General features: G+C 72.3%; 59 protein-coding genes, 1 tRNA gene and 1 pseudogene (2 of these 61 cut by a window edge). 20 read left to right on the forward strand and 41 right to left on the reverse strand.

What is annotated here, in order from left to right; genetic code table 11:
- Positions 1–267, forward strand: the 3' portion of a protein-coding gene (locus AB0J10_RS23210; RefSeq protein WP_363064395.1) for a hypothetical protein. The gene continues 234 nt to the left of window position 1, outside the view; 267 of the gene's 501 nt are visible here — the last part of the coding sequence; its start codon lies off the left edge, out of view; the stop codon is at positions 265–267.
- Positions 268–328: 61 nt separating this feature from the next.
- On the opposite strand, the gene AB0J10_RS23215 is transcribed toward AB0J10_RS23210, so the two are convergent.
- Entirely contained in the window at positions 329–1,003 is a 675-nt protein-coding gene (locus AB0J10_RS23215) for a pentapeptide repeat-containing protein (protein WP_363064396.1), read from the reverse strand.
- Between the two features lie 683 nt (positions 1,004–1,686).
- Here AB0J10_RS23215 and AB0J10_RS23220 point away from each other — a divergent pair.
- Positions 1,687–2,682 (forward strand): zinc-binding dehydrogenase, encoded by a 996-nt coding sequence (locus AB0J10_RS23220; protein WP_363064397.1) that lies wholly within the window; start codon positions 1,687–1,689, stop codon positions 2,680–2,682.
- Positions 2,683–2,725: 43 nt separating this feature from the next.
- Here AB0J10_RS23220 and AB0J10_RS23225 read toward each other — a convergent pair.
- Positions 2,726–2,917, reverse strand: a pseudogene (locus AB0J10_RS23225) (hydroxyurea phosphotransferase); the annotation flags it as partial.
- Positions 2,918–3,089: 172 nt separating this feature from the next.
- Between AB0J10_RS23225 and AB0J10_RS23230 the strand changes: the two are divergent.
- Positions 3,090–4,484, forward strand: coding sequence for an FAD-dependent oxidoreductase (locus AB0J10_RS23230; RefSeq protein ID WP_363064398.1), 1,395 nt, complete (start codon positions 3,090–3,092; stop codon positions 4,482–4,484).
- 221 nt (positions 4,485–4,705) lie between these two features.
- On the opposite strand, the gene AB0J10_RS23235 is transcribed toward AB0J10_RS23230, so the two are convergent.
- A tRNA-Thr gene (locus AB0J10_RS23235) sits at positions 4,706–4,779 on the reverse strand.
- A gap of 180 nt (positions 4,780–4,959) precedes the next feature.
- Here AB0J10_RS23235 and ugpC point away from each other — a divergent pair.
- From ugpC to AB0J10_RS23250, 3 genes are all read left to right on the forward strand, one after another.
- The gene (ugpC, locus tag AB0J10_RS23240; RefSeq protein ID WP_363064399.1) at positions 4,960–6,096 is read left to right on the forward strand and encodes a sn-glycerol-3-phosphate ABC transporter ATP-binding protein UgpC; all 1,137 of its coding nucleotides are present in this window, start codon (positions 4,960–4,962) and stop codon (positions 6,094–6,096) included.
- A 207-nt stretch (positions 6,097–6,303) separates the two neighbouring features.
- Positions 6,304–6,738 (forward strand): hypothetical protein, encoded by a 435-nt coding sequence (locus tag AB0J10_RS23245; RefSeq protein ID WP_363064400.1) that lies wholly within the window; start codon positions 6,304–6,306, stop codon positions 6,736–6,738.
- A gap of 76 nt (positions 6,739–6,814) precedes the next feature.
- The gene (locus AB0J10_RS23250) at positions 6,815–7,531 is read left to right on the forward strand and encodes a nucleotidyltransferase family protein (RefSeq protein ID WP_363064401.1); all 717 of its coding nucleotides are present in this window, start codon (positions 6,815–6,817) and stop codon (positions 7,529–7,531) included.
- A gap of 475 nt (positions 7,532–8,006) precedes the next feature.
- Here AB0J10_RS23250 and AB0J10_RS23255 read toward each other — a convergent pair whose 3' ends face one another.
- The 7 genes from AB0J10_RS23255 to AB0J10_RS23285 form a co-directional block, all read right to left on the reverse strand.
- Positions 8,007–9,695 (reverse strand): DoxX family membrane protein, encoded by a 1,689-nt coding sequence (locus AB0J10_RS23255; protein WP_363064402.1) that lies wholly within the window; start codon positions 9,693–9,695, stop codon positions 8,007–8,009.
- A 272-nt stretch (positions 9,696–9,967) separates the two neighbouring features.
- A complete protein-coding gene (rlmB, locus tag AB0J10_RS23260; protein ID WP_363064403.1) occupies positions 9,968–10,918 on the reverse strand; it encodes a 23S rRNA (guanosine(2251)-2'-O)-methyltransferase RlmB in 951 nt (316 codons plus the stop codon).
- A gap of 119 nt (positions 10,919–11,037) precedes the next feature.
- Positions 11,038–12,438 (reverse strand): cysteine--tRNA ligase, encoded by a 1,401-nt coding sequence (cysS, locus tag AB0J10_RS23265; protein WP_363064404.1) that lies wholly within the window; start codon positions 12,436–12,438, stop codon positions 11,038–11,040.
- Positions 12,439–12,534: 96 nt separating this feature from the next.
- Positions 12,535–12,942, reverse strand: a complete 408-nt coding sequence (locus AB0J10_RS23270; RefSeq protein WP_363064405.1) for a PPOX class F420-dependent oxidoreductase — start codon at positions 12,940–12,942, stop codon at positions 12,535–12,537.
- Positions 12,943–13,038: 96 nt separating this feature from the next.
- Positions 13,039–13,560 (reverse strand): 2-C-methyl-D-erythritol 2,4-cyclodiphosphate synthase, encoded by a 522-nt coding sequence (ispF, locus tag AB0J10_RS23275; RefSeq protein ID WP_363064406.1) that lies wholly within the window; start codon positions 13,558–13,560, stop codon positions 13,039–13,041.
- On the reverse strand, positions 13,550–14,296 hold the full coding sequence (gene ispD, locus AB0J10_RS23280) for a 2-C-methyl-D-erythritol 4-phosphate cytidylyltransferase (protein WP_363064407.1): 747 nt from the start codon (positions 14,294–14,296) through the stop codon (positions 13,550–13,552). The genes ispF and ispD overlap by 11 nt, the downstream gene beginning before the upstream one ends.
- A gap of 434 nt (positions 14,297–14,730) precedes the next feature.
- Positions 14,731–15,213, reverse strand: coding sequence for a CarD family transcriptional regulator (locus tag AB0J10_RS23285; RefSeq protein ID WP_017945956.1), 483 nt, complete (start codon positions 15,211–15,213; stop codon positions 14,731–14,733).
- Between the two features lie 596 nt (positions 15,214–15,809).
- Here AB0J10_RS23285 and AB0J10_RS23290 point away from each other — a divergent pair.
- The gene (locus AB0J10_RS23290) at positions 15,810–16,511 is read left to right on the forward strand and encodes a DUF461 domain-containing protein (RefSeq protein WP_363064408.1); all 702 of its coding nucleotides are present in this window, start codon (positions 15,810–15,812) and stop codon (positions 16,509–16,511) included.
- A 189-nt stretch (positions 16,512–16,700) separates the two neighbouring features.
- Here AB0J10_RS23290 and AB0J10_RS23295 read toward each other — a convergent pair whose 3' ends face one another.
- Positions 16,701–17,381, reverse strand: a complete 681-nt coding sequence (locus tag AB0J10_RS23295) for a response regulator transcription factor (protein WP_064067557.1) — start codon at positions 17,379–17,381, stop codon at positions 16,701–16,703.
- Complete coding sequence (locus AB0J10_RS23300; protein WP_363064409.1) at positions 17,378–18,790, reverse strand: ATP-binding protein; 1,413 nt, start codon at positions 18,788–18,790, stop codon at positions 17,378–17,380. The genes AB0J10_RS23295 and AB0J10_RS23300 overlap by 4 nt, the downstream gene beginning before the upstream one ends.
- A gap of 198 nt (positions 18,791–18,988) precedes the next feature.
- Here AB0J10_RS23300 and phoU point away from each other — a divergent pair, with 198 nt between their 5' ends.
- Both phoU and AB0J10_RS23310 read left to right on the forward strand, forming a co-directional pair.
- On the forward strand, positions 18,989–19,666 hold the full coding sequence (gene phoU, locus AB0J10_RS23305; RefSeq protein ID WP_269729690.1) for a phosphate signaling complex protein PhoU: 678 nt from the start codon (positions 18,989–18,991) through the stop codon (positions 19,664–19,666).
- 226 nt (positions 19,667–19,892) lie between these two features.
- Positions 19,893–20,042, forward strand: a complete 150-nt coding sequence (locus AB0J10_RS23310; protein ID WP_269729689.1) for a hypothetical protein — start codon at positions 19,893–19,895, stop codon at positions 20,040–20,042.
- A gap of 151 nt (positions 20,043–20,193) precedes the next feature.
- Here AB0J10_RS23310 and AB0J10_RS23315 read toward each other — a convergent pair whose 3' ends face one another.
- The 4 genes from AB0J10_RS23315 to AB0J10_RS23330 all read right to left on the reverse strand — a co-directional run bounded on the left by AB0J10_RS23315 (position 20,194) and on the right by AB0J10_RS23330 (position 22,483).
- Entirely contained in the window at positions 20,194–20,667 is a 474-nt protein-coding gene (locus AB0J10_RS23315; RefSeq protein WP_363064410.1) for a GNAT family N-acetyltransferase, read from the reverse strand.
- A 73-nt stretch (positions 20,668–20,740) separates the two neighbouring features.
- A complete protein-coding gene (locus tag AB0J10_RS23320) occupies positions 20,741–20,947 on the reverse strand; it encodes a hypothetical protein (RefSeq protein ID WP_363064411.1) in 207 nt (68 codons plus the stop codon).
- Positions 20,948–21,261: 314 nt separating this feature from the next.
- Positions 21,262–21,432, reverse strand: coding sequence for a hypothetical protein (locus tag AB0J10_RS23325; protein ID WP_363064412.1), 171 nt, complete (start codon positions 21,430–21,432; stop codon positions 21,262–21,264).
- Between the two features lie 292 nt (positions 21,433–21,724).
- A complete protein-coding gene (locus AB0J10_RS23330; RefSeq protein WP_363064413.1) occupies positions 21,725–22,483 on the reverse strand; it encodes a phosphoglyceromutase in 759 nt (252 codons plus the stop codon).
- A gap of 134 nt (positions 22,484–22,617) precedes the next feature.
- Between AB0J10_RS23330 and AB0J10_RS23335 the strand changes: the two genes are divergently transcribed.
- The gene (locus tag AB0J10_RS23335; protein ID WP_363064414.1) at positions 22,618–24,108 is read left to right on the forward strand and encodes an MFS transporter; all 1,491 of its coding nucleotides are present in this window, start codon (positions 22,618–22,620) and stop codon (positions 24,106–24,108) included.
- A gap of 253 nt (positions 24,109–24,361) precedes the next feature.
- On the opposite strand, the gene AB0J10_RS23340 is transcribed toward AB0J10_RS23335, so the two are convergent.
- Positions 24,362–24,853, reverse strand: a complete 492-nt coding sequence (locus AB0J10_RS23340) for a YbjN domain-containing protein (protein ID WP_363064415.1) — start codon at positions 24,851–24,853, stop codon at positions 24,362–24,364.
- On the reverse strand, positions 24,846–26,189 hold the full coding sequence (gene mshA / locus AB0J10_RS23345; protein ID WP_363064416.1) for a D-inositol-3-phosphate glycosyltransferase: 1,344 nt from the start codon (positions 26,187–26,189) through the stop codon (positions 24,846–24,848). Before mshA ends, AB0J10_RS23340 begins: the two co-directional genes overlap by 8 nt.
- A gap of 474 nt (positions 26,190–26,663) precedes the next feature.
- Between mshA and AB0J10_RS23350 the strand changes: the two genes are divergently transcribed.
- The 3 genes from AB0J10_RS23350 (at position 26,664) to AB0J10_RS23360 (ending at position 30,622) form a co-directional block, all read left to right on the forward strand.
- Positions 26,664–27,491, forward strand: a complete 828-nt coding sequence (locus AB0J10_RS23350) for a class I SAM-dependent methyltransferase (RefSeq protein WP_363064417.1) — start codon at positions 26,664–26,666, stop codon at positions 27,489–27,491.
- A gap of 542 nt (positions 27,492–28,033) precedes the next feature.
- Positions 28,034–29,074 carry an NlpC/P60 family protein gene (locus AB0J10_RS23355; protein WP_363064418.1) on the forward strand — a complete coding sequence of 347 codons (1,041 nt, stop codon included), beginning with the start codon at positions 28,034–28,036 and terminating at the stop codon, positions 29,072–29,074.
- Between the two features lie 246 nt (positions 29,075–29,320).
- A complete protein-coding gene (locus tag AB0J10_RS23360; RefSeq protein WP_363064419.1) occupies positions 29,321–30,622 on the forward strand; it encodes a fused response regulator/phosphatase in 1,302 nt (433 codons plus the stop codon).
- 208 nt (positions 30,623–30,830) lie between these two features.
- Here AB0J10_RS23360 and AB0J10_RS23365 read toward each other — a convergent pair whose 3' ends face one another.
- The 3 genes from AB0J10_RS23365 to AB0J10_RS23375 form a co-directional block, all read right to left on the reverse strand.
- Positions 30,831–31,163: a DUF2516 family protein gene (locus AB0J10_RS23365; RefSeq protein ID WP_363064420.1), complete on the reverse strand. Its 333-nt coding sequence runs from the start codon at positions 31,161–31,163 to the stop codon at positions 30,831–30,833.
- A gap of 157 nt (positions 31,164–31,320) precedes the next feature.
- On the reverse strand, positions 31,321–31,953 hold the full coding sequence (locus AB0J10_RS23370; protein ID WP_363064421.1) for a hypothetical protein: 633 nt from the start codon (positions 31,951–31,953) through the stop codon (positions 31,321–31,323).
- A 34-nt stretch (positions 31,954–31,987) separates the two neighbouring features.
- Positions 31,988–32,422, reverse strand: a complete 435-nt coding sequence (locus tag AB0J10_RS23375; protein ID WP_138054488.1) for a helix-turn-helix transcriptional regulator — start codon at positions 32,420–32,422, stop codon at positions 31,988–31,990.
- A gap of 255 nt (positions 32,423–32,677) precedes the next feature.
- On the opposite strand from AB0J10_RS23375, the gene AB0J10_RS23380 reads away from it, so the two are divergent.
- The 3 genes from AB0J10_RS23380 to AB0J10_RS23390 all read left to right on the forward strand — a co-directional run bounded on the left by AB0J10_RS23380 (position 32,678) and on the right by AB0J10_RS23390 (position 34,351).
- Positions 32,678–33,052: a helix-turn-helix transcriptional regulator gene (locus AB0J10_RS23380; protein WP_363064470.1), complete on the forward strand. Its 375-nt coding sequence runs from the start codon at positions 32,678–32,680 to the stop codon at positions 33,050–33,052.
- A gap of 10 nt (positions 33,053–33,062) precedes the next feature.
- Positions 33,063–33,479 carry a VOC family protein gene (locus AB0J10_RS23385; RefSeq protein WP_363064422.1) on the forward strand — a complete coding sequence of 139 codons (417 nt, stop codon included), beginning with the start codon at positions 33,063–33,065 and terminating at the stop codon, positions 33,477–33,479.
- Positions 33,480–33,691: 212 nt separating this feature from the next.
- Positions 33,692–34,351 (forward strand): class I SAM-dependent methyltransferase, encoded by a 660-nt coding sequence (locus tag AB0J10_RS23390; RefSeq protein ID WP_363064423.1) that lies wholly within the window; start codon positions 33,692–33,694, stop codon positions 34,349–34,351.
- 236 nt (positions 34,352–34,587) lie between these two features.
- Here the strand turns inward: AB0J10_RS23390 and AB0J10_RS23395 are convergent, their stop codons facing one another.
- Positions 34,588–35,481, reverse strand: a complete 894-nt coding sequence (locus AB0J10_RS23395) for an oxidoreductase (RefSeq protein WP_363064424.1) — start codon at positions 35,479–35,481, stop codon at positions 34,588–34,590.
- Positions 35,482–36,134: 653 nt separating this feature from the next.
- On the opposite strand from AB0J10_RS23395, the gene AB0J10_RS23400 reads away from it, so the two are divergent.
- On the forward strand, positions 36,135–36,977 hold the full coding sequence (locus AB0J10_RS23400) for a nitroreductase/quinone reductase family protein (protein ID WP_363064425.1): 843 nt from the start codon (positions 36,135–36,137) through the stop codon (positions 36,975–36,977).
- A gap of 477 nt (positions 36,978–37,454) precedes the next feature.
- Here AB0J10_RS23400 and AB0J10_RS23405 read toward each other — a convergent pair whose 3' ends face one another.
- From AB0J10_RS23405 to AB0J10_RS23415, 3 genes are all read right to left on the reverse strand, one after another.
- A complete protein-coding gene (locus tag AB0J10_RS23405; protein ID WP_363064426.1) occupies positions 37,455–38,591 on the reverse strand; it encodes a phosphotransferase in 1,137 nt (378 codons plus the stop codon).
- A gap of 202 nt (positions 38,592–38,793) precedes the next feature.
- Positions 38,794–39,537: an HAD family hydrolase gene (locus AB0J10_RS23410; protein WP_363064427.1), complete on the reverse strand. Its 744-nt coding sequence runs from the start codon at positions 39,535–39,537 to the stop codon at positions 38,794–38,796.
- Positions 39,534–40,400 carry a GntR family transcriptional regulator gene (locus AB0J10_RS23415; RefSeq protein ID WP_363064471.1) on the reverse strand — a complete coding sequence of 289 codons (867 nt, stop codon included), beginning with the start codon at positions 40,398–40,400 and terminating at the stop codon, positions 39,534–39,536. Before AB0J10_RS23415 ends, AB0J10_RS23410 begins: the two co-directional genes overlap by 4 nt.
- A 209-nt stretch (positions 40,401–40,609) precedes the next feature.
- Here AB0J10_RS23415 and AB0J10_RS23420 point away from each other — a divergent pair, with 209 nt between their 5' ends.
- Positions 40,610–40,777 carry a hypothetical protein gene (locus tag AB0J10_RS23420; protein WP_269729668.1) on the forward strand — a complete coding sequence of 56 codons (168 nt, stop codon included), beginning with the start codon at positions 40,610–40,612 and terminating at the stop codon, positions 40,775–40,777.
- Positions 40,778–40,890: 113 nt separating this feature from the next.
- On the opposite strand, the gene AB0J10_RS23425 is transcribed toward AB0J10_RS23420, so the two are convergent.
- Together AB0J10_RS23425 and AB0J10_RS23430 are read right to left on the reverse strand one after the other, a co-directional pair.
- Positions 40,891–42,141 (reverse strand): GNAT family N-acetyltransferase, encoded by a 1,251-nt coding sequence (locus AB0J10_RS23425; RefSeq protein ID WP_363064428.1) that lies wholly within the window; start codon positions 42,139–42,141, stop codon positions 40,891–40,893.
- Between the two features lie 138 nt (positions 42,142–42,279).
- The gene (locus AB0J10_RS23430; protein WP_363064429.1) at positions 42,280–42,924 is read right to left on the reverse strand and encodes an AmfC protein; all 645 of its coding nucleotides are present in this window, start codon (positions 42,922–42,924) and stop codon (positions 42,280–42,282) included.
- Between the two features lie 146 nt (positions 42,925–43,070).
- Here AB0J10_RS23430 and dtd point away from each other — a divergent pair, with 146 nt between their 5' ends.
- On the forward strand, positions 43,071–43,496 hold the full coding sequence (gene dtd, locus AB0J10_RS23435) for a D-aminoacyl-tRNA deacylase (RefSeq protein WP_363064430.1): 426 nt from the start codon (positions 43,071–43,073) through the stop codon (positions 43,494–43,496).
- A 61-nt stretch (positions 43,497–43,557) separates the two neighbouring features.
- Here the strand turns inward: dtd and AB0J10_RS23440 are convergent, their stop codons facing one another.
- The 6 genes from AB0J10_RS23440 to AB0J10_RS23465 form a co-directional block, all read right to left on the reverse strand.
- Positions 43,558–44,538 carry a folate-binding protein gene (locus AB0J10_RS23440; RefSeq protein WP_363064431.1) on the reverse strand — a complete coding sequence of 327 codons (981 nt, stop codon included), beginning with the start codon at positions 44,536–44,538 and terminating at the stop codon, positions 43,558–43,560.
- A gap of 10 nt (positions 44,539–44,548) precedes the next feature.
- Positions 44,549–44,986 carry a transcriptional repressor gene (locus tag AB0J10_RS23445; protein WP_363064432.1) on the reverse strand — a complete coding sequence of 146 codons (438 nt, stop codon included), beginning with the start codon at positions 44,984–44,986 and terminating at the stop codon, positions 44,549–44,551.
- Between the two features lie 154 nt (positions 44,987–45,140).
- On the reverse strand, positions 45,141–45,713 hold the full coding sequence (locus tag AB0J10_RS23450) for an FABP family protein (RefSeq protein ID WP_269729662.1): 573 nt from the start codon (positions 45,711–45,713) through the stop codon (positions 45,141–45,143).
- 210 nt (positions 45,714–45,923) lie between these two features.
- Complete coding sequence (locus tag AB0J10_RS23455) at positions 45,924–46,979, reverse strand: hypothetical protein (RefSeq protein ID WP_363064433.1); 1,056 nt, start codon at positions 46,977–46,979, stop codon at positions 45,924–45,926.
- Positions 46,976–47,764: a hypothetical protein gene (locus AB0J10_RS23460; protein ID WP_363064434.1), complete on the reverse strand. Its 789-nt coding sequence runs from the start codon at positions 47,762–47,764 to the stop codon at positions 46,976–46,978. Before AB0J10_RS23460 ends, AB0J10_RS23455 begins: the two co-directional genes overlap by 4 nt.
- The gene (locus AB0J10_RS23465) at positions 47,761–48,699 is read right to left on the reverse strand and encodes a hypothetical protein (RefSeq protein ID WP_363064435.1); all 939 of its coding nucleotides are present in this window, start codon (positions 48,697–48,699) and stop codon (positions 47,761–47,763) included. Before AB0J10_RS23465 ends, AB0J10_RS23460 begins: the two co-directional genes overlap by 4 nt.
- A gap of 57 nt (positions 48,700–48,756) precedes the next feature.
- On the opposite strand from AB0J10_RS23465, the gene AB0J10_RS23470 reads away from it, so the two are divergent.
- Positions 48,757–49,119 carry a DsrE family protein gene (locus tag AB0J10_RS23470; protein WP_363064436.1) on the forward strand — a complete coding sequence of 121 codons (363 nt, stop codon included), beginning with the start codon at positions 48,757–48,759 and terminating at the stop codon, positions 49,117–49,119.
- A 72-nt stretch (positions 49,120–49,191) separates the two neighbouring features.
- Here AB0J10_RS23470 and AB0J10_RS23475 read toward each other — a convergent pair whose 3' ends face one another.
- From AB0J10_RS23475 to AB0J10_RS23510, 8 genes are all read right to left on the reverse strand, one after another.
- Entirely contained in the window at positions 49,192–49,467 is a 276-nt protein-coding gene (locus AB0J10_RS23475) for a DUF3099 domain-containing protein (protein ID WP_363064437.1), read from the reverse strand.
- A 111-nt stretch (positions 49,468–49,578) separates the two neighbouring features.
- Positions 49,579–49,866, reverse strand: coding sequence for a DUF1416 domain-containing protein (locus AB0J10_RS23480; protein WP_017945923.1), 288 nt, complete (start codon positions 49,864–49,866; stop codon positions 49,579–49,581).
- A gap of 42 nt (positions 49,867–49,908) precedes the next feature.
- Positions 49,909–50,754: a sulfurtransferase gene (locus tag AB0J10_RS23485; protein WP_283299363.1), complete on the reverse strand. Its 846-nt coding sequence runs from the start codon at positions 50,752–50,754 to the stop codon at positions 49,909–49,911.
- Positions 50,755–50,908: 154 nt separating this feature from the next.
- Entirely contained in the window at positions 50,909–50,989 is an 81-nt protein-coding gene (locus tag AB0J10_RS23490) for a putative leader peptide (protein WP_352103060.1), read from the reverse strand.
- Between the two features lie 440 nt (positions 50,990–51,429).
- Complete coding sequence (locus AB0J10_RS23495; protein ID WP_363064438.1) at positions 51,430–52,119, reverse strand: DUF2993 domain-containing protein; 690 nt, start codon at positions 52,117–52,119, stop codon at positions 51,430–51,432.
- Between the two features lie 104 nt (positions 52,120–52,223).
- A complete protein-coding gene (locus AB0J10_RS23500; RefSeq protein ID WP_363064439.1) occupies positions 52,224–53,399 on the reverse strand; it encodes a hypothetical protein in 1,176 nt (391 codons plus the stop codon).
- A gap of 10 nt (positions 53,400–53,409) precedes the next feature.
- Positions 53,410–53,664 carry a MoaD/ThiS family protein gene (locus AB0J10_RS23505; protein WP_138054465.1) on the reverse strand — a complete coding sequence of 85 codons (255 nt, stop codon included), beginning with the start codon at positions 53,662–53,664 and terminating at the stop codon, positions 53,410–53,412.
- Between the two features lie 42 nt (positions 53,665–53,706).
- On the reverse strand, positions 53,707–53,893 hold the final stretch of the coding sequence (locus AB0J10_RS23510) for an alpha/beta hydrolase (protein WP_363064440.1). 773 nt of this gene lie beyond the right edge of the window; 187 of the gene's 960 nt are visible here — the last part of the coding sequence; its start codon lies off the right edge, out of view; its stop codon occupies positions 53,707–53,709.

Here is a 53,893-nt window from a genome sequence, read left to right on the forward strand (position 1 = left end):
CGGGCCGCGCAGCCGCAGTACGCGGAGATCGACTTCACCGAGTCGACCGACCGCATGCTCTTCGAGCGCCGCTTCGGCTGGGTGGACGTCGAGGCCGACTGGATGCCCGGCGACGAGGCACCGCTCACCTTCAACCACGGCGAACTGCGCCGCGAGGCACGGGACTTCCTGCACGACCTCGTCGCCGACCTCACCGACATGCACGAGGGGCTCGCCGACAACCCCGTCGTCTGGGACCTCCAGGCCCGCTTCCCCCGCCTGCCCTGAGGCACCCGGCTTCCTCCTCCGCCCACGCCCCGCAGGAGCCCGCCTGCGGCACACCTCGCGCTCAGTCCTCCACACGCACTCCCGCCTGCGCAGCGAACGCAGGTGCAAGATCGAGCAGTTGGGCCGTACTGATCACCGCCCCCGACAGCCCCTCCACGCCCCGGGCGAGGACGAGCTCGGTCACCCGTCGCAGATCGACGTCCCGCATCCGGGCTCCGCCGAAGTCCGCCCCGCGCAGCACGCAGTCGCGGAACTCCACCCGCTCCAGCTGGGCGGCACCGAAGTCCGGCTCCGACAGCACGCACCCCTCGAACACCACGTCCGTCAGCCGGGCGTTGCGCAGGTTCAGGTAGTCGATCTTCCCGCCACGCACCACCACGCGCTCCACCGCCGCGCCGTGCAGCTGCACGCCGCCCAGCCGCGCGTCCACGACCTCCGTGTCCCGCAGGGAGGCGCCCGCGAGGTCCGTCCCCACTCCGCGCACGCCCGTGAGAACCGAGTCGATGAACCGCGCGTTCACCAGCGAGGTCCCGTCCAGCACGCAGTCCCGCAGCGCACAGTCCAGGAACCGCGCGCCCGCCCCGTCCCCGGCCGACAGATCCAGGCCGGCCAGCTCCACCCCGTCGTAGTCGCCGTCCGGCTCCAGCCCGCCGCCGTCGTACGGACGCAGCGGCGGCAGCCGCACATCCGGCCGCCGCGCCGCCGCCACCCGTGTCTTCCCGGTCCTCCGCACCATGGGCCCATGGTGGCGCACACCACTGACAGCGCCCCGGCCCCGATGTCATGAAGCCGGCCCGGCCGTCCGTCCCCGGGGCAGGACGACGAATGGAGCAGACCGTGGCCACCCAGCCCGCATCACCGTCGTCGGCGCCGGATTCGCCGCGGCCATCGCAGCCGAGGCGCCGCGGAGTCGGGCGCCCGCGTCACCCTCCACGCGTCCCATCGCACACCCGGCGGCCGGGCTCGCACGCGAACGGCCCGCACCGCGCCGGCGAGGGACCCCACGCCCTCCACGTGGGTGGCCCGCACCGGACCTGGCCGGCCCAGGGCGTGTTTCGAGGGCAGCGTCGCCGCCCCCGCCCAGACGGGACTTTGGAAGCACGCCCCAGCGCGACCTCATCGGCCCACTCGCCCCTCTCCCTCCGCGCGAAGCGGCCCTGCTGCGGCTCCACCGCGGCGGACGGCTCCGCCGTGCCCCGCCCGCCGTGCTGCTGCGCCTTCTGCGCCACGGCCGGGTGGCGTCCGCACCTGAGCGGGACCCGACCGGGAACCCCGCCCCACAGGGCTTGACCTCAACCTTGCTTGAGGTTGAAGAGTGGGCCCACCGACGCCGCACGGCGCCCGGTACGGAACGCGGGACACCCCTTCTCCCGTACCGATCCGGCGCCCGGGCACTCGCACCGAGCACGGGGAGCCACCATGCACGCCGTCCGACTCCATGCCTTCGGCCCGGCCGACAACCTCGTCCACGAGACCGTCGACGACCCGGAGCCCGGGCCCGGCCAGGTCCGGATCGCCGTCGCCGCCGCCGGGGTCCACCTCCTCGACGCCGCCCTGCGCGAAGGCATGCCCGGGCCCTTCCCGGGACCCGTCGAGCTGCCCACCGTTCCCGGCCGCGAGGTCTCCGGAACCGTCGACCGCGTCGGCGAGGGCACCGACGAGAGCTGGCTCGGCAGGCGCGTCGTCGCCCACCTCGGCATGGCTCCCGGCGGCTACGCCGAACTCGCAGTCACCGACGCCGGCCGGCTCCACGAGATCGCCGACGGGCTCGGGGAGGCGGAGGCGGTCGCCATGATCGGCACCGGCCGTACCGCCCTCGGCATCCTCCAGTACACCGAACTCGGCCCCGAGTCCGTCGTGATCGTCCCCGCCGCGGCCGGGGGCATCGGCACCCTCCTCGTCCAGTACGCCAAGAACGCGGGCGCCACCGTCGTCGGCCTCGCCGGCGGCCCCGGGAAGACCGCGCGCGTCGCCGCCAACGGCGCCGATCTCGCCGTCGACTACACGCTCCCCGACTGGCCCGGCGAGGTCCGCGCCAACCTCGGCGGCAGGGCCGCCACCGTCGTCTACGACTCGGTCGGCGGGGAGACCGGCCGAGCCGCCGTCGACCTGCTCGGCAAGGGCGGCCGCCACATCGTCTTCGGCTGGTCCAGCCAGGGCATCCGGGACGGCTCCGCCCTCACCTTCACCGAACGGGAACTCGCCGAACGCGGCATCACGTCCGAGTCGGTGCTCGGCCCCGCCATGCTCGAGAAGGCCGGCGGTCTGCGCGCCCTCGAGACACGCGCCCTCGCCGAGGCCACCACCGGCCGGCTGCGCCCGGCCGTCCACCGCTTCCCCCTGGCCGAGGCGGCCTCCGCGCACCGCGCCCTGGAGACGCGCGGCACGATGGGCAAAGTCGTTTTGGTCCCGTGACCCTCCCGACCGGCGCGCGCCCCACCCCCGCGCGCCCTCCCGGTCAACGCGCCGGCAGGTTACGGGCGATGGACACCTGCTCCGGCCGGAGCCGTCTCTCGCCGTCCTCCGCGTCCCACAACCCGTTCCGCAGGACCCGCCCCAGCGTCCACGCCCGTGCCCGCTCCCGGTCGAGCCCCAGCCGCTCGGTCAGCAGGTCGAAGCGCCGGTTCGTCGCGTCCGCGTCGAACCGGTCCTCGGCCAGGCCCGGCAGCGCCGCGACGAACCTCTTGCCCGCCTCGCCGTTGTACCGGAGCTGCGACACGACCAGACCGTCCGGGACCTCGATCACGGTGGAATCGTACGACCGACCGTCCCCGCCCCGCCCCACCTGGACAGTCCAGCAGCCACCGGTGTACGAACGCCCCATGACGAGCACGATCAACGGCGGCATCTCCTTCTGGTACGCGGACGACGGAATACCCGCACCGCGCGAACCCCTGCCGGGCGACACGACCGCCGACGTGTGCATCGTCGGTGGCGGATACACAGGGCTGTGGACGGCGTACTACCTCAAGAAGGCCGTCCCCTTCCTCAACATCACCGTCCTCGAGGCCAAGTTCTGCGGCTACGGCGCCTCGGGACGCAACGGCGGCTGGCTCTACAACGGCATCGCGGGCCGCGACCGCTACGCCCGCCTCCACGGCAACGACGCCGCCGTACGCCTGCAGCAGGCCATGAACGACACGGTCGACGAGGTGATCCGCACCGCCGCGGAGGAGGGCATCGACGCCGGCATCCACCAGGGCGGTGTGCTCGAGGTCGCCTACACCCCCGCCCAGCTCTCCCGCCTCAGGGCCTTCCACGCGACCGAGCTCGCCTTCGGCGAGAAGGACCGCGAACTGTACGGCGCCCGGGAGACCGCGGAGCGCGTCCGTGTCGCCGGAGCCGTCGGCTCCAGCTGGACCCCGCACGGCGCCCGGCTGCACCCCGTGAAGCTCCTCAAGGGGCTCGCCACCGCCGTGGAGGCACTCGGCGTCACCGTCCACGAGTCCACCCCCGTCACGGAGATCAGGCCCAAGCACGCGGTCACCCCGTACGGCACGGTCCGCGCGCCCTACGTCATCCGCTGCACCGAGGGCTTCACCGCCTCGCTGGCACGCCTGCGACGGACCTGGCTGCCCATGAACTCGTCCATGATCGCCACCGAGCCGCTGCCCGCCTCGGTCTGGGAGGAGATCGGCTGGTCCGGCCGCGAGACCCTCGGCGACATGGCCCACGCGTACATGTACGCCCAGCGCACCTCCGACGACCGGATCGCGCTCGGCGGCCGGGGGGTCCCCTACCGCTACGGTTCCCGAACGGACAACGACGGCAGCACGAGTGCCGCCACCGTCGACGCCCTGCGGGCGGTGCTCATCCGCTTCTTCCCCCAGCTCACCGGCGCGCAGATCACCCACGCCTGGTCCGGAGTCCTCGGCGTCCCCCGCGACTGGTGCGCCACGGTCACCCTGGACCGCGCAACCGGTCTCGGCTGGGCGGGCGGCTACGTCGGCTCCGGCGTGGCGACGGCGAACCTCGCCGCCCGCACCCTCCGCGACCTCATCCAGCAGGACTCCGGCCAGTCAGGCCCCACCGACCTCACCGCGCTCCCCTGGGTCAACCACAAGGTCCGCAAGTGGGAACCGGAACCCCTCCGCTGGCTCGGCGTCCACACCCTCTACGCCGCCTACCGCAGCGCCGACCGCCGTGAACTCACCCACCACACGGCGGAGACGGCACGCATCGCCACCCTGGCGGACCGGATCTCGGGCCGCCACTGACCCGTGTCCGGCGCGCCCGGACGGCGAACGGCCGCCGGGAACGGCGAGAACGGGCCTCCCGCCGCCGTTGACATCGCCCGCTCCCCCGGCGCCCGATCCGGCCCCCACCGGGACCACGACCGAGACCGCCGACACCCGAGCGAGCCCCCTCCCGCCGCCGTCGCCGCGTCCGCCGAACGAAAAGGCCCAGCTCAGGGATACCGAGCTGGGCCTTCTCACGGAGCCCCCTGTCGGATTCGAACCGACGACCTACGCATTACAAGTGCGTTGCTCTGGCCGGCTGAGCTAAGGAGGCACTGCGCACGAGTGTAACCGGATCGGCGCGCGTGCCCGCCGGGAGTTCCGGTGCCCTCGACTACTGACAGAACGGCCGGCGCAGGGTACCGTCACCCGAAGTTCACTTCGGTGGACTAGACCCATCCTTCCTTTACTCGGATCGTCCGGCACGTTCCTGCCGGTGAAGGGACGCATCATCATGGCCACTGTCACGTTCGACAAGGCGACCCGGATCTACCCGGGCTCCACGAAGCCCGCGGTCGACGGCCTCGAAATCGAGATCGAGGACGGCGAGTTCCTCGTTCTCGTCGGTCCGTCCGGCTGCGGAAAGTCGACCTCCCTGCGAATGCTCGCCGGGCTCGAGGACGTCAACGGCGGAGCGATCCGCATCGGTGACCGCGACGTCACCCACCTCCCGCCGAAGGACCGGGACATCGCCATGGTGTTCCAGAACTACGCGCTCTACCCGCACATGACCGTCGCCGACAACATGGGCTTCGCGCTCAAGATCGCCGGCGTCAACAAGGCCACCATCCGGCAGAAGGTCGAGGAGGCCGCGAAGATCCTCGACCTGACCGAGTACCTGGACCGCAAGCCGAAGGCGCTGTCCGGTGGTCAGCGGCAGCGCGTGGCGATGGGCCGCGCCATCGTGCGGGAGCCGCAGGTGTTCCTCATGGACGAGCCGCTGTCGAACCTCGACGCCAAGCTCCGCGTCTCGACCCGTACGCAGATCGCGAGCCTCCAGCGCCGCCTCGGGATCACCACGGTGTACGTGACGCACGACCAGGTCGAGGCCATGACGATGGGCGACCGCGTCGCCGTGCTGAAGGACGGTCTGCTGCAGCAGGTCGACTCGCCGCGGAACATGTACGACCGCCCGGCGAACCTGTTCGTCGCCGGCTTCATCGGTTCCCCGGCCATGAACCTGGTGGAGGTGCCGATCACCGACGGCGGTGTGAAGTTCGGCAACAGCGTCGTCCCGGTGAGCCGCGAGGCGCTGTCGGCGGCCGCGGACCGCGGCGACCGCACGGTCACGGTCGGCGTGCGCCCCGAGCACTTCGACGTGGTGGAGCTGAACGGAGCGGCCGCCGGATCGCTGTCCAAGGACGCCGACGACGCTCCGGCGGGCCTCGCCGTCACCGTGAACGTCGTCGAGGAACTCGGTGCGGACGGTTACGTCTACGGCACCGCCGAGGTCGGCGGCGAGAAGAAGGACCTCGTGGTCCGCGTCAACGGCCGGTCCGTGCCCGAGAAGGGTTCGGAGCTGCACGTCGTCCCGCGGCCGGGCGAGACGCACGTCTTCTCGACGTCGACGGGCGAGCGACTGAGCGACTGAGCGACTGAGCGACTGAGCGAACGACGGTATATGGAAGCGGCCCCCTCGCCCTCCGCGAGGGGGCCGCTTCCATATACCAATAAGCGCCGCCAAACCGGGCAATTCCCACACCGGCGTCAACCCGCGATTCGAAAGATTCCCTCGAACCATCCCTCGCGGGGGTGACTAAATGTCCCCACATCACTACCGGCCGCTACGCTCGCCTGCGTGACCCAGACAGCAGCCCGCCGTATCGGCCGTACTCTTGCCCTCGTCCTGCCCGTCGTCCTGGTGCTCTCCGGAACCCTGGCGGTCACCAGCGTCCCGTGGGCCAACCGCAGCACCGAGTCCCAGATGCTCACCGCGTCCTCGGAGAACGTATCGGTCCGCGCCGCGTCCCGCGCCCCGCACGAGGTGCTCCGCGAGAAGCTCCTCACGGACCTGCAGCAGAAGGACCCGGGGGTCGCGCTCACCAATCTCCAGCGCGCCGTCGAGGGCCGTCCGTCACTGGCGCGGCACTGCATGACGATCGCCCGCGACCTGGGCCGTGCCGCCGTCGCCCGCTACGGGCCCACGCGCGCCCAGTCGTTCTCCCGACCCGTCTGCGACACCTCCTTCGCCAGCGGCGTCTCCCAGCAGGCGCAGGGCAACTGGGGCGGCTGACGCCCCGCCCGGCCGGGAGCGGCCGGAGGGGCGGGGCCGGAGGATCCCTGGGAGGGGCACCGCATATCGTGCCCCTATGCAGACCCATCCGACCCAGGCCGTGGTCCTGGCGGGCGGCCAGGGCTCCCGGCTGCGCCCGTACACCGACGACCGCCCCAAGCCGATGGTCGAGATCCCCGGAACCGGGACCCCGATCATCGGCCATCAGCTTTCCTGGCTCGCTGCCGAGGGCGTCACGGACGTCGTGGTCTCGTGCGGACACCTCGCCGAAGTGCTGCAGGAGTGGCTCGACTCCGCCGTACTGCCGCTGCGCGTCACGACCGTGGTCGAGACGGAGCCGCTGGGCCGCGGCGGTGGACTGAAGCACGCCGCGAAGAGCCTCCCGCACCCGGACGAGCCCTGGTACGCGACGAACGGCGACATCTGGACCCGCTTCTCGCTGCGCGAGATGGCCGACTTCCACGCGGAACGCGACGCCACCGCCACGCTCGCCCTGGCCCGCCCCCGTATTCCGTGGGGCGCCGTGGAGACGGACGAGTTCGGGCACGTCCTCGACTTCATCGAGTCGCCGCCGTCGCCGTACCTGATCAACGCCGGCGTGTACGTGTTCTCGGCGGCCTTCACCGATCTGCTGCCCGACCGCGGCGACCACGAGCGGACCACGTTCCCCCGGCTGGCACGGGAGCGCTCACTGGCCGGGTTCCCGCTGCCACAGGGCGCGTACTGGCGGGCGATCGACACGGCCAAGGACCTCACCGAGGCCGCGAGGGAACTCACCTCCCAGCCGCGCTGAGGCACCCGCGCCCCGCCCCGGCACCCGGCACCGGCACACCTCTCGCAACGCGCCTCCCGCCCCTCGCACCGCTGCACCGCGCACGCCCCGGCAGCACCGCACCGCTACCCGCCGCGCGCCGGTTCGGCGCGCCGCGTCCGCCGCCGGGCTCCCCCTGCGAACGCGGGCCCATGAGGGCCGGAGGCGAGCAAGGGCCGGAGGCCCCGGACCCGCGGGGCCCGTCATCGACGAAGGGGTGGTCATCGAGCGTCATGGCGCTCGATGACCACCCCTCCCCTCCGGCCGCCGGTCCCGCTCCTGTACGCCCAGTGCCGTGACCGGACGGGTTCACCGGCTCGCGACGCCCCGCACGGCACCTCGCCACCTCGTCGCGTCACCGGAACAGAACCGGTACCAGGACGACTCTCCGCCTCGCGATGCACCGCATCCGACGCCGCGCCCCGGGCCACGGGCCCGGGGATCGCGGAACGGCCGTTCAGCCGAGGAGACCGCCGATCGGGTTGCGGTTGCCGCCGCCGCTGCCACCGCCGTTGCCGCCGCCCGCACCGCCGTTGCCGCCTCCGCCGTCGGAGCCTCCGACCGAACCACCCGTACCGCCGTCCGTGCCGCGCGAGTCGCCGGCGCCGGACGAGGACGGGCCCGAGCTGCCGGACGGCGGGTCCACCGGCTCGGACTGGACGGGGGCCTGCTGCCCGTCGGTGCCACGGGACTCGCTGGGCCGGCCCACCTCGCCGGCGCTGCCGGTCTCGCCGGCCGTCTCGGACGGCTCGGCCCGCTCCGCGGCGGGGCTGCTCGACTCGCTCCTGGCGGGCTGGGCGCTCCGCTCGGCCTGCTGGGTCGGGCTGCGCCGACCCGACTCACTGGGGAGTGCCGCGCCCGGAAGGTGGTTGGTCGGGTCCGCGTTCGGACCGGGGACGGTCACGAGTTCCGTGGAGCGTACGGCGCCGCCCAGGACCGAGCCCACCAGCAGTGTCAGACCGACCACGACGGCGGCGACGATGCCACCACGCCGCAGCACCCGGCGCCGCAGCTCCCACAGCTCGGAACGCGGGCCGAGCTTGCGCCAGGCCTCGCCCGCGAGGCGGCCGTCGACGGAGTAGACGGGTGCGCCGGCGATGACCAGCGGCGACCAGGCGGCGAGGTTCATGATGTCCGGTGCGTCGTACACCGGGACGGTCCGCCAGCTGACGGTCATGATCAGGGCGGCGGACAGCGACGCGCCGACGACGGCCGCGACACGCTGCCACAGGCCGAGGACGGTGAGGACGCCGACGACGACCTGGAGGAACGCGACGGTGAGTCCAGCGCCGACCGGATGGGCGAGGGCGAAGTCGCGCAGGGGCTCCGCGAGGGCCCAGGGCTCCAGGGAGGCCAGCCACTTGATCATGGAGCCGCGCTCGCCGCCGTCGAAGTAGACGGGGTCGCAGAGCTTGCCCATGCCCGCGTAGATGGAGATGAGGCCGAGGAAGACGCGGAGCGGGAGCAGGACGACGCCGAGGTTCATCCGGCGGCCGGGGTAGTAGGCGTGCCGGACGCCGCCGTGCGAGGCGGTCGCGGTCCGGCGGCCGTCGCGGGGGTCACGGCCGTCGTCGGGACCGAAGTCGGTCGCCTCCTCGGCCTCCTCGCCGTACGGCCCGTAGGCGTCGTACGCGCCCTCCGCCTGCCGCATCGGGGGCAGCAACGGCCCCCGGCGCTGGGCGCCGATGACGGGAGTGGCCAGGGTGTCCGGGGCGGGGGCCACGTCGACCCGGGGCATGACCTGCGTGGCGCCGCCGAGGTCGGGGCCGTGCCCGCCGTCGAAGGCCCGGGTGTCGTCGAACGCGGGACGGCCGTCGTACCCGCGGCCGGCGTGGGTGACGGATCCCGCACTGCGCACGGCCTGCAGCAGCCCCGAGGCCCCGGGGTCGCCCGGGGCGGACTTCCCGCTCCATACGACGGGGGCCCGGCGCCGGGCCACGGTACGCGCACCGGCACCGCTGAGGGCGGGGATCCTGGTGGTGTCGACCATCCCCCGGACGGGGCGCCTGGTCTGACTGGGGCCGAGCTTCACCCGGAAGCTGGCGTGGTTCACGATGACCTGCGCCGGGTCGCAGTCCACCTTGGGGGTGTTCAGGGGGAGCTGATCGTCGAACCCGGGCCGGGGCGTTCTGGTGTCCACACTCATCTAACCGAGTGACCTGTCCTTAGGACACTGCCTTGACGGCCCCGGAATGTCCGAGACCCGTCAAGATCGTTCCCGGCTCGGTTGCCGCCCTGCGGCCCGGCGCGGAGTGCGCACCGCGGATGCGCCCCCGACATGCGCCGACGCCCGCACCACCCGGGCCGCGGAGGCGCGCGCCGGCGGCCCCACCGGCGCGTTGCCGACCCGGCGCGGACGCCCGACCCCGTCAGCCCCGCCGGCGCGTTGCCGACCCGGCGCGGAGGCGCCCGACCCCGTCAGCCCCGGCGGCGCGCCGCCTCGTAGAGGACCACGCCCGCCGCGACACCGGCGTTGAGGGACTCCGCCCCGCCCGGCATGGGGATACGTACGCGGAAGTCGCAGGTCTCGCCGACGAGTCGGGACAGGCCCTTGCCCTCGCTGCCGACGACGATGACGACCGGCCCGTCGAGGGCCTCCAGCTCGCCGACCTCGACCTCGCCGTCCGCGGCGAGGCCGACCACGGTGATGCCTGCCTTCTGGTAGGCCTCCAGGGCCCGGGTCAGATTGGTGGCACGGGCCACCGGAGTACGGGCCGCGGTACCGGCGGAGGTCTTCCACGCTCCGGCGGTCATGCCCGCCGCCCGGCGCTCCGGCACCACCACGCCGTGTCCGCCGAACGCCGCGACGGAACGGACGACCGCGCCCAGGTTCCGCGGGTCGGTCACCCCGTCGAGGGCCACGATCAGCGGGTCCTCCCCGTCGTCGAAGGCGGCGGCGGCGAGGTCCTCGGGGTGGGCGTACTCGTACGGCGGGACCTGCAGGACGAGGCCCTGGTGGTTGAGGCCGTTCGTCATCCGGTCCAGCTCGGCGCGCGGCGCCTCCATCAGGTGGATGTTGCCGCGCTGCCCGGCGAGCTGCAGCGCCTCGCGCACCCGCTCGTCGTTGTCGATGAACTGCTGGACGTACAGGGTCGTCGCGGGCACGCCGTCGCGCAGCGCCTCGAAGACGGGGTTGCGTCCGACGACCATCTCGGACGAGCCCTTGCCGCCTCGGCGGGCCACCGGGCGCCGCTGGGCCTGCTTGGCCTTGGCGTTGGCAATGCGGTTCTTCACATGGCCCTTGCGCGCGGACGCGGGCGGGGTCGGGCCCTTGCCCTCGAGGGAGCGGCGCCGCTTGCCACCGCTGCCGACCGTCGCGCCCTTCTTGTTGGACGTGCGGCGGTTCCTGCGCTGGCTGTTCCCGGCCATGACTACCTGTTTCCCTGAATCCTCATGGGTCCCGGACGGTGCCGCTCGGGTCCCATGTGCGTGTGTGCGTACGTATGAAAGTGTGCCGCCCGGACCCCCGGGCGGCACATTGTCGCCGGTCAGCGCGGTGCGAGTGTCCAGCGCGGGCCGTCGGGGCCGTCCTCGACGGCCAGCCCGGACTGGTTCAGCTGGTCGCGGATCGCGTCGGCGGTGGCCCAGTCCTTGCGGGCCCTCGCCGACTCGCGCTGCTGGAGGACGACCCGGACGAGGGTGTCGACCACGCCGTGCAGGTCCTCGCCGCGGCCGGCCTCGCCGGCCCAGTGCGGGTCGAGCGGGTCGAGGCCGAGGACGCCGAGCATGGCGCGCACCTCGGCGAGCCGGGCGACGGCCTCCTCCTTGTCGTCGGCGGCCAGCGCCGAGTTGCCCTGGCGCACGGTGGTGTGGACGATCGCGAGCGCCTGCGGGACGCCCAGGTCGTCGTCCATGGCCTCGGCGAACGCGGACGGCACCTCGGTGGCGGGAGCGACCGTCTTTCCCGCCTTCTCGGTGACCCGCTGGACGAATCCCTCGATCCGCGCGAACGCCGACTCGGCCTCGCGCAGGGCCTCCTCGCTGTACTCGATCATCGAGCGGTAGTGCGGGGTGCCCAGGTAGTAGCGCAGGACGATGGGCCGCCAGTTCCTCACCATCTCGCTCACCAGGACCGAGTTGCCGAGCGACTTCGACATCTTCTCGCCGCTCATGGTCACCCAGGCGTTGTGCACCCAGTACGACGCGAAGTCGTCGCCGAAGGCCTTGGCCTGCGCGATCTCGTTCTCGTGGTGGGGGAAGACCAGGTCGAGCCCGCCGCCGTGGATGTCGAAGGCGGAGCCCAGGTACTTGTGGGCCATGGCCGAGCACTCCAGGTGCCAGCCGGGCCGGCCGCGCCCCCACGGGGTCTCCCAGGACGGCTCGCCCGGACGCTCCGCCTTCCACATGGCGAAGTCGCGTGCGTCGCGCTTTCCGGTCTCGTTGTCCCCGGCGGGCTGACGCAGATCGTCGATGTCCTGGTTGGAGAGTTCGAGGTAGCCGGGGAACGACCGCACGTCGAAGTAGACGTTGCCGTCGGCCTCGTAGGCGTGGCCGCGCTCGATGAGGCCGCGCATCATCTCGACCATCTCGGTGATGTGGCCGGTGGCGCGCGGCTCGTAGCTGGGCGGCAGGCAGCCGAGCGCCTGGTAGCCCGCGTTGAACGCGCGCTCGTTCTCGTACCCGATCGCCCACCAGGGGCGTCCCTGGTCGGCGGCCTTGGCGATGATCTTGTCGTCGATGTCCGTCACATTGCGGACGAACGTGACGTCGTAGCCGCGGTACTCGAACCAGCGGCGCATGATGTCGAAGTTGAGTCCGGACCGGATGTGCCCGATGTGCGGAGCGGACTGCACGGTCGCGCCGCACAGGTAGATCGAGACACAGCCCGGCGTGAGCGGGACGAAGTCACGGATCTGCCGGGCGCCGGTGTCGTACAGCCGAATAGTCACGCCTCAAGAGTAGTGGGCCGTCGGCAGTGCCCCGCGCCCTCGTGGGACGCGGGGACCGGATTGTGACCGGGAGGCGGTCCACGGCCGGCGGCCGGTTCAGGCGAGCGGTCCGACGACCTTCCGCGGCGTGATCCGGACGACCACGCGCGGCGCGTCCTTGCCCGACTCCGGGTTGAACTCCGCGTACCTCTTGCCGGTGTACTTCATCGACAGCTCGTCGATCAGCTCCTGGCCGCCCTCCTCGGTGAGGGTGACGGTGCCCCGGACCTCGGCGTAGACGTACGGCCGGTCGAAGGGCTGGACGACCACGCTGGCCCGCGGGTCGCGCCGGAGGTTCTGCTCCTTGCGCCGGCCGAGGGTCGTGGAGATCAGCAGTTCGTCGCCGTCCCGCTTGACCCAGACCGGCGAGACCTGGGGACTGCCGTCGGGCTGGACGGTGGCGATGTCGACGAACACGGGGCTGTCGAGGATTTCCTTGAGCGTTGCGCTGAGTACGGCGGTCACGGTGCGGTCCTTCCTGGACTTCGGCGCGCTGGAATGCGTGCACAGGAATTCGTTGACGTCACAACCGCGTCTACCCCACCCACGGCCCCGTTCGGCTCAGGACGCGCGGAAGACGAGTGCCGTGGCGATCGCGGCCAGCCCTTCGGCCCTGCCGGTCAGCCCGAGCCCGTCGGTCGTCGTCCCGGAGACGGCGACCGGGGCGCCGACCGCGGCGCTCAGCGCCTTCTGCGCCTCGTCCCGGCGCTTGCCGATCTTCGGGCGCACTCCGATGACCTGCACCGCGATGTTGCCGATCTCGAAGCCCTCGGCGCGGACGATCCTCGCCGCCTCGGCGAGCAGCGTGACGCCGGAGGCACCGGACCACTCGGGCCGGCCGGTCCCGAAGTGGGCCCCGAGATCGCCGACGCCCGCGGCGGAGAACAGGGCGTCGCAGGCGGCGTGGGCGGCCACGTCCCCGTCGGAGTGGCCGGCGAGGCCCCAGCCGTCGGAGTCCTCCCAGAGGAGCCCCGCGCACCACAACTCGCGGCCCTGCTCGAACGCGTGGACGTCGGTGCCGATGCCGACGAGCGGCAGTGCGGGGGCGGGCACCGCGGGCGGCACCGGCGCGTCAGAAGCCATCGTTGGCCCTCCTGCGGGCGAGAACGGCCTCGGCGAGGACGAGGTCGAGCGGACGGGTCACCTTGAACGCCTCCTCGTGACCGGGCACGACCACCACCGGGGCACCGAGGCGCTCGACCATTCCCGCGTCGTCGGTGGCGCCCTCACCGCCGAGCGCGACGGTCTCGTGGGCGCGGACGAGCGTGTCGCGGTCGAAGCCCTGCGGCGTCTGCACGGCGCGCAGCCGCGCGCGCTCGGGCGTGGCGACGACGGGTTCGGGCTCGCCCTTCTCCCGCGGCTCGACCTCCTTGACGGTGTCGGCGAGCGGCAGGGCGGGGACGACGGCCGGCGCCCCGTCGCGTACGGCCGCGATCACGGCGTCGACGGTGTCGACGGGGACGAGCGGGCGGGCCGCGTCGTGCACGAGGACGGTGCCGACGGTCTCGGGCAGCGCTTCGAGGCCGAGGCGCACGGACTCCTGGCGGGTGTCACCGCCCGGCACGACCAGGTAGTCGGTCCGCTCGGGGAGCGCGTGCGTGTCGAGGAGGTTCTTGACCTCCGGGGCGCCGTCCGGAGGGGCGACCACGACGACGAGCGAGACGGCGCGCGAGGCCGCCATGGCGCGTACGGCGTGGATCAGCATGGGCGTGCCGTTGAGCGCGCGGAGCGCCTTGGGGGCGCCCGGGCCGAGCCGTACGCCCCGGCCTGCCGCGGGAATCACCACGGCGGTGCGGCCCGTGCGCGTCTGTTCTGACATCGGTTCCACTCCGGAGATCAAAGTCGCGGGAAGCCGCCGGAAGCCGGATGAGGGCGGCCCCCATTTTTTCGGCGTGCCCGGGGGGAATTGACATGGCCAGGTTTGTTCACTCGGCCGATATGGGTATGGCCTGGGCGTACCCCGACCGAGGGTTGGGGACCGCCGGGCGCGACGCCCTCGACCGGACCCTTCCGTGACGACCGGTCGAGCCGGCCGTCCGCCCGGCCCGGCACGCCGGAGGGCAGGGGACGGGGGGACACGCAGCGGGGACGGAACGACCACCGACGACGGGCGCGGCGAACATGCCGCAGTGCCCGGCGACACAACCTTCCAGCTGGGTCAGCGGGCACCGCGGCATTCAGTTCTGCACCGTGGGCACGTGCGCCTGGCGCCGGACAGCCGGCCTCAGGCCCTGCTTCGCAGCAGGACGCGCATCAGGACGCGAGGACCTCGTCGAGCAGGGCCTCGGCCTTGTCCTCGTTGGTGTTCTCCGCGAGAGCCAGCTCGCTCACCAGGATCTGGCGAGCCTTGGCCAGCATGCGCTTCTCTCCGGCGGAGAGACCGCGCTCACGCTCGCGGCGCCACAGGTCACGCACCACTTCGGCGACCTTGATGACGTCGCCGGAGGCGAGCTTCTCGAGATTTGCCTTGTAGCGACGGGACCAGTTCGTCGGCTCCTCGGCGTACGGCGCGCGCAGCACGTCGAAGACCCGGTCCAGCCCGTCCTGACCGACCACGTCGCGCACACCGACGAGATCCGCATTGTCCGCCGGCACACGAACCGTCAAGTCGCCCTGGGCGACCTTGAGCACCAAGTAGGTCTTGTCCACGCCTTTGATCTGGCGAGTTTCGATGGCCTCGATCAGCGCGGCCCCGTGATGGGGATAGACCACGGTGTCGCCAACCTTGAACGTCATGTGACAGGTACCCCTTCCGTGGCTATCCAGGGTAACACGAGAACGGCTTCTTCTGAATGGCGTTTTCGCAGGTCAGGGCATATCTCGGGGCTTGACAACAGCGACAGGGACGTGCTGCGGACAGCTTCCGGAAGGGGGTATTCGCAGGTGGGAGCGGCTGCGCGGGCGCCCGGAATCGCGGGCGTTACCCGCCTCACAACCCCCTTCGGAGCGGACGAAAGTCCCGATTTGCCGGGTTCTCAGCAGTCTACTTCGTCTACTCCGTTCGAGGCTCGGTCACCCGTCCGGCGGGACGCTCGGGAAGGTATCCCGAATTGATCACCCGGAGAGTCGCGGGAAGACCGCCGGAAGATCGCCGCGGACCCGTCGCGGCTTTTCGGCGGAATGCGCGGCGGTCGTGGAATTGGAAGGGCGCTTATGTGAACGACGGATGAAATCCGGCCCGGCGCATGGTCCGGATCCGGACGCGGGAGGGCGTCCGGGGCGCCCCGGACGTGTCGGGGCGGGTCGGGTGCGGGACGCCGACGGGGGGTCGGTAACCTAGGCCCGCTGACCGATCTTCACCCCGTCCGTACGTCCTAGGAGATGCCGCCGCCGTGAGCAGCAGCCTTCGACGCGGCGCCCTCGCCGCGACTGCCCTCCTGATCTCGATCGCCTCCCTCTCCGCATGCGCCGCGGGCAACGACGCGCAGACGCTCGGCGTCAGGCCGGACAACGCCGAGACGTCGGTGGGCGACATCAAGATCCAGAACGCGACGGTGATCACCCAGCCGCAGCCCGGCGTCCAGGGCCAGGCCGCCGTGTCGGCCACCCTGTTCAACGACGGCACCAAGGAGCAGACGCTCGACTCCGTCACGCTGCCGGGCGCCGAGTCGACGGTGAAGCTGTCCGCCGCCACCGGTTCCGGCCCGATCACGCTGGCGCCCGGCGGCTCGGTCGTCCTGGGCGGCAAGGGCAACCCCTCCGCCGTCATCGAGAACAGCACCGAGGCGGGCCGGCTCGGCGACGTCCAGCGGATCCTCTTCCGCTTCAGCGAGACCGGCGACGTCACCATCGACGCCTTCGTCGTCCCGGCCGCCGACTACTACCGCGACTACGGGCCGTCCAGCCTGCCCCAGCCCCCGGCCTCGTCCCCGGCCGCCAGCCCGACGGGTTCGGCCCCGGCGGACGGCGCCCACGGGAACGAGGGCGAGCACGACGAGAGCGGCGAGCACAGCGGGGAGCCGGAGGGCGGCGAGCACGGCGACGAGCCGACCCCGTCGGACTCCGCCTCCGCGTCCCAGGAGGCGGGTCACTGACACCCGTCGCGCACGGCGCGTGAGGCGGGCGACCCGCGCGCCGTACCCCGGCGCCGCACCGAGCGGACGAAGGCGGCCCCGCCAGTTCCTGGCGGGGCCGCCTTCGCGGTTGCCGGGCGCGGCCGGGGCGCCCGCACGCATGAACGCCGCCGCACCCCGGCGTGGCCGGGGTACGCGGTCGGGGCCCGGCTACGGCTCGAACTTGTAGCCGAGACCGCGCACCGTCACCAGGTAGCGCGGGGCGCCCGGGTCCGGCTCGATCTTGGCGCGGAGGCGCTTGACGTGGACGTCGAGGGTCTTGGTGTCGCCCACGTAGTCCGCGCCCCAGACGCGGTCGATCAGCTGCATCCGGGTCAGCACGCGGCCCGCGTTGCGCAGGAGCATCTCCAGGAGGTCGAACTCCTTCAGCGGGAGGTCGACCTTCCCGCCCGCCACCGTCACGACGTGGCGGTCGACGTCCATGCGCACCGGTCCGGCCTCCAGTGCCGCCGGGGCGACCTCCTCCGGCTCACCGCGGCGGCGCAGGACCGCCCGGATACGGGCGACCAGCTCCCGCGAGGAGAAGGGCTTCGTCACGTAGTCGTCAGCCCCTATCTCCAGGCCGACGACCTTGTCGATCTCGCTGTCCTTGGCCGTGACCATGATGACCGGGACGTTGGACCGGCCGCGCAGCTGGCGGCAGACCTCGGTACCGGGCAGTCCCGGCAGCATCAGGTCGAGCAGGACGAGGTCGGCTCCGTTGCGCTCGAACTCGTCGAGCCCCTCGGGCCCGGTGGTCGCGACGGCGACCTCGAAGCCCTCCTTGCGGAGCATGTAGGAAAGAGCGTCGCTGAAGGATTCCTCGTCCTCGACGACGAGCACTCGGGTCACGGAAGGACCTCCGGGGCAGGCAGTGGTTCGCGTGGTGTGGTCCGAAGATCAGGACCGGAAGGGGAGTCGGGGTCCGGATCGCGGCGGTGGCCCGGCTCCGCACCGGGATCTGCCCGGTGAGCGGAAGCGGCGTCGGGATCCGGACCGGAGTCGGGAGCGGGATCGGAGTCGGGAGCGGGATCGGAGTCGTATGGTCCGTCGTCGGCGTGGTCGCCGCCCGGTGTGTGCGTACGGTCCCTGACGGAGCCGGCCTCCGGCAACCTCAGGGTGAAGGTGGAGCCCTGGCCTTCCGTGCTCCACACCGTGACCTCCCCGCCGTGCGAGGCGGCCACGTGCTTGACGATGGCCAGGCCCAGACCGGTACCGCCGGTCGCGCGGGAGCGGGCGGGGTCGACGCGGTAGAAGCGTTCGAAGATCCGCTCGCGGTCCTTCTCGGAGATGCCGATGCCCTGGTCGGTCACGGCGATCTCGATCTGGTCCCCGCCGGGTGCGGTGACACGGCGTGCGGCGATGCCGACGCGGGTGCGGGCCGGGGAGTAGTTGACGGCGTTCTCGACGAGATTGCCGAGGGCCGCCGCCAGCTGGCCCCGGTTGCCCCAGACATGCAGACCGGCGGTGCCGTCGCCGCGGGCGGTGCCCCCGACGGCCATGGTGATCTGCTTGGTGGACGCGGTGTGGCGGGACCGGTCGATGGCCTCCGCGACCAGTTCGTCCACGCGTACGGGCTCGGCGTCCTCCAACGGGTCGTCGTTCTGCACCCGGGAGAGGTCGATGAGCTCCTGTACGAGGTTGGTGAGCCGGGTCGCCTCGATCTGCATCCTGCCGGCGAAGCGGGTGACCGCCTCGGGGTCGTCGGAGGCGTCCATGACGGCCTCGGAGAGCAGGGAGAGCGCGCCGACCGGCGTCTTGAGCTCATGGCTCACATTGGCGACGAAGTCGCGCCGTACCGCCTCTATGCGCCGGGCCTCGGTGAGGTCCTCCACCAGGAGCAGCACCAGCCGGGAGCCCAGCGGTGCGACCCTGGCGGAGACGGCCAGCGCCTCGCCGCGTCCGGTGCCGCGTCGCGGCAGGTCGAGTTCCACCTGCCGTATCTCACCGTCGCGGCGCGTGTCGCGGGCCATGTGGAGCATCGGCTCCACGGCCAGCTTCCCGCCCCTGACCAGGCCCAGCGCATACGCGGCCGAGCTCGCCTTGACGACGGAGTCGCTCTCGTCGAGCACGACCGCCGACGAGCGCAGCACGGAGAGCACGGTGTCGACGCCGGGCGGCAGGACGGCGTCCGTGTGCAGGGAGCTGCGAGTGGGTCTCGCCTGGTCGCGCTCGCTCCAGCGGAACGCCAGCATGGCGATCACGCCGGTGCACACCCCGGCGATCGCGGCCAATGCGGCGACCGCCGCGTTCACGTCCATGCATCCAGGTTATGCACGCTCGCCGCGGCTCTCCCAGCCATCCGAGTGGCACCTCGAACAGTCGTCGCCCAGAGTTCACCGAGGGGAAGGTAGCGGTTCACTTGGGAGGGTGGATCCGGACGCGTTGCGGCCGGAACGTGGGAGCGTGGGGGTTCAGCCCCACCCGGACCCCCTGACGCATTCAAGAGAGGGAACCCCATGCGGGACGCGTACCACGAGGAACTGGACTCGATCGGCGAGGGCCTCGTCGAGATGGCCAGGCTGGTCGGCTCGGCGATCGGGCGCGCCACCACGGCCATGCTCGACGCCGATCTCAAGCTCGCGGAGAGTGTGATCGCCGCGGACCAGAAGGTCGACGATCTGCAGCACGACCTGGAGGCCCGGGCGATAGCCCTGCTCGCCCGCCAGCAGCCGGTCGCGACGGACCTCCGCATCGTGGTGACCTCGCTGCGGATGAGCGCGGACCTGGAGCGCTCCGGCGACCTGGCCCAGCACGTGGCCAAGCTCGCCCGGCTGCGCTTCCCGGACTCGGCGGTCCCGCGCGACCTGCACGCGACCATCCTGGAGATGGGGCAGCTCGCGCAGCGCCTGATGGCGAAGGCAGCGGAGGTCATCATCACCAAGGACGTCGACCTGGCGCTCCAGCTGGAGAACGACGACGACGAGATGGACCTGCTGCACCGCACCCTCTTCACGCACCTGATCGACGACCGCTGGAAGCACGGCATCGAGACCGCGGTCGACGTCACGCTGCTCGGGCGCTACTACGAGCGCTACGCCGACCACGCCGTGGCCGTGGCCAAGCGCGTCGTGTACCTGGTCACGGGCGAGCACGCGGACGAGCTGCAGCCGGAGACCCGGGTCGACGGCGCATGACCGACCGACGGGGCGTCGCGGCCGGGAGCGCGTGACGAGTTCGGTGCCCTGTGGGCCGCGGCGCGCGAGCGGTACGCCGACCGGACCGGGCCTTCCGCCGGGCGGCACTCCGGCCGGGCGGGCACGAACGGCCCCGGCGGCTTGGCCTCCGTGCGCCGTTGATGCGCCGGGCCGAGTGGGCATGCAATGGGAAGAGGCGTCGAAGGTGCGCCTTGAGGAGGATCCTATGGCCGACTCCCCCATGACCGACCCGCGCCAGGAAGTGTCCGTCGAAGTGCCCCAGGAGCCGCGCCGGCTCCCGTTGCTCGGTGCCTGCGGCTGCGGCTCGGGCTGCGGCTGCGGCTGCCAGTCGGGCGCGCCGTGCCAGTGCGGCTGAACGTCCGTGCGCCCGATGGGCCCCGTCCCCACGGACGGGGCCCATCGGCCTGCCGGGGCGAACGGCCGCTGGGCCGCTCGGCAGCCCGTGGTGAACGGCAGATCGATGCGGAGCGGCCGGTGCGGAGCGCGATGCCGGGGCCGGTGACTGCTCAGGCCCTGGCAGCCGGCTCCAGAACGCCCACCGTCTGGCCGCCGCTCGTCTCTCCGGTGGTCCGGAAGCCCAGCTTCAGGTAGAACGCTCCGGGCCCGGCCTCCCCCGGCTCCCAGGTCGTGAAGAGCCGGTCCCGTCCGCGCCGCCCGATCTCCTCGGCGACGGCACCCACGGCGAAACGCCCGTACCCGCGTCCCTGTCCGTCCGCGGCGATGTTCAGCCGCCACAGACCGCTGCGCCGGTCCTCGGGATCCGCGGCCGGGTTCCACGCCATGTCGAGGAACGCCATGACGAAGCCCACGAGCCGGTCACCGTCGAACACCAGCCGCGGCCAGGCCGTGTCGCCCCACGCGTACGCCTCGGCGAGCGAGACCGCGACCGGCTCGACGTTCCTCTCCTGCTCAGGCCGCACGCGCAGCCCGAGCGCGGCTTCCACGTTGTCCGGCGTGATCTTCCCCAGGCGCAGGGTCATGCGCGCACGGTAACAACGAACACGCCCCCGGGCGGGGGCGGTTCGCTGCTCCGCTCACGCTGTTCGCCCGTGCTCACCTGGCGGCGACGAGGATGACCACCACGTCGTTGAAGTTCCTGTCGAAGTTGTCGTAGTACCGGTCGTAGTACCGGTCGTAGTACCGATCGTGGTGCCGGTAGTCGCGGTAGTCGTCGTAGTGACCGCAGCCCCCGCCCCTCCAGTCGGAACATCCACGATCAGCCGTGACCTGGCTCGCGGCGTACGCTCCGGTTGCCGGCATCACACCGAGTGCGAGCCCTGCGACTCCTGCCGACAACGCGGCTACGATCCTGCGGCGCATTCCCATGCACCTCCGACCATGAAGAATTAATCAGACTTTCAGGGCATTTCCAGCGTCCACCCTCTACGAGAACCTGTCAAAGAGAACGCCCTCGCGGTTCGCGCCGGACCACGGCCACCCGCCCCGACTGCCCCGGCACCGAGGCCAGTTGGCCCGGACGCCGCGGCACTCGGACACCGCTGTGCTGCCGCTTGCCCGCCGACGACCGTTGTTCCTCGTGGTTTCCCGCTCGAACCGGTACGGCTATGGCACGGCTACCGGCTGAGCATCTCGACCAGCTCCAAGAACAGCCACACACCGAAGACGGCGACGATGCCGATCCCCGTCACCAGCAGGACGACGACCAAGGCGATTGCCGTCATGATCCGTGCGCGTCTCACGGCCGACCTGTGGTCGGTGTCGTCGTTCCAGTCCTGATCAAGCACAGTGCCCCCCTTACTGCGACCCGGCCGCCCCCTGCAGCGCGGTCGAGCAAGAACACCGACGGACTGCCGCGGCAGCACTCCCCCGAGGGCGCCGACCTGTCCGTCCCCAGCCCCGAGCACCGCGCAGCGGTGGCCGACCGGCTCAACCGCCGTCAACACAGAACGCGCGGCTGGGAAACCCCAGCCGAGCGCCCGCGTGGACTGCTCGCGGCCTGATCAACACGACCACGTATTGCGACGACTCCTGGAAACCGCCGAACCAGCGGGTCGGGGGCCTCCTCGTGCCGTCGGGCTACTTCTTGCCCTGATTCCTGACCGCCTCGATCGCGGCGGCCGCGGCCTCCGGGTCGAGGTAGGTGCCGCCGGGGTTCACCGGCTTGAAGTCGGCGTCCAGGTCGTAGGCCAGCGGGATGCCCGTCGGGATGTTCAGACCCGCGATGTCGGTGTCGGAGATGCCGTCCAGGTGCTTGACCAGGGCGCGCAGGCTGTTGCCGTGGGCGGCGACGAGGACCGTGCGGCCGGTCAGCAGGTCCGGGACGATGGCGTCGTACCAGTACGGAAGCATGCGGACGACGACGTCCTTGAGGCACTCGGTACGCGGGCGCAGCTCCGGCGGGATCGTCGCGTAGCGGGCGTCGTGCGCCTGGGAGAACTCGTTGTCGTCGTCGATCGGCGGCGGCGGGACGTCGTAGGAGCGGCGCCACAGCATGAACTGCTCCTCGCCGAACTCCGCGAGGGTCTGCGCCTTGTCCTTGCCCTGCAGGGCGCCGTAGTGGCGCTCGTTCAGACGCCAGGAGCGGTGCACCGGGATCCAGTGGCGGTCCGCGGACTCCAGGGCGAGCTGGGCGGTGCGGATGGCGCGCTTCTGGAGCGAGGTGTGCACCACGTCGGGGAGCAGGCCGGCGTCCTCCAGCAGCTCGCCGCCGCGGACAGCCTCCTTCTCGCCCTTCTCGGTGAGGTTGACGTCCACCCAGCCGGTGAACAGGTTCTTCGCGTTCCACTCGCTCTCGCCGTGGCGGAGGAGGATCAGCTTGTACATCGCGTCGGCCATGGGGCCGAGCCTAATCGACGCCCCTCACGGCCGACGATTGACGTCCGGCGTCAATTCGCTGGCCTTCCGGAGCGGCCCACTTGTAAGTTGCTGTGCGCTAGAGGGCCACTTACATCACTCCGGGGGATGCCCGTATGTACGTAACCGCGCTCAAACGGGCCGCGAAGGAGAGCGTCTCGGGTCTGCCCCGGGCGTTCTGGTGGTTGTGGACCAGCACCCTGGTCAACCGGCTCGGCGCCTTCGTCGCCACCTACACAGCCCTGTACCTCACGCTGGAGCGCGGCTACTCCGCCTCGTACGCCGGACTCGTCGCCGCCCTGCACGGGCTCGGCGGCGTCGTCTCGTCGCTGGGCGCCGGGGTCATGGCCGACCGGCTCGGGCGACGGCCCACCCTGCTGATCGCCCAGACCTCGACCGCCGCCTCCGTGGCCCTGCTCGGCTTTATGGAGCACCCGGTGGCGATCGCCGCCGTCGCCGGTCTCGTCGGCATGACGAGCAACGCCTCCCGTCCTGCCGTGCAGGCGATGATGGCGGACATCGTCAGGCCCGAGGACCGGGTGCGGGCCTTCTCCCTCAACTACTGGGCGATCAACCTCGGTTTCGCGATCTCCTCGGCCGGCGCCGGACTCGTCGCCGAGTACAGCTACCTCGCCGGCTTCCTCGGCGAGGCCGCGCTCACCCTCGTCTGTGCGGTCGTCGTCTTCGTCAAACTGCCGGAGTCCCGGCCTGAGCACATCACCACGGCCGGGAAGGCGGAGCCCGGGACCAGCCTCGGCTCCGTGCTGCGCGACGGGCGCTACATGGGCGTCGTCGGGCTGTCCTTCCTCCTCGCCCTCATCTTCATGCAGAGTTCGGTCGCCCTGCCGGTGGCGATGGGCATGGACGGCTGGTCGCCCTCGGACTACGGCTTCGTCATCGCCCTGAACGGCGTGCTCATCGTCGCCCTCCAGATCCCGGTCACCCGCCTGATCGAGCACCGCGACCCCCAGCGCCTGCTCGTCGTCTCCGCCCTGCTCGCCGGGTACGGCTTCGGTCTCACCGCGTTCGCCGGCTCGCTCGGCTTCTACGCGCTGACGGTCGTCGTGTGGACGCTCGCCGAGATCGTCAACTCCCCCACGCAGATGGGCCTGGTGGTCCGGCTCTCGCCGGTGCACGGCCGCGGCCGCTACCAGGGTGTCCACACCCTCTCCTGGTCGGCGGCGGCGCTGATCGCCCCGCTGCTGGCGGGTTACGTCATCGACCACTTCGGCGCCGCCTGGCTGTGGGCGTCGTGCGCGGTCATCGGCACCGTGGCGGCGCTGGGCTACTGGCTGCTGATGCGCGGACTGCCGGACGGACCCGGGGCGACCGGGGAGCGGGGGGCCTCCGCTGTGACGGCCGCACCGGCACCGGCCGGGCCCGCGCCGACGGACTCCGCACCGGCGACGGCCCTCGTACCGGCTGCGGCCCTCGTACCGGCTGCGGCCCTCGTACCGGCTGGGGAACCGGTGTCGGCAGAGCACTCCGGTGGAGCGGGCGGCGGGGCCGGGGCGACCCACCCGACCACGGGCACAGGCAAGGACAAGGGCACGGGCACCGGCACGGGGGGCGTGACCACGGCGGCCGTCGGGGAGGCCGGTGCCTGACGGACCCGGCGGACAGGCCCGCGATCGCGAGCGGCCAGCACGGCGAGCGGGGAACGGACCGCGGCGCGACGGTCGGGGCGTGCAGCAGGGCGAACGGGGGTTGAACGAAAGGAGCGGCTCGCCGGCCCCGGGTTTGTCGGCCCCGGGTTCGTCGGGCTGGGGCAGGCCGTGCCACCGGCCGGACTCGGTCCGGTGGCACGGCGGGGGCTCTTCGGGGCGGCCGGGCCGCTGTGGCCGGCCGGCGCCCGCTTGATCAGTCCGTGGCCCGCTGGGTCAGATGCGTGAACGCCTCGAGGTTTCGGGTGGACTCGCCGCGGGCGACCCGCCAGGCGTACTCCTTGCGGATGGCTCCGGCGAACCCGAGCTCCAGCAGGGAGTTGAACGCCCCGTCCGCCGCCTCCAGGACCGTCCCGAGCAGCCTGTCGAGCTCGTCGGGGCCGACCGCCGACAGCGGAAGCCTGCCGACGAGGTAGACGTCACCGAGCCGGTCGACCGCGTAGCTCACCCCGAACAGCCTGAGGTTGCGCTCCAGCAGCCAGCGGTGGACGCCGGCCTCGTTCTCGTCGGGGTGGCGGATGACGAAGGCGTTGACGGACAGGGTGTGCCGGCCGACGCGCAGGGAGCAGGTCGTGGCGAGCTTGCGCGTGCCGGGGAGGGTGACGACGTAGGAGCCGGGCTCCGGGCACTCCCACTCAAGTTCCGCGTCCTTGAGGTACGCCTCGATGATCTGCCGAGCGTCAGCCATGGTGGGAGCGTACGCGACGGCGGTGCTCGTGCATCGCGGCCGTGTAGACCTCGGCGGTGGCCGAGGCCGCCGAGTCCCAGCCGAAGCCGCGGGCGTGCGCGGCCGCTGCCGCGCCCATCCGTCCCGTCAGGCGGGGGTCGTCGACGAAGCGGCGCAGCACGCGCGCGTAGTCCGCGGGGTCGTGACCGGACACGAGGAAGCCGGTCCTGCCGTCCCGCACGGCCACCGGGAGCCCGCCCACCGCGGCGGCGACGACGGGCGTGCCGGCCGCCTGCGCCTCTATGGCGACCAGCCCGAACGACTCGCTGTGCGAGGGCATGACCAGGACCGATGCCGCCCTGAACCAGTCCACGAGCCGGTCCTGGGCGACCGGCGGCCGGAACTGCACCACATCGGCGATGCCCAGCCGGGCCGCCAGCTTCTGCAGACCTTCCGGCTTGGCCAGCCCGCTGCCGCTCGGGCCGCCCACTATCGGCACGACCATGCGGGACCGCAGCGAGGGGTCCTCCGCAAGCAGCAGCGCGACCGCTCTCAGCAGCACGTCGGGCGCCTTCAGCGGCTGGATGCGACCGGCGAACAGCGGGATCACGGCGTCCTGCGGCAGCCCCAGGCGGGCCCGCGCCGCCGAACGGCCGTCGGCGACCCGGAAGCGGTCGAGGTTCACGCCGGGGTGGACGACGGCGACCTTCGCGGGGCGGGCGCCGTAGTGCCGGACCAGCTCGCCGGCCTCTTCCGCGGTGTTGGCGATCAGCCGGTCGGCGGCGTCCACGATCTGCGTCTCGCCGATCACGCGGGCGGCGGGCTCGGGGGTGTCGCCGTCGGCGAGCGCGGCGTTCTTGACCTTGGCCATGGTGTGCATGGCGTGGACGAGGGGGACGCCCCAGCGTTCGGCGGCCAGCCAGCCGACGTGGCCGGACAGCCAGTAGTGGGAGTGGACGAGGTCGTAGTGGCCCGGCCGGTGGCCCGCCCACGCCCGCATCACACCGTGCGTGAAAGCGCACAGCTGCGCCGGCAGGTCCTCCTTCGCCAGCCCCTCGTAAGGACCGGCGTCCACGTGCCGGACCAGCACGCCCGGCGCCAGCTCGACGGTCCCCGGCAGTCCTCCCGTGGTGGCGCGGGTGAAGATCTCGACCTCCACGCCGATGGCCGCCAGCCGCCTGGCCAGCTCCACGATGTAGACGTTCATCCCGCCCGCGTCGCCGGTGCCCGGCTGGTGCAGGGGCGAGGTGTGCACGCTGAGCATGGCGACCCGGCGCGGCCTTCGGTGGTGGCCGGGCAGCCGCAGCCGGGGCGGCGCCGCCAGGGCGCCGGCGAGCCGGGACACGTACTGGCTCACGGGGACGGTCCTCTCGGCTCTTGGTGCTCGGGCATGGCGGACAGGGGACAACCACGGCCCTCCGAACCCGGTCAACAGCGGAACCGTCTCTTTCATTTCCTGTCCGCCTCCCGCTTTGCCCAATCGTTGCCGAGGACGTCGACGGCCGACGGGGAACGGGGGACGGCCGACGGCCGACGGGGGACGCAAGGCCACGGCCGTCCGGCAACCGGCGTCCCGGAGGGCCAAGGCGAGCGGCACTCCGGCGCCGGGGAGGGTGGGCCCCCGCACCGGGTCCCCGCCCGGGAGGGCAGCCGCCCGGCCCTGGAGGGCGGTCCGCACCGGCACCGGGAGGGGACGACGGCACCGCCCGGTCTCGGCCGTCCACGACCTCGGTCACGACTGTCCGCCCCACCGCGACCGGCACGGGCCGTCCGCCCCCGACCCGCACCCGCCGCGGCGGCGCCGGCCTTCCTCCGGCTTACCCTCGTGTACATGTCCCCGCGCCCCGTGACGCCCTCCTCCCGCCCCGTGGGCGCGGTGACGCGCGGCACCACCAATCCGAACCGGCTGCGCCGCATGGACCGCTGGATCGCCGCCGTGCACGGACCGGCGCTGCGCCGTTCGGCCGCCGCGCCGGTCGCCGTGGACCTCGGCTACGGGGCGGCCCCCTGGACCGCGGTGGAACTGCTGCAGCGGCTCCGCGCCGCGGAACCCCGCACCCGGGTCGTGGGCGTGGAGATCGAGCCCGCCCGGGTGGAAGCGGCCCGTCCGTACACGCGGGACGGGCTGAGCTTCGTGCACGGGGGTTTCGAGGTTCCGCTGCCCGGCCCCGTCCGCCCGCTGGTCATCAGGGCGGCGAACGTGCTCCGCCAGTACGACGAGGAGCAGGTCGCCGAGGTGTGGCAGCGGCTGTGCGCGCGCCTCGCCCCCGGCGGCCTGCTGGTCGAGGGGACATGTGACGAGATCGGCCGCCGGCACGTGTGGGTGGCGCTCGACCCGGAGGGCCCGCGGACGGTCACCCTCGCCACCCGCCTCGGCTCGCTGGAACGGCCTTCAGACCTCGCCGAACGGCTTCCCAAGGCGCTGATCCACCGCAATGTGCCGGGCGAGCCGGTCCACGCGTTCCTGCGGGACTTCGACCGGGCGTGGGCGGCCGCCGCGCCGTACGCCTCGCTCGGCGCGCGGCAGCGCTGGATCAGGGCGGTGCGTCTGCTGGCCGCGGACTGGCCGCTGACGGACGTCCGGACGGACGGGCGGCGGCGATGGCGGCAGGGCGAGGTGACCGTCAAGTGGTCGGCACTGGCGCCCCGTTCCGTCTGAGCGGGGCTCCTCGGCGGGCGAGGCACTGGGGGAACGGACTTCCGGCGACCCACGGGACCCGGCCGATGCAGGGAGCACTGCCGGAACGGAGTCACTGCCGGAATGCGCCATGAGCGGGACTTGGGAGGGCCATGGGCGGTGACCGGGCACGGGCAACGCGCCGCGTACCGCGCCTCCCGAGCGGGGCGCGGGGGCCGTACTACCAAGCGGGGCGTGGGGGCCGTACTACCAAGCGGGGCGCGGGGCGCAGGCGCCGGGCGCGGAGGCGCACCCCGGAACGCCCTGTCCGGATCGGGAACGCGGCCCGTGGTTCGTTCGTCGGAGGGGTGGAAGTGATCCACGGCTGGTCCATCCGCAGGAGCAGGGGGGCGCGTGAAGGGTGACGACCCGGACTGCGGACGGGTGACAGACGGGACCGGGACGGCCTGGCCCTGTCGCTTTGGCGCGGGTCATGGCACCATCGCGTCGAAAGCCGTAAGTTACTGACGGTTAATCATTTTTAGAGGGACGAGAGTCGTCTGGCGTTGTCCGGAGGGGGACTTGTGAACCGACGCCTTTACGCAGCCGCCATCACGGTGGTGAGCGCCGTGACGCTGCTGGCAGCGCCGGGCCAGGCCCTCGCCGCGCCCCAGCCGCCCGAGCCTCCCGGGAAGAGCCTCGAAGAGGTGCGCAAGGAACTCGACGAGCTCTACCGCAGGGCCGCTTCGGCCACGGACGCGTACAACCTGGCCGAGGAGCAGGCCGACCGGCAGTCGGCGCAGATCGTGAAACTGGCCCAGGAGATCGCCAAGGGGCAGGCCAGGATCGACGACCTCAAGGACCGGGCCGGCGCCACGGCCCGCGCCCAGTACCGGGGCGGCGGACTGCCGCCCGAGGCGCAGTTGGTCCTCACCGACGACCCGCAGCTCTTCCTCGACGCCGCCGGACGCATCAAGGCGGGCGGCAAGGCGACGAAGGACCTCCTCGGCGAACTCAACCGCACCCAGGCCGACTTGCGGACCTACAGCAAGGAGGCCAGCGCCCAGTGGGCGCTGCTGGAGGCGAACCGGGTCAAGAAGGAGAAGCACAAGAAGGAGATCAACAAACAGATCGCCGCAGCCCGGCAGATAGAGGCACGGCTCCAGAAGGAGGAGCTGGCGCGACTGCGGAAGCTGGAGCAGGAAGCCGCGCACCGGGCCCAGACGGCCTGGCTCAGTTCCGGCGTCCTCAAGGAGATCGACGGCCGCGCGAGCGAGCAGGGCAAGGCCGCGGTCGCCTTCGCGACCGAGCAGATCGGCAAACCGTACGTATGGGGTGCGGAGGGACCGGGCTCCTACGACTGCTCCGGACTGACCTCGCAGGCCTGGGCGGCCGCCGGGCGCGGCATCCCGCGCACCTCGCAGGAGCAGTGGCGGTTGCTGCCGCGCATCGACATCAAGGACATGCGGCCGGGCGACCTGATCATCTACCACGCGGACGCCAGCCACGTGGGGATGTACGTGGGCGACGGCGCAATCGTCCACGCGCCCCGTCCCGGGCGGAACGTGACGCTGGCGGGTGCGGGCTCGATGGCGATCCTCGGGGTCGTCCGCCCGGACAAGTGAGCGGAACCACAACAAAAAGGACGGAGTGAGCCGGGTCACGCGGGAGTTGCGTGACCCGGCTCACCTGCACCGCGTGACGTTCGTCATCAGCCGTGGAGCAACTACGCCCTGATGCGCGGCATATGCCACCCACTCCTCCCGGAACGCCATTCCCCCGCACCCCCCGCTACCGCTATGGTCCCGGTCTGGTGGGACGTCGTTCGTCGACCCACCGCGCCCTCGGGGGGAGGGAAGGAAAACACACCGATGCCCGTACCCGTTCCGCGCCAGCGGACCGGCTCACCAGTCACCGTAGGCTCCATCGCCGCAGCGCCCGTCACCTCGGGTCCCGTCGCCACCGACCCCGTCTCGGAGTCCGCGGGCGGGGGCGACCTCACGCTCCTCGTCATCGAGGACGACCCGGCGGGCACCTTCACCGTCCCCGAACTGCTCGGTGCCGCCGGTACGCGGGTCCGCATCCGCACCGCCCGCAACCTCACCGAGGCCGAGCGGCTCCTCACGGACGACGTCCACTGCATCCTCGTCGACCTCGCGCTGCCCGGTTCCGCCCGCGACCGCGCCGAGGGCGACGAGCTCGCCGTGCTGCGGCACGTCCTGCGCATCGCACCCAAGCACGCGGTGCTGGCGCTGACCGCGGACGCCGACGCCGAGCGCGCCGCCGAGGCCGTACGGGTCGGGGCACAGGACTTCCTGCACCGTGACGAGCTGGACGGACGGGTCCTCAGCCGGGCCATCCGCTACGCCGTCGAGCGCAAGCGCGCCGACAGCGCCCAGGTGAAGCTCGCCGAGTCGCGGCTGCGGGCACAGGAGAACGCCCGGCTGGAGCGGGGGCTGCTGCCCACCCCCCTACTACAGGGCAGCGATCTGCGGTTCGCGGCCCGCTACCGCCCCGGACGCTCGCGCGCCCTGCTCGGCGGTGACTTCTACGACACGGTCCGCACCCCGGACGGCACGGTCCACGCGATGATCGGCGACGTCTGCGGCCACGGCCCCGACGAGGCCGCCCTGGGCGTGGAGCTGCGCATCGCCTGGCGGGCGCTGACATTCGCCGGGATGTGCGGGGACGAACTGCTCTCCACGCTCCAGCAGGTTCTGGAGCACGAGCGCGAGAGCGACGAGATCTTCGCGACCCTGTGCACGGTCGACATCGCTCCTGACGGCCGGCGTGCGGGACTGTGCCTGGCCGGGCACCCCTCCCCGCTCATCGTCCGCAGGGGCCGGCCCGCGCGGCTGCTCCCGTACGAGGACGGCGGCCCGGCCCTGGGCCTGCTGCCGCGCGCCCGCTGGCCACGCCGTCAGGTGGAGCTGGGCGCCGCCTGGAGCCTGATGATGTACACGGACGGCCTGATCGAGGGCCGGACCGCACCGGGCGGCGACCGGCTCGGCCAGGACGGCATGGTCGACATGATCAACCGGCAGCTCGCGGCCGGGCTCAGCGGCGAGGCTCTGCTGGAGGCCGCGGTGGCGGAGGTGCGCGAGCTCAACGGCGGCGACCTCACCGACGACGTGGCCGTGCTGCTGCTGGACCGCGACCGGGCACACGGCTGACGCCCGGCCGGGGGCGGCCTCCGGGCCGTGGGCGTCCGCCTCGGGCGCTCCGAGCGCCCGTGTCGCCCCACGTGACGTGGGTGGTCCCGCCGGGCGCCGCGGACCCGATCGCCTTCCGTGGACACGGACGAGCACGGAGCCCCCGGGTGGAGTACGGCGAGCGTGGGGGAGTCCGTCGGGAGTGCCCTGGACGGACGCCCCGACCGCCCTACCGTCCGCCGTTGTAGGGGCCGTACGGCCCGTCGCTGCTGGAGCCGCCGCGCCGGCCGCCACCGGACACCTGCTGGAGCGCGGGGCGGACGTCGACCATGAAGACGATCGTCGCGATCAGCCCGGCGATCTGCAGGAACAGCATCGGCACGATCACGTTCACGGCGACCGTGACACCGAGCAGGATCAGCCAGAACATCTTCGACTGCTTGCCGGCCGCACGGTACGCGTCCTCACGGGCGAAGGCGGCGAACCCCAGCGCGACCACGGCGAGGACGAGCATGGCCAGATTGAGCAGCCAGAGAATCGTGCCGAATCCCTCGAGCAACATGCTGTGCACCGCCTAGTGGGTTGAAACGTGTCACGACCACGGTACGGCCAGGACAAGGCCAACGTACCCGCACAACGGGCCGGGAACCTCGAAGGTGCCCGGCCCGTGGAATGTGCGCCCCGCCCGCGGCCGCGAGGCAGCGCGTGGGGCCGTACCGCTACTTCCCGGCCTGCGGGCTGGTGGACTTCTTCGCCACGGGCTTGCGGGGCGCGGGCTTGCGGGCGGCCGGCGGCGCCGGCTTCTTGTCCTCGACCCTGGCCGCGGGCTTCGGGCCCGCCTGGGGCTTCGCCGCTCCATTGGCGGCCTTCGGCGCCTCGGCCTTGGGCTTCGGCTCCGCCTTGGGCTCCACTGCGACGGCGATCTCCGCGATCTCCTCCGCGGCCTCGCCGCGCCACGACTTCACGGCCTGCTCACCGTGCTCGGCGACCTTCTCGTAGGTCTCACGGGCCCGGACCGCGTACTCCGCGGCCACGCCCACACCGCGCAGCGCCAGGTCCTGCGCGTTCTCACCGAGCTTCTTCAGATCGGTGTCCAGGTTCCCGAGGACCTCGGTCACCTTGGCCTGCACGGTGGCCTGGGCCTCCCGGGCCTGAGCGACCACCTTCGCCTGCACGGCCTTCGGGTCGGTCTCCCGCACGGCGTCGATACGGGCGGGCGCCTCGGCGCGCAGCTGGTCGATCAGCGCGGGCACCTTCTTCGCCTGCTGCACGGCCAGGTCGGCCGTGCCGGCCGCGAAGTAGAGGGGGGTCGGGTCGGTGAGGGTCTTGCGCAGGTCATCGGTGATGGCCATGACTGTGGTCCTCCCGGATCGCAGATTCGTCGGTTCAGACTTCGGGTGATGAGGGTTGGTCGGCACCACTTCCTGCGGCCGTGCGGGGGCCGTCCTCAGAGGTGTCCTTATCCGTATCGGCGCCGAAGCCGTTCTCCTTGCGGAACGATTCGTAGATCTGCAGCAGCACCTGCTTCTGCCGCTCGTTGATCGAGGGATCGGCCAGGATGACCGCCCGCGTCTCCAGCTCGTCACGTTCGCGCTCGTCGAGGATCCCGGCCCGGACGTACAGCGTCTCGGCGGAGATCCGCAGCGCCTTGGCGACCTGCTGCAGCACCTCGGCGCTCGGCTTGCGCAGCCCGCGCTCGATCTGGCTCAGATACGGATTGGACACCCCGGCGGCGTCGGCGAGCTGCCGCAGCGACAGCTGCGCGTTGCGCCGCTGCTCGCGGAGATAGTCACCGAGACTGCCGACATTGAGGGATGCCATGGTGTCGATGGTGCGCCATCGGCGCTAACTTTTGCAAGCACGTGCTTGCAAAAGTGCGCTCGATCACCCGGGCGGCCGAGTAGGAACCGGACGCGGCTGTCGGCCGAGACGGGACAGTCCCACTGTGTGCGGGGCCCTTACGGGGTTCGATCACGCGTGCACACGGCTTTCGGCTTCCATGCGGTCGGTACGGTGTCCACTGTGTCCCGTGTACCCCTCTCCGACCTCGCCAGGCTGCGCCGGGCCCGTGACGCCATGGACCGCGACTACGCACAGCCCCTGGACGTACCGGCGCTCGCACGCATCGCCCTCATGTCGGCGGGGCACTTCTCGCGCAGCTTCCGGGCCGCCTACGGCGAGACGCCCTACAGCTATCTCATGACCCGCCGGATCGAACGGGCCAAGGCGCTGCTTCGGCGTGGAGACCTGTCCGTGACGGAGGTGTGCATGGAGGTCGGCTGCACCTCGCTGGGCTCCTTCAGCTCGCGGTTCACCGAACTGGTCGGCGAGAGCCCCAGTGCGTACCGGGCCCGCGACCACGACCACGGATCGGTCATCCCGGCCTGCATAGCGAAGATCCACACCAGGCCGGTCAGGAACGGAGAAGCGAGCGGCCCCGCCGGTCCGTAGCGTGACGGGCATGGACATCAAGCTTTCACAGTGCTTCATCGCCGTCGACGACCACGACAAGGCGCTCGCCTTCTACCGCGACGCGCTCGGCCTGGAGGTGCGCAACGACGTCGGGTTCGAGGGCATGCGCTGGGTGACCGTGGGTTCGCCCGCGCAGCCGGACGTGGAGATCGTCCTCGAACCGCCGCTCGCGGACCCGAACGCCACGGACGCCGACCGCCAGGCGGTGGCCGAACTGCTGGCCAAGGGCATGCTGCGCGGCGTCATCTTCCGGACCGACGACGTCGACGCCACGTTCGAGCGGATCCGCGCCGCGGGCGCCGAGGTGCTGCAGGAGCCCATGGACCAGCCGTACGGCGTCCGCGACTGCGCCTTCCGCGACCCGGCCGGGAACATGCTCCGGTTCAACCAGCCGCGCGCCAAGTAGGAGCACAAGCGGGCGGGCGATCAGGGCGGCGGGTACCGGATGCGCACGGGCTGCACCCGCCGCCCGAGGCGCCACGTCCACTCCTGCCGCAGGGGCGGGCGCTCCCCGGGCCGGCTGCGGGCCGGTTCCCGTCGGGTCGACCCGAGGGACGGGGCGGGGACGCCTCGAGGGGCAGGGCGGGCCGGCCCACGGGGCGGGGCTAGCGTTCTGCCATGCCGCTCACCGAATCGCTCCATGTGCGCTCCACCCGGCTCGCCTACGACACCGTCGCCGTCGACTACGAGGAGCTGGTGCGGGAGGAGTTGGCGGCGAAGCCTCTGGACCGTGCCATGCTCGGGGCGTTCGCCGAGGTGGTGAGGGCGGCGGGGGCGGGGCCCGTGGCCGACGCCGGATGCGGGCCAGGGCGGATCGCGGCATATCTGGCCGGGCTCGGCTTGGACGTGTTCGGGGTCGATCTGTCGCCCGAGATGATCGCGGTCGCCCGGCGGGCGCACCCCGGTCTGCGGTTCGAGGTGGGGGACATGACCGCGCTCGGGTCGGTGGACGGCGCGCTCGGCGGGATCGTGGCCTGGTACTCGACCGTGCACACTCCACCCGAGGCGCTGCCGGAGGTCCTCGCCGAGTTCCGGAGGGCGCTGGCCCCGGACGGTCGGCTGCTGCTCGCCTTCAAGGCGGGTGACGAACGCCGGCATCTGGAACGCGCGTACGGGCACGAACTGTCGCTCGACGTCTACTGGACGCCCCCGGACCGGGTCGCCGCCATGGTGGCCGCGGCAGGGCTCGAAGTGGAGGCCACCCTGGTGCGGGAGCCCGACGAGCGGGAGCGGCCCCGGCAGGGTCGACAGGCGTTCCTCATGGCTCGCCGCACCTGAGTCGCCTGTGCAGCGCGCCGGGCGCCGTCCGCGCACCGCCCGGCGCCATCACCTGCCGGTTCCGCATGAGCGGCGGTCGAGGAGCGCCGGTGCCGGCCCGTCAGGAGCGGGTCCGGTGCGTGCGGTCAACGGGCGGCCGCAAGCCCTCGCGGAGGAGCGGCCCAAGGCCGTTGGCCGACGCGGTGAGCTTGCGTGCCGGCGGTGCGACGGGGCGGAGCCCCCCGTGAGAAGCACTACTAGACGTTCGGGACGCTCGACAGGACGGCCATGTCCTCCTCGCTGAGGCGCAGCGCGCCCGCCGCGACGTTCTCCTCCAGATGTGCCGGATCCCCCGTGCCCGGGATCGACAGTACGTGCGGGCCGAGACCGAGCGTCCAGGCCACACGGACCTGTGCGGGGCTCACGCCGTGGGCGCGGGCGACGGCGAGGACGGGGTCAAGCTCGGTACCGGTGACCCCCGCCTCCCGGCCGCGGCCCGCGATGGCGAAGAACGGTACGTACGCGATGCCCTGTTCACCGCACGTACGGACGAGTTCGAGCTCCTCGCCCCGTACGCCGACGGCACAGGCGTTCTGGACGCAGACGACCGGCGCGATCGCACGCGCCTCGGCGAGTTGGGCCGCGGAGACGTTGGAGACGCCGAGGTGGCGGACGAGACCGGCCTCCCTGAGCTCGGCCAGGGCGCCGAAGTGCTCGGCGATGGAACCGGTCGCCTTGCTCCTCGGGACACGGAGGTTGACCACGTCGAGACGGTCGCGCCCGAGCTGGCGGAGGTTCTCCTCCACCTGGCCGCGGAGTTGGACCGGCGAGGCCCAGGTCCAGTCGCCGGACGCGTCCCGCCCGGCCCACACCTTGGTGGCGATGACGAGGTCGTCGGCGTACGGTGCGAGCGCTGCGTTGATCAACTCGTTGGCAGACCGCAGCGACGAGAAGTAGAAGGCGGCCGTGTCGATGTGGTTCACGCCGAGCTCGACCGCGCGACGCAACACGGCGATCGCGCGGCTCCGGTCGCTCGGGGTGCCGTCGGCGTTCGACGTCAGGCGCATCGCGCCGAATCCGAGCCTGTTGACCGTGAGGTCGCCGAGTTCCCAGGTGCCGGCCGCCGCCGCGTTGATCGTCTCCGTGGTCATGGGGAAGTCTGACACGCCCTCGAAGGACCCTGCCCGGCGCGGGCGACGGCGATGCCGGGACGGCCCTGAGGCGATGCCGGGACGCCGGCGGCCGAAAGTGTTCCACCTGACGTCCCGGCCCCGGCCGCATTCCATTTCGCGGACCGGACATCGGTGTTGCCCGCACGCCTGTCGGGCATTAAATTGAGCGCGTGACTGCCGGGTCGGCCATGGGCCACGAACGAGTAGGGCACCCGGCCTCGACGTGACGCCGAGGCGGGCAAGAGGCCCGCCTTTTCCGTTTTCCGTTTTCCGTTTTCCGCGGCAAGTGTCATCCACGCCGTTCTCGGAAACGATGCGCACACCGAGCCGTTCCGTGTGCCCGTGCACACGCGCGTAGGCCCGCGCGGCCGCCGGGCCCGTACACCGGCGTGCGCCTCCGCCCCGGACGTGCCCGCCCGCAACCCGTACGCATGACGCACGCACCGTGCCCGTACGTATCACGTGGCTCGCGCGCCCGTACGCCTCGCGCCCTTCGTACTCCTCCGCGGCATCCGCGTATGACGCGCCATTCGACAACCACCCCGAGCGGGCCCCGACGCGCCGCTCCAGGGGTGAATTCGGCGTGCCCGAAAACCGGGAACACCCAGCAGGCCACAAACAGAAAGCGAATAATGTCGAACGATTTCAACCAGCAGGTCATCAATGAGTTCCGCGCCAACCGCGGGCGCGTCGGAGGCTGTTTCGAAGGAGCCCGGCTGCTCCTTCTCACGACCACCGGGGCACGATCGGGCGCCTCCCACACCACCCCTGTCGGATATCTCACCGACGGCGGCGAACGCGTTCTCGTCATCGCCTCCGCCGGCGGCTCGCCCAAGCACCCCGACTGGTACCACAACATCCTCGCGAACCCCCGGCTCACCGTCGAGGACGGCGTCTTCACCTACGAGGCGCACGCCGTGGTGCTCGACGGTGCGGAGCGCGACCGCGCCTTCGCCCGCGCCGTGGAGGCTGATCCCGGTTGGGCCGAGTACCAGGCGAAGACCGAGCGCGTGATCCCCGTCGTCGCGCTCGAGTCGGTCGAGAACGGGCCGCCGAGCATGGGCACCACGTCCATGGGCGAGGCCGTCAAGGCGGTCCACGACACCTTTCGGCGCGAACTCGCCCTGATCCGTGCCGAGATCACCGCGTCCGGTCCCCGGCTCGGCGCCCAGCTCCGGATCAACTGCCTGACCCTCTGCCAGGGCCTGCACAACCACCACACCGGCGAGGACACCGCCCTCTTCCCCTTCCTCGCCGGACGGTACGAGGAACTGGCACCGGTCATCGACCGGCTGCGCGAGGAGCACGGGAGGATCGCGGCACTCCTGGACGAACTGCGCCGCGTCGTCACGGCGGAGGGCGCAGAGCCCGCACTCGTTCAGGCCGAAGTCGGACGGCTCACCACGGAACTCGAAGCACATCTCGCCTACGAGGAGGAGCGGTTGATCCCGGTTCTCGACGCCGCGGCGCGCTGACCGCCGAGGGGCACGGCGGCCTCGGGCGCATGGCTCGAACTCGCCCCGGACCGAGGCCCCGCCGGTATCCACGAGTGGTGAGACCGCGCTCGTACCGCTCGCATACGTCCTGGCCGGGACGGTCGCCGACCGCATCGGCACGACGCCCGTGATGTGGATCTGCTGTGCCGGCATCCTCGCCGTGACCGTGGCCCTGCTGCCCGTACGCGATGTGCGTCGGCTCTGCCGACTCCCTGACGCCGGGCGGGGCGTGGCGACGGAGGAGGCTCCCTGTCCCGGCGAATCCCCCGAGTCACCGGAGTCTCCCGAGCCCGGTCAGTCCGGTCAGTCCGGTCAGTCCGGCCAGTCCGCCGGGGAGCCCGACCGTGTCTGATGCGCTCGCCCCGGTCGGCCGGCCGGGCCGCGACCCGCCGTGGACCGCGTCGGCGTGGTGCGCGGGACCGCCGGCCGTGGGGCCCGTGGGCGGGTCCGCGCTGTTCAAGTGGCGGACGAGCCGGGCTGCGAGCGGCGCTTGGACCAGGCTTGCAGGGCGTCGGCGATCTGCCACGGCTCGGGCACGGAGCCCAGCCCGAGCGGACCGGCGCCGCGCAGCACGACCCGGTGCAGACGGCCTGCCGCCTCCGCCAGCCGTGCCCGCTCGGCGCCGGAGCCGGTGTCGGAGCCGGTGTCGGGGTCCGGGCCGCGCACGGTCAGTGCGGTTCGGATGATGTCCGTGAACACCGACTGGGCCTCCTTGAAGGCCAGCAGGAGCCTCAGGTCCTGCCGCCACCCCCGGGAGGCCCCCGGCCTGGCCCGCTCCACCCGGTGCGCCCAGTTCCTGGCGACCACCACGGCCTGCCGATCCGGGTAGCCGGCCAGATGGAGATGGGTGGCCAGGTCGTAGAGGGGATCGCCGGCGATGGCGAGTTCCCAGTCGATCGTCCAGAGCGTCCGATGGGCGTCCAGGACGAGGTTCTCCCGATGGAGATCCCCGTGCAGGAGGCAGAAGGGGCGCTTCCGCAGCCCTTCGGCATCCTCCCGGAGCCGACGCAGTGAGCCGTCCTTGACGCCCAGGGCCTCGAAGAGGTCCCCGTACTCCGACTCGTTGTCCAGATAGACCCGGGTCTCCACGAACCGGATCAGTCCTCGCAGAAAGCCTGCGGTGTCTCCGTCGCGAGGCCGGTCGGCCGGGCGGCAGTTTCGTTCGAGGTCCAGGTCGGCCGGCCGGATCGCCACCAACTCGCCGAAAAGCCTCAGGAGTTGCCCGACGACTTCCCAGGGCAGCCACCCCTCGCGTCCGTACCGCGCGCCGAGTGTGACGCCCTCCACGAATCGCTGCAGCGGAACGCCCTCGACCTCGACGATCTCGGGCACACCGCCCACCCGTCCGCGAAGTTCCCCGATCAGCCGCTCCTCGGACGCGAAGCACCTGCGGTCGAACCAGAGGAGTCCCGGCTTGGGCTCACGGCACTTCCAGCGCACCGTGCCGTCCACGCCAAGGGCCCCGGCCACCTCGGGCGGCAAGGGGATCACATATGTCTCGTGGTGATGGCCCTCGATGGGCCCCTCGACCCGGTTCTCGTCACGGCTCAGGGCGATGGCTCGCCGACGTGCGGCGGACATCGGTTCGCCCATGGCCGCGGCCCTCTTGCCCAGTGGTACCGAAGTGAGGAGTGCACGCTACCGCCTCACGGGCCCTCCCGTCCCACGTACGCGCCTCCCCGCCCCACCACGGCGTCCTCGAATACCCCCGTGCGGGTGAGTTACCCGGCACCCCGCGCGTGCGCCCGGGGGCGTGGTGGCCGCCGCGGCGGGCTCCGTTCCGGTCGCCCGGGCCTCAGCCGGTGCGGCGGCGCCGGACGATCGCGAGCAACGGTTCCAGCGAGTCCACGATCACCGCGGCGCCGGCCGCGCGGAGTCGTGCCGCACGGCCGGCGCCCTGGGCGTAGCCGAGGAAGCTGACGCCCGCGGCGCGCGCCGCCAGCAGGTCCGAGGGCGTGTCGCCGATCATCAGGGCGGCTGCCGGGGTCGCACCGAGGGAGTCCAGCGCCCGCAGCACACAGTCCGGGTCGGGCTTGAGGAGGTCGAGGTCCGGGGCCCGGCCGTGGATATGGGGGGCGAAGCACTCGCGCAGGCCGCGCCCGGTGAGGTACTCCTCGGCCGCGCGGGGCGAGTTGTTCGTGGCGACGGCCAGTCCGGTCGCGACCGCGCTCCACGTGCGGATCAAGGGGTCCGCGTGCGCGGTCGGCCAGGCGCTCCTGGTGGCGAGCAGTTCCTGGCGGGTGAGCTCCCGCTCCAGCCCCTCGACCACGTCGCTGCCCGGGTGCAGCCGGCCTACCGCCCGCAGTACGTCGTGCGGGTCCTCGGCGGCCCGCTGCTCGTCCGTGAGCCGCACGTCGCCGCCGTGCCGGTCCAGCCAGCCGACCAGGCTCTCCGCGACCCCTGCGGCCCGATGGCGGGCGAAGAGGCGGCAGATGGGGCCGTCGAAGTCGAAGAGGACGTGGTCGGCCCCGTTGATCAGATCCTCGATGGTCTCCGCCACGCGCGCCGCCTGTTCGTCGAGTGCCGCATCAGTAGTCAAGAGAGTGTCAGGTTCATGGCGATGGTGTTCCACAGTGCGTCGAACCACATGCCCGACTGTTCCACGAAAGCGGTGTCCCGTGGTCCGTTGCCGGCATCGAACGGGAAGAGGAGCGACTGCGTGCCGAGGGTGTCGAACATCTCCACGGTGGTCGCGTCGATCTCCTCCTCCCGCCGGGTCACGGTGTAGTACGCGAAGAGGGCCTCGCTGCCGTTGAGCACGTAGAGCTTCACCGGCGGGGTGAACGGCAGCGCGCGGAAGGCGACCGTGACGTCGATACCGTGGGAGACGCGCAGCGCCTGGAGATTGTGGCGCAGCACCATGCCCTGGGCGTTGCGCTGCGCGAGCCAGCGCTGGTGGATCAGGTCGCCCTCGTCCGTGTCGGCGACGGACGTCGGGAAGGCGAGGTCGATGTTGCGGTCGGGCAGCAGCAGCCGCACCTCGACCGACTCGGGCCGGATCCGGCCCTCGTGGATCAGCCGCAGCGGTTCCGCCAGGGCCAGCATGAGCGTCTCGGCCGTGAGGCACAGGGCGTCTATGCGCACCTCCGGCACCGCGAACGCCTTCGCCAGCTGCGGCGCCAGGGCGACCATCGTGGGCTGGGGCCGGATGTCCTCGCCGTCGCCCGAGCCGCCCGCGCGCTCGGCGATCCGCGCCGGAGCACCGCGGGTGACATGGGTCAGCAGGCCGTCCTCCTGGAGAAGCCTGAGCGCCTGCCGTACGGTGCCGCGCTCCACGCCGAACTCCTGGACGAGTTGGGACTGCGTGGGCATGTGATCGCCGGGCCGGAGCGCACCGCTGTCGATCCGGCCACGCAACACATCGGCAATGTCGTGATGTGTCGGCTTTCTTCCGTTCACCATGCCGTTCTCGTGGTTCACAACTCGACGCTACAACTCTTCCGGAGTTATGGGGAGTTACCGAACACGGGTTAGTCGACATTGCCAAGTGGGGACAACTTCAATTGAGTTGGCACCAACTCGCGAGACATGGTCGAAGTGGGGCCGCACACCCCCGAGTTGGCCGATCTTCGACGACTGCGCTCCTCCCCGACCCCAAGGAGGGACCTGCCATGCCACTCATCGCCTTCGCCCTCGAGGAATTCGTCCAGTGGCGGTTCGGCCTCATGGGCGCGATCGGCCTGGGACTGCTCAGCTTCGGTCTGCGCGCCAGGAACGCCGCGTGCACCGGCGTGGGCAGCGTCGTGCTGGCGCTGCTGCTGCACTCCGCCTCGGTATGAAGCCGGGCGGGCGGTCCCGCCGCCCGCCCGGTGCGCCCGGCCTCCCCCGCCGTCCCGCCCCGGCGCACACCGCGCCCAGGCCCGCTCGGGCTCGCCCGGCCCCGGTCCGGTGCTCAGAACATGTCCGGACACCATGCCCGCCGCCGTGCCCGGAACACCGTGTCCGCCAGGGCCGCCGTGTCCGCGCGATCCTCCGTCACCCGTCCCAGCGCCACCAGCCGCAGCACCGACTCGTCCCCCAGGTACAGCGATCCCAACGCCCCCAGGTCCATGGAGAGATCGGCCGGCAGCCCGGTCGGGGAACACCGCGCCGCGCCTCCTGGCGCCACCTCCAGCCGGAACCGGCCGCCCGCCAGTCCCAGCGGGTCGTGCACGTCCAGCACCAGCGTGCCGGGGGTGTCGTAGGTACGTGCCTCCAGCGCCCGTGCGACGTCCAGCACCCGCACCCACAGGAAGTCCGCGCAGGTGACGGTCCGGGCGGCGCGCGGATCGGGCAGCAGCAACGGAAGCAGATCGTCCGGGGCCCGTCGCCCCGTCCTCACCGTGGTGACCCAGTCCACCGAGCACACGAACTGCCACAGGGCGCGCTCGGCGGCGGGCGACACGGCGATCAGCTTCTCGACCGCCAGCACCGTGTCCGGCTGCCCGGCATCCGACCAGCCCGAGTCCTCGGCCCGGTAGACCACCAGGCCCTCCACCTCACCTGCAGCCGACCGGTACACCGCGTAGAACGGCTCCTTCCAGGGCTCCGGACCCGCCTGGGCCGCACCCGTGTTCACCTGCCACCAGCGCTCGTCGCGGTCGGTCGCCCCGGCCCGGCCGGCACGGAAGCGGTCGTACAGCTCGGGGCCGAACTTGCGGACGTCCTCGCCGTCGGCCAGATCGACCCGGCCGCCCTCCCCGGGGCCCGACCAGCTCGGGTCGAGCCCGGTGCGCGCCACGTCGACGCTCCACTCCGTGAACCAGGCCGCGGGACCGAAGCCGTACCGACCGTAGATCGGGAACTCGGCCGCGATCAGCGTCGAAACGATCTCGCCGCGGTCCTTCGCGGCCGCGAGATCCGCCGTGATCATCCTGGTCAGCAGGCCGCGCCGGCGGTGCGTCGGCGAGACGGAGACGTTCGAGATGGCATTCGCCGGTACGGCGGCGCCGCCCGGGACCGTGAGCTGCTGGGTGTAGGAACGGTACGTCGCGACGCAGCGGCCCGCCTCGAAGGCGCCCTGCACCCGCGGCAGATCGAAGTGCAGCAGCCGGTCGGCGGCCATTTCCTCGCTCACCACCGGGGGCTGCAGGAACCCGGTCCTGCAGGCGCGCAGCCAGTCGGCGATCTCGGGCTCGGTGACGGGGCGCACATCTGGGCTCATGACACCCACGCTATGCCGCCCCGCCCCCGCTCGTCACAGGGATTACGGGCGCCCTCCTCGGGCCCCGGCCCACCCGGCGGACGGGGTCGGGCGGGTCCCGCCCGCCCCGGCGAGCGGGCCGTCCGCCCGGCCCGGCGTTCAGGTGAGCAGGTCGTCCACCTGCGCTTCGCCCTCGCGGTACCTGCGGGCGATCTCCGCGCTGCAGTCGTCCGCGGTGCGCTGCAACTGCTGCCGCTGTCCGGACACTTCCTGCTCGTAGTCCGCGAGCCGCCCCATCGCCGCGCGCAGTTCGTCGTCCGTGCGCGCCTCCAGGTCGGACAGCTCGACCTCGGAGAGCATCTCCGCGGCCAGCAGCCGGTACTCCTCGCCGCGCGGCACGGACAGCGTGACGTGCCGGGCCGAACTGCCGCGCCGCGACGGCGGGTCGGCGAGGATCCGCGAGAGCCGGTCGACCACCGCGGCGTCCGGCCCGGACCCGCCCGGCCCGCCGGCCGCGGCGGGATGCAGCGGCGGCGCCGAACGCCGGGACAGCTCCGCGCGCAGGATGTCGATCCGGCCCTGCAGCAGCCGCCGCACATAGCTCAGATCGGCCTCGTCCCGCTGGGACTCCTTGCGCAGGGCCCGCAGTTCCGGCAGCCGCAACACGGCGAGATCGCGCGCACCGGAGTCGGGACGGCTGTCGCCGGTGCGCTGCGCGGGCGGGCGGGCGGTGCCGGGCCCCGAGCAGGCACCGCGGGTCATCTGTACGGGACCGGGCGGCTGCCCGGCGCCAGGTGTGCTCATGCGTGAATCAGTCCCCTCGACCGGTGCATGAGGTCTCCCCGGGCCCGGAGGGCCGAGGGGATGCACCGACTCCGTGCATCGTGCCATTACGAACGGTGCCCCTGCAGGCGGTCTGCACCCGTTCAGCCCCCGATAGGTTGGTCTGTATGCGTGCAGTGGTGCAGAGGGTCGACGGCGCGAGCGTCGTGGTGGCCGGTGAGACCGTGGGAGAGATCGTCGGCGAGGGGCTGTGCGTCCTGGTGGGGGTGACGCACGAGGACACGCCCGAGAAGGCGGCGCAGCTCGCCCGGAAGCTCTGGTCGGTGCGGATCCTCGAGGGCGAGAAGTCCTGCTCGGACGTGAACGCCCCCTTGCTGGTGATCTCCCAGTTCACCCTCTACGGGGACGCCCGGAAGGGCCGCCGCCCCACCTGGAACGCCGCCGCACCCGGCGAGACCGCCGAGCCGCTCGTGGACGAGGTGGTGGCGCGGCTGCGGGAGCTGGGCGCGCGGGTGGAGACGGGCCGGTTCAGGGCGCAGATGAGGGTCTCGCTCACGAACGACGGCCCGTTCACGGTGCTGCTGGAGGTGTAGTGCCGACGACCCACCGCGGGCGACGCGATCCGCCGGAGCCGCGCCGCCCGCGGTGGGGCCGCTACGGCTCGACCACGACCTCCTGTGCCGCGGCCGTGCTCCCGGCCAGCAGCTCCGCGTCCACCGGTACGTTCCGCTTCACCAGGGCGAGGGCGATGGGCCCCAGCTCGTGGTGGCGGGCCGAGGTCGTGATGAAGCCGAGCTGGCGGCCCTCCTCACCGTCCGCGGCCAGCCGCACCGGTGTGCCGTGCCCCGGCAGATGCACCTCGCTGCCGTCGAGGTGCAGGAACACCAGCCGGCGCGGCGGCTTCCCCAGGTTGTGGACGCGCGCCACGGTCTCCTGCCCCCGGTAGCAGCCCTTCTGCAGATGCACGGCGGGTCCGATGAGCCCGACCTCGTGCGGGATGGTGCGGTGGTCGGTCTCGAAGCCCAGCCGCGGCCGGTGGGCCTCCACGCGCAGGGCCTCGTACGCCAGGACGCCGATCGCCGGGCCGTTGGCCGCCGCGTACGACTCCAGCGCGGCACGCGGCAGGAACAGGTCGCGACCCTGCGGCGTCTCCCGTACGACCACGCCCTCCGGGGCCTCCGCGATCGAGCCGGCGGGCAGATGCACGACCGCGAAGTCGTCCGTGCGGTCCGCGACGTCGACCTGGTAGAAGAACTTCATCGACTCCAGGTACGCGAGGAGCGCCTCCTGGGTCCCCGGTTCGACGTGCGCCCACACCGTCCCGCCGTCGTCCACGAGGTACAGCGCGTGCTCGATGTGGCCGTGCGCGGAGAGGATCAGGGCCTCGGTGGCCTCCCCGGCGGGGAGCTCGCTGACGTGCTGGGTCAGCAGCAGATGCAGCCAGCCGAGCCGGTCCTTCCCGGAGACGGTGATCACGCCGCGGTGCGAGAGGTCGACGAGACCGGTGCCGTCGGCGAGGGCACGCTGCTCGCGGAACAGGTCGCCGTAGTGGGCGGCGACACCTTCGTCGCGCCCCTCGGCGGGAACGGCGCCGGGCAGGGACAGCAGAGGGCTGGTCGTTGAACGTCGCTGCATGGCCCCAAGCCTACGACTGGCCGCCGGCGGCCTTCCCCGCGCACTTGCGGCACTGGCCGAAGATCGCGAAGTGCTTCATGTCGGTGGTGAAGCCGAACTTCTCGCGGAGCTCCGCGGTGAACCCGGCGGCCACGTCGACGTCCGCCTCGATCACGTCCCCGCAGTCACGGCAGACCAGATGGAGGTGGTGGTGCCGATCGGCCAGATGGTAGGTGGGGGCGCCGTGCCCCAGATGGGCGTGCGAGACCAGACCCAGCTCCTCCAGCAGCTCCAGGGTCCGGTAGACCGTCGAGATGTTCACCCCGGAGGCGGTCTTGCGCACCTCGACGAGGATGTCGTCGGGCGTCGCGTGCTCCAGCGCGTCGACGGCTTCGAGGACGAGCTGGCGCTGCGGGGTCAGCCGGTAACCGCGCTGCCGCAGATCACTCTTCCAGTCGGTGCTCACCACGCGTCCAGTGTAAGGACCGGGGGCGCGGAGGGACGGCGATCCGTCCGCGCCCCTGGTTTCCGACGGAGCGGCGGGGCCTGCGAGGAGGACTACCGGGGCCGCCGGGCACGCGGGGTGCTCGACGCAGGCGGGAGTTGCCGAGCGGGGCGGGACGTCACTTGAAGAAGGCGATGCCGTCGTCCGGCAGGTCACCGAGGTCCTTGGCCCATGCCTCGACCTGCTCGGGCGTGACGACCTTCTTCAGGTGCGCCGACATGTACGGCCGCAGCGGCACCTCGGGGGTGGACTTCTCACCGACCCACATCAGGTCGCCCTTGACGTAGCCGTAGAGCCGCTTGCCTCCCGAGTACTGCGGGGAGGCGGCGGTGCGCGCGACGGCGTCCGTGGCCAGGTCGATCTGCGGCTTCTTGTCCGCGAGATCGCCGTACCAGATCTCCACGACGCCCTGGTCGCGGACCATCACGACCTCGACCTTCCGGTCCTTGTCGATCCTCCAGTAGCCGGACTCGCTCTCCAGGGGGCGGACCTTCCTGCCTTCGGAGTCCAGCACCCAGCTGTGCGAGACGTACTCGATGAAGTCACGGCCGTCGTGGCTGAAGGTCACGGACTGGCCGAAGTTGCACTTCTCCGAGCCGGGGAAGTCGGACACACCCGCGCCTTCCCAGGTGCCGAGGAGAAAGGCGAGCGGCACGAGGTCGGGGTTGAGGTCGGACGGGATCTCGATCATGGCTGGCTCTGTCGGTCAGTGGGATACGGGACTAGCGCTGGCCCTGGTACAGCTTCTTCACGGCCAGGCCGGTGAAGGCGAGCACGCCGACACACACCAGGACCAGCAGAAGTTCGAAGAAAACAATCACGGGTGCTCCTCGGGTGAGCGCGAAGGCAGATCGGGCCGCACCCCAGCTTAGTGGGCGGAGGCGCGGCCCTCGCTGCGAGGTCAGCCCAGCAGCTGGTTCTGGAGGACGACGGTCTGGTGGAAGGGTACGGACCGGGCCTCGCCCTTCCGGGAGTGGACGATCAGCGCGACCGTGTCACCGGCGACGACGTACGCCTGACGGGTGTGCTCGGGCCCGACCGGCTTCGCCTCGGTGTACACGGACACGGCGGACCTGCCGTCCGCCCCGGAGTCGCTCTTCCACGTCTCGTCGACGTTCACCTCGCCGGGTGCGGACGCCAGGGCCGCGTCGGGGGACAGCCCGCCCCTGATGTGGAGGTCCATGTAGTCGCTCGCCAGGCCGACGGAGTCGAACCGGAGGAGGTACACGCGGGACGTGGTGCCGTCGGGCATGGTCCAGCCGCGGGCCGCGATATGGCGCACGGCGTAGTCGTCCAGCGCCTGGCGGAGACCGGCGCGGCGCTCCTCCAGGTACTCGGACAGGTACCGGTCGGTGGACACCCAGCCGCCGTTCAGCTCCTTGTCCGCGGTGGCTCCCGCCGGAGCGGGCAGCAGGAGTTCCCGCAGGTCGGCATGGTGGATCTCGTGCCGGTTGCCGGAGGTGAAGGGGCGCGGACTGCCCTCTGGGAGGGCGGGCAGCGCGAGGCGCGGGTAGTCCCAGCGGCCGTCGCTCTCCGTCGCGAGACCCGGCACTTCGCCGCGTTCCATCGACGTGATGCCGTACGCGGTTCCGGCGCCCAGTCCGCCGCAGACCAGCACGGCGGCGGTCCAGCGCGCGACGGCCCGGAGCGCCCGGCGCCTCCCGGACCGGTCGGCGGCCTCGGGGGCGACGGCAGCGGTGACGGGGGTGCCACCCGGCGTTACGTCGACGGGCTCCGGAGCAGCGGGCACGGGCGGGACCCCGTCCACGCCCCCGCTGTCGGTCGGGGAGTCCGGGGCCGCGAGCGGCCGTTCGGCCGCCCCGGCGCCCGTGCGGGCAGGCGCCGGCTCCTCCGGTGCGGGCGGTTGCCGCCGCTCCGCGGCGGGTTCCACCGCGGGGGCGTCGTGCTCGGCCGGCTCCGCCGGGGACGGGTCCCGCCGGGGCTGCTGCTCGCTCATACGTACTCTCCCGGCGACGCGATGTGGTCCAGTTGCTCCTGCACGAGGTCGGCCACGGAGTTCTCGTCGAACGAGGCGGCCGTCCCCTGCGCCTCGACGCTCACCAGCACCTCGGAGTCGTACGCGAAGCACTGCATCCCGCCGAGCCGCTCGTCCTCGTCGGCGGCGTCCTCGCCCTCGGCCCGCTTCTCCGCCTCGACCAGGAAGCAGGCCGCGTTCCGGTGACCGGTGATCTTCGGCCCCTTGCGGAGTTCCAGCATCTTCGCGAGACCGGTCTGCACCTCGTACGCTTCCCGTACCCGGGCCCTGTCCGCGACCCGCGTGAGCTCGATGGTGACGACGACGTCGCCCTCGGAGACCCCGCCGCGCTCCGCGAACTCGGTGGCGTAGGAGCGGAGGGCGATTCCCCTGACGCCCAGCCGCTTCACCCGCTTCTCGTAGTCGCGGCGCTTCTGCCCGGAGAGACCGCTGCCCCACTCCTTCATCACGGCGACCGCCTGCGCGGCGCTGAGCTCGACGTCGTTGCCGTGCTCACCGATGTCCGGACCGAGCCGGAAGCCGTCCGGAACCGGCAGGAGCATCTTGCCGAGCGGAGTGGACGCCCGGCCGCGCCAGGCCTCCGCCGCCGGATCCTTCCCCGGCTCCTTCCCCGGCTCCGCCCACACGGTGGTGGGGACGGTACGGTCGGCGCCTTCGGCGGTGACGGCGGTGTAGGCGGCCGCACCACCCACCGAGCCCACGACGAGCACGACGGGCAGCACGACACCGGTGACTACGGATCTCAAGACAGACGCTCCAGCTGTCGCTCGGCCAGCGAGCGGATCTCGTTCTTGCCGATCCGCTCGCTGTCGAAGATGTTGATGTCGACCATGACGTCCCCGCGCTGGAAGACGGCCCTGGCCTGGTACAGCGGCAGATAACCGGCCTTCCGCTCGACGGGGAACAGGTAGTAGCGGCCGTTGCCACTGCCCTTGAGCGGCTCTCCGTCGTTCCCCGCGTGGTCGGCGTCGGGCAAGTAGTTCAGCTGGCTCCCCGCGTGCTCGACGGCACCCACGCCCGAGCGGAACTGGACGAGGCTCACATCCACGTCCCTGTGCTCGCCCTGCGACCAGGCCACCCGGGCGACCCTGCGGAGGTCCGCCTCCGTCAGGCCGGCGAACATCCAGGCCGGGTCCTCGAAGTCCTGCGCGTACGCGGCGGTGTCCAGCCACCCGTCCCGCGTGCCGGCGTCGGAGGCGCGCGCGCCCTTCGGCCTGGGCAGCAGCAGCTTGCGCAGATCCCCGTCCGTCCTCACCCTGCGGTCCTCGGCGGCACCGAGCGGCTCCGGGACCTCGTCCGCGGCAAGCGGCTTCGCCGGGTAGGCGAGGCCCGGCTGGTTCAGCGCGGGCAGCGGTGTCGGCGGCCGGTCGGCCTGGATCTTGTAGCCGACGGCCGTCCCGGCGCTGATCCCGATCACCGCCGCGACGGCGATGAGTACGGCGGTACGACCTCGCCGTCGCCCGACCGACGCGTCCGGTGTCTGCGGGCCGGCCTCTGCCCCCGGCTCCGGCTCCGGCTCCGGCGAGGCGGCTTCGGCGTCCTGCCGCACCGGGCTGCCCGGCGGGTCGACCGGCGGTTCCGCTTCCGTCTCCGGTGCGGCAGGCTCCGACTGTGTTCTGTGCAGTTCCAAAAGGGTCCCCCACGAGACCTGCAGGCGCGGGTTCCGTTTGTCCGCGCTCATACAACTGACCCACGCCCCGGATCATGGGTTGTGGCCGCGCCGATTACAGTTCGGCATATGGCGAAGAAGCTCGTGATCAAGGTGACCGCCGGGGCCGACGCCCCCGAACGCTGCTCGCAGGCCTTCACGGTCGCCGCCGTCGCCGTGGCCAGCGGGGTGGAGGTCTCGCTGTGGCTGACGGGAGAGTCGTCGTGGTTCGCCCTGCCGGGCCGGGCCGGGGAGTTCGAGCTTCCGCACGCGGCGCCACTGCCGGACCTGATCGACTCGATCCTGACTGCGGGGCGGATCACCCTCTGCACGCAGTGCGCGGCGCGGCGCGAGATCACCGAGAAGGACGTGATCGAGGGGGTACGGATCGCGGGCGCGCAGGTCTTCGTCAGCGAGGCGATGGCCGACGGCACACAGGCGCTCGTCTACTGAAGGGGCCCCGGCTCCGAGGTCGGGCACCAGGCACGAGCGACCGCGGGCAGCGGGCGGGCACGACGCCGGACGTCACGGGCGCGGGCCCGAGCCCGGCCTCTTCTTCCCGTCCAGTTCGTCCCACCACTCGTCGGACTGCGGGTCTCCGGACGGGTCGTCCCACCAGCGGTCCTCGGGGCCGCGCCGGTTCGCCACCACCGCCGCGAGCGGAGGGATCACCATGGCGACGACGCACATGCCGACGGCGACCGGCACCGACCAGAGGCGTACGAAGGCCCAGGCGGACACGAAGAGGACGAGGCATCCGCCCATGAGCAGGAAGTAGGCGTGACGGCGCCGCGCGTACATGGCTCCAGCGTAGGTCGCACCGCCCACGACGGCACGAAGGACCGCACCCACGTCCAGGAAAGCGTCCAACCCCCTGGGGTGCGGCCCTTCGGCCGGTTCGGGCGACTGCCGTCAGACGGCGATGGCCACCTCGGAGAGGCCGCCCGTCTGCGCGACGACCGTACGGTCCGCCGTGGCGCCCGGGACGAGGGCGCGCACGGTCCACGTCCCCTCGGCCGCGTAGAAGCGGAACTGTCCGGTCGCCGAGGTCGGGACCTCGGCGGTGAACTCGCCGGTCGAGTCCAGCAGGCGCACGTAGCCGGTTACCGGCTCGCCGTCACGGGTCACCTGACCCTGGATGGTGGTCTCACCGGGCTTGATCGTCGAGGCGTCGGGGCCGCCGGCCTTCGCTCCACACATGCTTTTCCGTCCTTACGGTCGAGGGGTCCGGGGGTCCGGGACTTACTTGTTCGCGCCGAGCTCGATCGGCACACCGACGAGGGAGCCGTACTCGGTCCACGAGCCGTCGTAGTTCTTGACGTTCTCCACACCGAGCAGCTCGTGCAGGACGAACCAGGTCAGCGCGGAGCGCTCACCGATGCGGCAGTAGGCGATGGTGTCCTTCGCCAGGTCGACCTGCTCCTCGGCGTAGAGGGCCTTGAGCTCGTCGTCCGACTTGAAGGTGCCGTCGTCGTTGGCGTTCTTCGACCACGGGATGTTGCGGGCGCTCGGCACGTGGCCGGGGCGCTGCGACTGCTCCTGCGGCAGGTGGGCCGGGGCGAGCAGCTTGCCGCTGAACTCGTCGGGCGAACGGACGTCGACCAGGTTCTGGCTGCCGATGGCGGCGACGACGTCGTCGCGGAAGGCGCGGATGGCCGTGTCCTGGGCCTTGGCCCGGTACTCGGTGGCCGGGCGCTGCGGGACCTCGGAACCGTCGACGAGGTCGCGGGAGTCGAGCTCCCACTTCTTGCGGCCGCCGTCGAGGAGCTTCACGTCCTGGTGGCCGTAGAGCTTGAAGTACCAGTACGCGTAGGAGGCGAACCAGTTGTTGTTGCCGCCGTAGAGGACGACCGTGTCGTCGTTGGCGATCCCCTTCTCCGACAGCAGCTTCTCGAAGCCGGCCTGGTCCACGAAGTCACGGCGGACCGGGTCCTGGAGGTCCTTCTGCCAGTCGATACGGACGGCGTTCTTGATGTGGTTCTTGTCGTAGGCCGAGGTGTCCTCGTCGACCTCGACGACGACGACCTTCGGGTCGTCCAGGCGGGCCTCGACCCAGTCGGCGTCTACCAGGACGTCGCTGCGGCTCATGCTGTTTCTCCTCCGGGGCAGTGTGCGGCGGGTGGTGCGCTGGGGTGTCGCGCGGGGATGTGCGGGTGCGCCGCAAAGGGCGTCAGGCACAAGGGTTGGCCCTGTTCCATGGCAGGTCAGAGGGCCCGGGGAAGACGGAAGTCGACGCTTCCGCTCAGATGGCGCGACAGAGCATGGCGGCGACACGGCACAGGTCGACTGCCCGCCGCTTCGTGAGATCCGCCTGTCGCTTCATGGGTCCGATCGTAGGGACGTGTTGGCGGCCGTGTCACCGGCGTGTCACATTTTGAGACACGATCGTCCGAAAGGTGGAATGGATGACCGTCGCCGAGGCGTCCCCGCGCCTCCCCCGGGGTCCGCCGCCGGGGCGGCTTCTGCGGACCGGACACGACCGTCTCAGCATCCGGCCACGCGGTGCATCGAGTCACGGCACCGGCGCAGGCAACAGCCGGAGTGCCACCGGCGCACGACCCGGGCGGCGCGCGGACCGCCGCAGTGGGCGGGGAAACGAGCGGACGGCAGTGCCGCCACGGCCCCCGGAATGCGACCCGACTCCCGGCGAGCTGCCGGCGAGCGACCGGCGCCGGTGCGGGGCGGCCCCCGGCGGGGCCTCTACCCGGGGGCCGAGAGAAGGCCGGGGGCCGAGAGAAGGCCGCGGCGGCGCCGCGCGGCGGCTCAGCCGGCCAGCGGAACGTCCCTGCCCGAGACGGTGATGACGAGGCCGTCCTCCTCCGCCTGCACCTTCTCCAGCTTCATCCCCTGCGGCAGCCCGCTGATTCTCCGGTCGAAGTCGGTCTTCCCCCGGATCAGGTCCTCGAGCCTCGGTATGCCCTCCCCGGGCACCTTGTCGGCCCGCACCCGGATCGTGTCGCCGCCGACGAGGCTGACGGTGGACACCACGCTGCGGGAGATCGTGCGGCCGAGGATGCCGACCGAGCCGGTGACCTTCACCTTGCCGTTCCCGCCGTAGGCCAGCGTGACGTCCTCGTCCGCCGCCGCAGCGAGATCGGCGTACGAGACACGTGCCGTGCCGGTAGCGGTCGCGGCCGTCGCGCTGGAGAAGCCCGCGCCGAGCCGCACGTCGTGCAGGGCTGCCGACATCTCGGTGATGACGACCCGGCGCCCGTTGGCGCTGGCCTCGACGCCCCGGACGGTGACGTCCACGCGTTCGAGCTCCTTGCCGGCGACCTGGGTCAGGAACGGGAAGCCGGCGATCGACACCTCCGTCGTCCCGGACAGGCCCTGGCGGGCCTTGACCCTCTCGGCTGCCTCCGACTCGGCGTAGTTGAGCAGCAGCCGGTCGGCGGCGACGAAGAGCCCGCCGAGGATCACCGCGGTGATCAGCAGTATTCGCAGTGCGCGCACGCCTTGTTCTCCCACCCCTGTCGCAGCCGCCCCGGACGGAGACGGACTGAATGATCGACGTCCCGCGGCATGCCAATGGTTCCCCGCCCGGACCGGACCATGCCTCAGCCGAGCGCGCGGCCCAGCAGGTGGACGATCGGCGCCGCGGCGGTGAGCGGCAGCGCGACACCTGCCGTCATGTGCACGAAGCGGGAGGGGTAGTCGTAGCTCGCCACCCGCAGGCCGACGAGCGCGCAGACCCCTGCGCCGAGGGCCGGGAGCGCGGCCCCCGCACCCGCGCCGGTGACCGCGCCGGCCGCGATCCCCGCGCCCGCGGCGGCCAGCAGGGCCACGGCCACCGAGACGGCTCCGGGGAGCGGGAGCGCCCGGGCCAGGGCGGCGACGGCGACAGCCGCACCGCCGGCCGCGACGGCGTCAGGGGCGGCGGCGAGGAACCCGGCCGCCACGATCGTCAGCGCCGCCGAGGCGATCGTCGCCATCAGCCCGTGCATCCGCTCGTCCGGGGCCGCATGGCTGCGCAGTTGCAGCACGAGCGTGAGGAGCACCCAGACGCCGAGGGTGCCGACGAGCGCGGCCGGGGCGTGCTCCCGGCCCGCGGTCAGCAGCACGGCATCGGAGACGAGACCGCCGGCGAAGGCGAGCGCGATGCCCTGGCGGGCGGGCCACATGCCGTTCAACCGGAACCAGCCGGCCGCGGTGAGGCCCTGCAGCGCGACCAGCGGGACCAGCAGCAGGTACGGCGAGACGCCGGCGGTCGCCGCGAGCAGCAGGCCGGTGAGGGCCGTGAGACCGGCGGGCTGCATCCCCGGCGGGATGATCGGCGATCGGCCCTCTGCGCGGGCACGCTGGGCGTCGGTGACGCGGGCGTTGCCCAGGGTGGTGGGCGTGCCGTAGGCGGGCTCGGCGCCGCCGGGGGGAACGGGAGCGGCCGGCGGTTCGGCGGCCGGTCCGTACGAGGCCCCCTGCGGCCCGTAGGCCACGGGCGCGCCGGGAACCGGGCCGGCGGCGGGCGCGGCCGGAGTCTCCGGCGGCAGCGGGTACGCACCCGGCGCGGCGCCCACCGGCGGCAGGTACGCGGTCTCCGCGGCGGCCTGCGGGTACGGGGCGCCGTGCGGGTGGGGGGTGGCCTGCGGGTACGGGGCGTGCTGCCCGGGTTCGACCACCGGCTGGTACTGGGTGTCCCAGGTCTGCCCCTCCCACGTCTGGGTGACATGGGGGTCCGGCGGGTTCTGCCCGTAGGGGTCGTGCGTGCCGTACGGATACTGCTGATCGCTGCTCATGCTGTGCGGTTCACCCTCCTGCGAACGGCGGGAGCACCTCGACCGTGCCGCCCTCGGCCAGCCGTACGGTCTCATGCCCGCGGGTCCCGACGGGCGCGCCGTCGACGAGGAAGGAACACCGCTGGAGCACGCGGACGAGCTCGCCCGGGTGCCTCTCGCGGGCGGCGTCCAGCGCCTCGGCCAGGTTCTCCGCGGCGTACGGCTCCTCGGCCACACCAGCGGCGGCCTTGGCCGCGGCCCAGTAGCGGATCGTCCCCGCTGCCATCGCGGCACTCCTCTCTCCGGCTCGTCGACTGTCCATCATGGGCTATGCGCGCACGAGCCAGTCCGCGAGGCGCCCCAGGAGCGCTTCGTCGGCCGCGTTCTCCGCGTGTCCCATGCCCGGTTCCAGCCACAGCTCGGACGGCCCGGCCGCGGCCAGCATCCGGGGGTGATCCAGCGGGAAGTAGGGGTCGCGGTCGCCGTGGACGATCAGCAGCGGGGTCGGGGCGATC

The organism is Streptomyces sp. NPDC049887 (genome assembly GCF_040656535.1).
Classification (GTDB): Bacteria; Actinomycetota; Actinomycetes; order Streptomycetales; family Streptomycetaceae; genus Streptomyces.

What these genes read in the sequence shown, in the direction of transcription:
- rlmB (WP_363064403.1), bottom strand. Translation starts at nt 10,918, where the DNA reads ATGGCCGGGAACAGCCAGCGCAGGAACCGCCGCACGTCCAACAAGAAG.
- AB0J10_RS23340 (WP_363064415.1), bottom strand. Translation starts at nt 24,853, where the DNA reads ATGGCTGACGCTCGGCAGATCATCGAGGCGTACCTCAAGGACGCGGAA.
- AB0J10_RS23255 (WP_363064402.1), bottom strand. Translation starts at nt 9,695, where the DNA reads ATGAGTGTGGACACCAGAACGCCCCGGCCCGGGTTCGACGATCAGCTC.
- AB0J10_RS23375 (WP_138054488.1), bottom strand. Translation starts at nt 32,422, where the DNA reads ATGGCATCCCTCAATGTCGGCAGTCTCGGTGACTATCTCCGCGAGCAG.
- AB0J10_RS23430 (WP_363064429.1), bottom strand. Translation starts at nt 42,924, where the DNA reads ATGAGCACACCTGGCGCCGGGCAGCCGCCCGGTCCCGTACAGATGACC.
- AB0J10_RS23415 (WP_363064471.1), bottom strand. Translation starts at nt 40,400, where the DNA reads ATGGTGAACGGAAGAAAGCCGACACATCACGACATTGCCGATGTGTTG.
- AB0J10_RS23320 (WP_363064411.1), bottom strand. Translation starts at nt 20,947, where the DNA reads ATGCCGGCAACCGGAGCGTACGCCGCGAGCCAGGTCACGGCTGATCGT.
- AB0J10_RS23380 (WP_363064470.1), top strand. Translation starts at nt 32,678, where the DNA reads ATGGACCGCGACTACGCACAGCCCCTGGACGTACCGGCGCTCGCACGC.
- AB0J10_RS23465 (WP_363064435.1), bottom strand. Translation starts at nt 48,699, where the DNA reads ATGAGCGCGGACAAACGGAACCCGCGCCTGCAGGTCTCGTGGGGGACC.
- AB0J10_RS23425 (WP_363064428.1), bottom strand. Translation starts at nt 42,141, where the DNA reads ATGAGCCCAGATGTGCGCCCCGTCACCGAGCCCGAGATCGCCGACTGG.
- AB0J10_RS23215 (WP_363064396.1), bottom strand. Translation starts at nt 1,003, where the DNA reads ATGGTGCGGAGGACCGGGAAGACACGGGTGGCGGCGGCGCGGCGGCCG.
- AB0J10_RS23420 (WP_269729668.1), top strand. Translation starts at nt 40,610, where the DNA reads ATGCCACTCATCGCCTTCGCCCTCGAGGAATTCGTCCAGTGGCGGTTC.
- AB0J10_RS23400 (WP_363064425.1), top strand. Translation starts at nt 36,135, where the DNA reads ATGTCGAACGATTTCAACCAGCAGGTCATCAATGAGTTCCGCGCCAAC.
- ispD (WP_363064407.1), bottom strand. Translation starts at nt 14,296, where the DNA reads ATGTCAGAACAGACGCGCACGGGCCGCACCGCCGTGGTGATTCCCGCG.
- AB0J10_RS23360 (WP_363064419.1), top strand. Translation starts at nt 29,321, where the DNA reads ATGCCCGTACCCGTTCCGCGCCAGCGGACCGGCTCACCAGTCACCGTA.
- AB0J10_RS23455 (WP_363064433.1), bottom strand. Translation starts at nt 46,979, where the DNA reads ATGAGCGAGCAGCAGCCCCGGCGGGACCCGTCCCCGGCGGAGCCGGCC.
- AB0J10_RS23390 (WP_363064423.1), top strand. Translation starts at nt 33,692, where the DNA reads ATGCCGCTCACCGAATCGCTCCATGTGCGCTCCACCCGGCTCGCCTAC.
- AB0J10_RS23250 (WP_363064401.1), top strand. Translation starts at nt 6,815, where the DNA reads ATGCAGACCCATCCGACCCAGGCCGTGGTCCTGGCGGGCGGCCAGGGC.
- AB0J10_RS23470 (WP_363064436.1), top strand. Translation starts at nt 48,757, where the DNA reads ATGGCGAAGAAGCTCGTGATCAAGGTGACCGCCGGGGCCGACGCCCCC.
- AB0J10_RS23475 (WP_363064437.1), bottom strand. Translation starts at nt 49,467, where the DNA reads ATGTACGCGCGGCGCCGTCACGCCTACTTCCTGCTCATGGGCGGATGC.
- AB0J10_RS23505 (WP_138054465.1), bottom strand. Translation starts at nt 53,664, where the DNA reads ATGGCAGCGGGGACGATCCGCTACTGGGCCGCGGCCAAGGCCGCCGCT.
- AB0J10_RS23330 (WP_363064413.1), bottom strand. Translation starts at nt 22,483, where the DNA reads ATGGCCGACGCGATGTACAAGCTGATCCTCCTCCGCCACGGCGAGAGC.
- AB0J10_RS23480 (WP_017945923.1), bottom strand. Translation starts at nt 49,866, where the DNA reads ATGTGTGGAGCGAAGGCCGGCGGCCCCGACGCCTCGACGATCAAGCCC.
- dtd (WP_363064430.1), top strand. Translation starts at nt 43,071, where the DNA reads ATGCGTGCAGTGGTGCAGAGGGTCGACGGCGCGAGCGTCGTGGTGGCC.
- AB0J10_RS23395 (WP_363064424.1), bottom strand. Translation starts at nt 35,481, where the DNA reads ATGACCACGGAGACGATCAACGCGGCGGCGGCCGGCACCTGGGAACTC.
- AB0J10_RS23285 (WP_017945956.1), bottom strand. Translation starts at nt 15,213, where the DNA reads ATGACGTTCAAGGTTGGCGACACCGTGGTCTATCCCCATCACGGGGCC.
- ugpC (WP_363064399.1), top strand. Translation starts at nt 4,960, where the DNA reads ATGGCCACTGTCACGTTCGACAAGGCGACCCGGATCTACCCGGGCTCC.
- AB0J10_RS23315 (WP_363064410.1), bottom strand. Translation starts at nt 20,667, where the DNA reads ATGACCCTGCGCCTGGGGAAGATCACGCCGGACAACGTGGAAGCCGCG.
- AB0J10_RS23485 (WP_283299363.1), bottom strand. Translation starts at nt 50,754, where the DNA reads ATGAGCCGCAGCGACGTCCTGGTAGACGCCGACTGGGTCGAGGCCCGC.
- AB0J10_RS23440 (WP_363064431.1), bottom strand. Translation starts at nt 44,538, where the DNA reads ATGCAGCGACGTTCAACGACCAGCCCTCTGCTGTCCCTGCCCGGCGCC.
- ispF (WP_363064406.1), bottom strand. Translation starts at nt 13,560, where the DNA reads ATGGCTTCTGACGCGCCGGTGCCGCCCGCGGTGCCCGCCCCCGCACTG.
- AB0J10_RS23230 (WP_363064398.1), top strand. Translation starts at nt 3,090, where the DNA reads ATGACGAGCACGATCAACGGCGGCATCTCCTTCTGGTACGCGGACGAC.
- AB0J10_RS23365 (WP_363064420.1), bottom strand. Translation starts at nt 31,163, where the DNA reads ATGTTGCTCGAGGGATTCGGCACGATTCTCTGGCTGCTCAATCTGGCC.
- AB0J10_RS23310 (WP_269729689.1), top strand. Translation starts at nt 19,893, where the DNA reads ATGGCCGACTCCCCCATGACCGACCCGCGCCAGGAAGTGTCCGTCGAA.
- AB0J10_RS23450 (WP_269729662.1), bottom strand. Translation starts at nt 45,713, where the DNA reads ATGATCGAGATCCCGTCCGACCTCAACCCCGACCTCGTGCCGCTCGCC.
- AB0J10_RS23405 (WP_363064426.1), bottom strand. Translation starts at nt 38,591, where the DNA reads ATGGGCGAACCGATGTCCGCCGCACGTCGGCGAGCCATCGCCCTGAGC.
- AB0J10_RS23335 (WP_363064414.1), top strand. Translation starts at nt 22,618, where the DNA reads ATGTACGTAACCGCGCTCAAACGGGCCGCGAAGGAGAGCGTCTCGGGT.
- AB0J10_RS23500 (WP_363064439.1), bottom strand. Translation starts at nt 53,399, where the DNA reads ATGAGCAGCGATCAGCAGTATCCGTACGGCACGCACGACCCCTACGGG.
- AB0J10_RS23220 (WP_363064397.1), top strand. Translation starts at nt 1,687, where the DNA reads ATGCACGCCGTCCGACTCCATGCCTTCGGCCCGGCCGACAACCTCGTC.
- AB0J10_RS23490 (WP_352103060.1), bottom strand. Translation starts at nt 50,989, where the DNA reads ATGAAGCGACAGGCGGATCTCACGAAGCGGCGGGCAGTCGACCTGTGC.
- AB0J10_RS23385 (WP_363064422.1), top strand. Translation starts at nt 33,063, where the DNA reads ATGGACATCAAGCTTTCACAGTGCTTCATCGCCGTCGACGACCACGAC.
- AB0J10_RS23370 (WP_363064421.1), bottom strand. Translation starts at nt 31,953, where the DNA reads ATGGCCATCACCGATGACCTGCGCAAGACCCTCACCGACCCGACCCCC.
- phoU (WP_269729690.1), top strand. Translation starts at nt 18,989, where the DNA reads ATGCGGGACGCGTACCACGAGGAACTGGACTCGATCGGCGAGGGCCTC.
- AB0J10_RS23350 (WP_363064417.1), top strand. Translation starts at nt 26,664, where the DNA reads ATGTCCCCGCGCCCCGTGACGCCCTCCTCCCGCCCCGTGGGCGCGGTG.
- AB0J10_RS23300 (WP_363064409.1), bottom strand. Translation starts at nt 18,790, where the DNA reads ATGGACGTGAACGCGGCGGTCGCCGCATTGGCCGCGATCGCCGGGGTG.